Genomic DNA, 57,671 nt, shown 5'->3' on the forward strand with positions numbered 1-57,671 from the left:
TATGCCTTTGAATACGCCAAAAAGAATAACAAAACAAAAGTGACGAGTGCAACGAAATCGAATGCCATTATTCATTCCATGAAATTATGGGATGAAACTGTAAGTGAAGTAGCGGGAGATTATGAGGGAATCGAGCTTGAAAGCTATTTTATCGATGCGTTGGCGGCTTATTTCGTAATGAGGCCGGAATCTTTTGAAGTAGTGGTCGCTTCGAATTTATTCGGCGATATTTTAACGGATTTGGGAGCCGCATTAGTAGGGGGGCTTGGTGTTTCTCCTTCAGGCAATATCAATCCTGAGCGCAATTTCCCTTCCATGTTTGAAGCCATCCACGGCTCAGCGCCGGATATTGCTGGAAAAGGAATCGCTAATCCGATCGCGCAAATCTGGTCAGCTGCTTTGATGTTAGAGCATTTGGGACACCCCGACTTATCGGCAGCCATTGTTTCTTCTATTGAAACTGTTTTGCAGGAAGGCGGAATTTTAACTCCAGACCTTGGCGGAAAATCGACGACTTCACAAGTAGGAGATACGATCGTGGAAAAACTCAAGCAACAATATATTACAAAGTGAAAGAGGGGAAAACGATATGGATTTAGCAAATAAAGTAGCGATTATTACCGGTGCGGGCGGCGGGATGGGCGGAGAGGTCATCCGGAAATTCCTTGAAAAAGGGGCGAAAGTCTCTGCTGTTGATATTAATGTCGATGCCATTGCTGAGCTGGAGGAAAAGTATCCAGAGCATTTACTGGTGACAAAAGCGGATTTGACGGATGAAGGCAGCGTTAACGCAGTTGTACAAAAAACGGTGGATACATACCAAAAAGTGGATATATTGTTGAATGTCGCTGGAATGGCGCAGTCGGCCAAAAACATTGAAGATGTCTCATTAAAAGAATGGGAACAAATCATGGCAATCAATTCAACCGCCGTTTTCCTCACTTCAAAAGCAGTCGTTCCTTTTATGAAAGAAAAAAACGAAGGTTCAATCATCAATGTGGCTTCTGTTTCGGTTGACCGGCCGCGTCCTGGCTTAAATGCGTATGTCGCTTCAAAAGGTGCCACGATTTCGTTTACAAAAGCTTTGGCAATTGAATTGGCGCCTTATAATATTCGGGTGAACGCCATCAACCCAGGACCCGCTGATACGAAAATGCTGGCGGAATTTGTTCCGGCAGGGGGGGACGAAGGCGATGTGAAAGAAAATACATTCCTGAAAAGCGTGCCATTAGGCCGCTTAATCACTCCGAAAGACATTGCCAATTGTGCCATCTACTTAAGCTCGGATCTAGCGGAAATAATAACCGGAAGCGTTGTAAATGTCGACGGAGGACGCGGAATCTAATAAGAAAGGAAGTGCCAGGATGAAAACTGAAGATCGTTTGCTTTATATAAATGGTGAATGGATTGAAAGCGTTGGTAAAGAAGTATTTGATACAAAAAACCCGGCAAATGGGGAAGTAATTGCGAAAGTGCAAAGAGGGAAGGATGAAGATATCGACGCCGCAGTAAAAGCTGCCCGTAATGCATTTGAATCGGATGAATGGCAGTCTTTCCCGCCAATTGACAGAGGGCGCATTCTTTACAAAATCGCTGAGGAGCTGCGGAAAGATATAGAGGAAATTGCCATGCTGGAAACTTTGGATACGGGGAAACCACTGACACAAGGGCGAAAAGACGTCGAGGCAGCGGCCTTGTATTTTGAATACTACGCAGGAATGGCGGACAAAATTTTCGGGGAAACGATACCTGTGCAACCAGGGATTCTCGATTATACGCTGCGCGAACCGATTGGCGTGACGGCACATATCGTCCCTTGGAACTATCCGCTTCAAATCCTTTCCCGTTCAGTGTCAGCTGCAATTGCTACGGGAAATACGGTGGTAGCGAAACCGGCGGAAGATACGCCGCTTACTGCATTAAAGCTTGCGGAGCTGATTGATCAGTCTGGGTTGCCGAAAGGGGTATTCAATTTGGTCACCGGCTATGGCAGTGAAGCCGGAGCTGCTTTATCAAACCATCGGGATATCGACCATATTACGTTTACGGGCTCTGTCCAAACCGGTTCTGCAGTCATGATGGGCGCTGCTAAAAATGTGAAACCCGTGACGCTTGAATTAGGGGGCAAGTCACCGAACATTGTGTTTGAGGATTGCGACCAAACAGAAGCGGTGGACTGGGTTGTCCGGTCAATCGTCCAAAATGCTGGCCAAACCTGTTCAGCAGGATCCCGCTTATTAATCCAAGATTCCATAAAACAAGAGTTCCTTCAAAAAGTTGTTGAGAAAATGAAGGCCATCTCAATTGGAAAAGGGGTCGATGATCCTGATCTCGGGCCGATATTAAATGAGAAGCAATATACCCGTGTTTTGGAGTTTATGGAAGTGGCGGAAAACGAAGGAGCGAAATTCCTAACTGGCGGCAAGCGGGAACAACGCGACGGATTAGAAAACGGATTTTTCTTCCAGCCGACTGTCATAGATAACTTAAATCCGCAAAGCTATGTGGCACAAGAAGAGATATTCGCACCGGTCGTAGCTGCGTTTTCGTTTGAAACGGAAGAACAAGCAATCGAGTTGGCGAATGGCACTGATTACGGATTGGTTACAGGCATTTGGACAAAAGATTCAGCGAGAGCCCACCGAGTCGCTAATAAAATTCGTGCCGGCCAAGTATTCATCAATAATTATGGAGCGGGTGGAGGCGTCCAAATGCCATTCGGAGGCTATAAGAAAAGCGGATTCGGCCGTGAAAAAGGATTGGAAGCGCTGCGGAATTATACGATCCTTAAAAATGTGGCTTTGAAGTATTGAGGATGAATGCCAGCGGAAAATAGGCTATTCCAGAATGAAACATTTTACAAAGCATGTGGATTCTAAATTGGATCCAGGTGCTTTTTTGATGCATCAAAAGCCACCTTCAATGAAATCAACCGATTTCGAAGGTGGCTGCTGTATGTTTATTGGGAAGAGCAGGAAGTCATAATAAAGTTGTTCACATTGAAGAATTGAGAACCAAAAAAGCGTCGAAATGCTTTTTGAGTGTTGGCGCGTCAGCAGCCTGAGCAGAGCTACGCCTGAAGCGGCATATAAAGGACAATTTTTTTGTTCAACAGATAGATAAGCGTTCGACCTTTACGACACCATTCGTAAATATGATAATAGAAAATCGCTCAAAATGGTGGAAGCTATATTCTATTATTTTTCATTGCTCAAAACGTGAAAGTCCTCTTGGGCAATCTTTTCAACAGCAGCTAAAATTTCTATACGTGCGCGGTTTCGATGTGACTGCATCAAGACATCAGCAGCATGGCCGTCTTTAGCCTTCATACAAGCCAAAATTGCTTTATGTTCCACTATGGAATGAAAAGGGAAGGGGCGATGATTAATAGTGAATAAACGCGCACGATACAATTGATCTGAATGGCTGTCTATCACGGTTCGAAGGCGTTTGTTTTTTGCATAGTCAATGATCAAATCATGAAACTGAAAGTCCAGGACTGCCCATTCTTTTAATTTTTTCTGTTCCAGCGCGTCTTCTTGCTGTTCGATCAACAATTCCAGTTGAGCGACTTCTTCCATGTCCACTCTCATAGTAGCGAGACTTACTGCAAGACCATCCAGTCTTTCTACTATTTCATAGATTTGTTTAAGGTCCTCTTTTTCGATCGGCTCCACAATGAATCCCCGTCTCGGAATAATGCGGACCATGCCTTCCGTTTCGAGACGGACGAGAGCCTCCCGAACCGGAGTACGGCTCATTTGTAAGGCTTCAGCCATCTCCCGCTCTAAAATCGTCTGGCCAGGAAGAAGGATTAAATCACGTATAGCGATCCGGATGATATGATAAGCGCGCTGTGGCAGACGGTATTCATCAAAACCTTTAAGGTTTTCGATAAAAGACAAAACTTCTTTTCCCATACTTGTTTCGTTTAAAGATATATTATTTTCGTTTTCATTTGGTTTTTTCATCAACATCACCTTATCCATTCTTCATTTATCGAGGCATTTCTTATGTAATAAATTTACTAGCTATATAAGTTGAACTAATAATTGTCAGCTGTTGATACTCCGCAAAACAGCTGCGCTTGCCGCGGGCGAGCGCCAAGCCTCCTCAGTCGCTTCGCTCCTTGCGGGGTCTCGGCTGTCTCGCTATCCCGCAGGCGTCTCCGCTGTTTTGCTCCATATCTAGGTAAGCACAATCATCAATGAGCTATTTAAACAATGTTTTTTAGTTTTAGAAAGCTTCTCCAGCGAAGGCGCGTCCACAGGCGAGACGAAGCTCTGAGACGAGTGGTCTTCTCGGCTCAGGGCGGGAGTCCTGCCCAAAGCGACCGAAGCGGTGTATAAATGGATATACCAAAAAAGAGAAAAACTATTACTCTCAGTTTGCAAATTAAACCAAGCAATGTCAAATAACAATGAGTTGAGCAAGATGAAAGCATTCAATATTGCTGAAATCATTAGGAGATGCCACTAAACTGCTTAGAAAAGAAAAAAGGCTGAGGATTTTAATAAAATCCCCAGCCTTCATTTTATATTCCTGCTTTAACTTTAGATAGATTTTCTATGATAGCGTCTGTGATTTCATTAGTGTTATATGTTCCTCCGAGGTCGCGGGTCAGGATGCCTTGGCGGGTTGTTTCAGCAATCGCTTTGTTGATGAGTTTAGCTTCTTCATTTAACCCGAGATGGTCCAGCATCATTGCGGCACTTCCAATTGCGCCAATTGGATTCGAGATGCCTTGGCCTGCAATATCAGGTGCCGATCCATGAACCGATTCGAACATGCTTGGTGTACGTCTTTCAGGATTGATATTTGCGCTGGCCGCTAATCCCAAGCTTCCGGCAAGAGCACTGCCTAAATCCGAAAGAATGTCAGCGAAAAGATTCGAAGCAACGACGACTTCCAATTCCTCCGGCTTCAATACAAAATGAGCTGCGGCTGCATCAACAAGCCATTGGTCCGTCTCGACATCCGGGTAATCTTTGCTTACGCGGGCAAACACTTCATCCCACAGCACCATTCCGTACTGCTGCGCATTGCTTTTCGTGATGCTTGTCACTTTCTTGCGGTCACGTGTCCGTGCCAAGTCAAATGCATAACGGATAATTCGTTCGCAGCCATGGTCCGTGAATAACGCGGATTGTACAGCCACTTCTTTTCCAGGTCCGCGTCCAGAGAAATTACGGCCGCCGATGCCTGAATATTCACCTTCGGAGTTTTCGCGGATCAATACCCAATTTAGCGAATCCACATCCGGGTGATTGAGGCGTCTTGGAACACCGGGAAGAAATTCAATCGGGCGGATATTGGCCCATTGATCAAATCCCTGGCAAATCGCTAAACGCAGTCCCCATAAGCTGACGTGATCCGGAACTCCTGGAAATCCTACAGCGCCAAAGTAAATCGCATCATAATCCCGTAGTTTTTCCACTCCGTCTTCATCCATCATTTTCCCATTCTCTAAATAATATTCACAGCCCCAAGGAAAGAAATCGCTTTCAAATTCAAATTTGCCATTCGATTCTTTCGCTAATTCATTGATTACGCGAAGACCCGCTTCAACCACTTCCGTGCCAATGCCATCCCCTGGAATAACTGCCAAACGAAATTTTTTAGTTTCACTCATTAATATTTCCTCCTCCGCTAACCCGCTTCTTGAAGCAGCTTAGTTTAATATGAATCTTATAGTCCTCATATTAATCAATGTATACGTTAGTGTCAACAATTAATTAGACTATTTTGAATAAATTATAGTTTCTTCTATAAGTGCAAAAGATTAAAGGAGGTTATTAAGCCTTGGTAATAATGTGATTAATAATGTTCAAGTTTTTCTAATCTCATCTTTCTGTTTATATTAAATAAATATTCAGAAAAACTATTGACACTAACGTATACATTATCATACAATTCGAGAAGGTTAACTCTCTCGTATCATTTCATGGCCACATTGAAAGAAGGAGGAGATAAAAGCAACTAAAATATGATTGGGTCTGAGTTTTATCTAAGTTTTACTTTTTGAAACTAATAATGTATGCGTTTTCAAATTCGCTTTCTTAAAAAGAATTTCATCAACTCAGCTCGGGTTTTTAATGAAACCAGCAATCAATTTTATAAAGGGGCATGTAAAACAAAGGATTCTAAGGGGGATGGTTTGTATGTTGACAATATTAGCTTTATTAATGATCGTAGTATTCATCGTACTGTTATCCAAAAACAAATTAACCGTATTCGGGGCGCTGACTATTGTACCGTTTGTTTTTGGAGCAATCGCCACATTCTTTACGGGGGCTTCTATATTTGATCTTTTCGAATGGATCAAAGAAGGGATTCTATTTAAAGTAGACGAAGAAACAGGGGAAGTATCTATGGGGGTTATTTCTCCTGCTATTGTCATCTTGTTTGCGGTACTTTACTTCGGGATTATGTTGAACGTCGGTTTGTTTGACCCTCTCTGCAAATTCTTTATCCGGAAAGCAAAAGGGGATCCGTTGAAAGTGACCATTGCTACAGTTTTGACGGCAACCGTGGTCACGATGAATGGGGATACGACGACAACCATTATTATTTGTGTCGCTGCGTTCCTTCAGCTTTATAAGCAAATGAATATCAAGCTGATGTATTTAGCCGTCATTATTGTTACGCCGATTGGAATTTTTAATCAGCTGCCATGGGGCGGCCCGACAATTGCGGCGGCAACAGCCATGAATGTCAATATCAGTGAGTTGTTTGCAAAATTATTGCCAGGCATGCTGCTTGCTGAAGTATTTGCTATATTGATGGCCTATTATATCGGGAAAAAAGAAAGAAAACGTTTAAACTTTGATCCGAAGACCGCTAAAGAGATTTCGCCGGAACAAATGGAAATCATGCTGGATGCCATCCGCCTGAAAGATCCGGAGCTGAAAAGGCCGAAACTGTATGCCTTCAACCTGCTTTTAACACTGGTTATTCTCGCTCTGCTATTGATGGATCTTGCACACGGCGGCGTATTATTCGGGATAGGTGCCGCGATTGCGCTTACGGTAAACTATCGTTCTGCCAATCTGATCAACGAACGTCTTGATGCCTTGGCAGCCGATTCTTTGGCGCCCGCTTTGGCCACATTGGCTGCCGGAGTCTTTTCCGGCGTATTGACTGGCAGCGGGATGTCAGCTGCTTTAGCAACATCGATTACGGGCCTTATTCCAGAAGCGCTTGGTTCCAATATGGCGCCAATTTACGCATTAATGGCAGCGCCAGCCATTACATTTCTGCCGCAAGATGCCTTTTACTTCGGGATTGCAGGAGTTATGGCAGACGTCATGGGGCAATACGGAATTACTTCCAGCGAAGCGGCTGTAGCTTCTATGGTAGGGCAGGCTTTCCGGTTGATTTCACCCGTCATTCCCGCTCTTTATATGTTAGTCGCTTCCACCGAAGTGAATTTCATCGACTTTCAAAAAACCTATATCTTCTACGCATGGCCCATTATCTTCATCTACCTGGGCGTCTATATATTAACCGGATCATTGCCGCTGTAGAATAAAAATTTTGCTTCATATAGAAGCAAAGGGATATAATCAATCGCATAAGGAACTGTCATTCTATGGAAGTGAAGGAGGCGATAAAGTTGAAAGTTTTGATAGCAATCGATTCGTTTAAAGGCAGCATTTCTTCTATAGAAGGAAGCGAAGCGATTTCAGCAGGCATCAAAGAAGTTTATCCCCAAGCGCAGATTGTGACACTTCCCTTAGCGGATGGCGGGGAAGGTACAGTTGAAGCCTTGATAAGAGCAACGGATGGGAACTTGGTCGAAAAAGAAGTAATGGGACCTTTAAAAGAAAAAGTAACAGCTGTCTACGGTATTTTAGGCGACGGAAAAACGGCGGTTATCGAAACAGCTGCCGCCTGCGGGCTGCCGCTTGTCCCTAATAATCAACGGAATCCCTTGCTAACGACCACATACGGCGTGGGGGAACTCATTGCAGATGCCATCGATAAAGGCTGCCGAGAGTTTGTCATCGGCCTTGGCGGCAGCGCTACAAATGATGCAGGGATTGGCATGCTGCAAGCATTGGGCTTCCGCTTTTATAACCAGCACAACGAAGAAGTTGGAGTAGACGGACAAGCGCTCACGGATATCTGTAAGTTGGATCTGGAGCATGTGAACGTGATATTGAAAGAATGCACATTCAGAATCGCTTGTGATGTTAAAAATCCTCTCTACGGTCCAATGGGCGCAGCGTACATTTTCGGGCCGCAAAAAGGAGCGACACCGGAAATAGTGAAACAGCTGGATGAAGGGCTTAGACACTTTGCAGATATTGTCCAGAATGCACTTGGGGTAGATATCAACCAGATTGATGGAGCAGGAGCTGCTGGTGGATTAGGCGCTGCTTTCTCCGGTTTCTTGAATGGCCAACTGCAATCTGGAATCGATCTAGTGTTGGAGATTATCGATATGGAAAAAAGCATGGAAGGCGCGGATTTTGTCATTACAGGCGAAGGAAAGCTGGACGGCCAGACTTCCATGGGCAAAGCTCCTCTCGGAGTAGCGCAGCTTGCCCAAAAGCAGGGGATTCCTGTCATTGCACTTGCAGGCGGCATCACGGAAGAAACAGTGGCATTAAACAAACTTGGTATCACTTCCTATTTCTCTATTATGAATGCGCCCATGTCGCTGGAAGAAGCAATGAATTCAAACATTGCCTATAGTAATCTGCGCACTACGGCAACTCAACTATTTCGGTTGATTCAAGCAGTTCAATCGGTTGTGAAAGTTTAATAGTAACGAATATAAGATCAAGAATCAGAAATCCGCAGCCGTTATGGCTGCGGATTTTTTAATGCCATTTTCCACGAAAGACCGCGTGCAGGAGATGAGTAAGATTCCAGATGCGGTTTTTGTTTGATTATCAGTCGTCAGTATACAAATAGACATGAATTAAATAGATAATCTACAGAAGTGAGCTGGAAGTAAAGACCTAGGAAGCTAGCTTATTACAAAGTTCATGTGATTATAGAAGAAACTTCTTACGACCCTAACCGTCGTCTTGTCTAAACGTCCATTCGTTGGTAGTATTAGGAATAAAAGAAGAAAAATCATACTAAGATTGTCAATTGATTGATAGTGGATATAAATGCTTTCCTTTTGAAATGAGTGCTCAGAGAGATGCTTCCGCTGGGACCCACTACAGCGCTTGAGAAAGCAATAAAATTTATTAATAATAAATCGATCATCCGTAATTTTATTATAAAAGATGTTCAGAATAAAGAGGTGTATATATGAAAGAAGAACTAATACATATGAGAGACAAACTGAATAACATAAGCAAGCGCAACAGGTCAATCCGCCTTTTAAAACTATACGATAAATGGAGCTATGATTTAACCAAAACTTCAAGTGAAGTCGCTGAAGATATTGTTAATGGAATGAAGAAGAGTTCTGCAAAGTCCTTTTCTCTTCTGACTAAAGACGAGGAACTTGATACTTCTATTTCCAGAAAACTAACAACGCTTTACCGTAATATGAAGGGTATTGAAGATGAAACAGGAATTTATGATTTTTACTTGGGTGCTCCTTTTGTGTCAGGGACATTTAGCGACGGAACTTTTTTTCAGGCACCTTTGTTCCTCTACCCAGTAAGATTGGAAAAAGCGGCTATAAACCGAAAAGAGCTTATTTTGAAAAGAGATGAAGGAGAGCCGATTATAAACAGAACCTTGTTTTTGGCTTTCAATAAAATTGATCAGATTCGCATTCCAGAAGAATGGATGGAGCGGGCTTCAAGTGAAGCATTGAAAAACGAAGAGGATATCATCTCTTACTTGTCGGAAGTTAATATAAACGTAAATTTTCCCGATAGCGGATACACTCCACTTAAGGAATACAAGAAAGATGATATTCCTCCAAAAAGTTCCTTTACTTTGCTAAAAAATGCAATTATCGGCCATTTCCCACAAGGAAGTTCTTCACTGGTAAGAGATTACGACCAGCTGATTAAGCTAAGTGAAAACAGCAATCTCTCATTGATTGGCGAATTGTTGAATCCGGAAGATCAAGCGGTTGGTGAAAGTGACTGGGGTGTTGAAGAGCAGGCTCAAAAAGAACTTCGTGAATTTGACCGGCTGTATCTATTAGATACGGATGGATCACAGGAAGAGATTCTTAACCAAGCAAGGTATAAAAAGGGATTGGCTGTCCATGGCCCTCCTGGAACAGGGAAATCTCAAGTGATAGTGAATCTGATTACGGATGCGCTTCATCATAAGAAGAAAATTCTGGTCGTCTGCCAAAAAAGAGCGGCGCTTGATGTGGTGTACCAACGGCTGCAAGGCCTTGGTCTTTCAGATTTCACGGCCCTCATCCATGATGAGAATCATGACCGGAAATCTTTATACGCTAAAATCAACGATTCTTTATCGTGGTCAGCCGATTTTGCAGTAGACTCAAAAGAAAAGTTGATTTCCGCTTCACAAAAGCTTGAAGAACAAGAAGCCATGCTAAATAGCATTGCAATCGGACTTCATACAAAAAATCATTTTGGGATGTCTCTATATGAACTTTACAGCAAGGCGAAGAAAACAGAGGATGCTTTTTCATATATCGATATTCAGGATATTGCCGGACGCTTACAAATAGATGGATTGGAAGATATCCTTGCTCAAGTATATACTTACGCGGAATGGTATGAACGGTTCGGCCATGATTCCTATCCATTGAAAAATCGTCTGTCTTTCGCGAACTTCGGCATGAAAGACAAAGCGGATTTTATTGGCAGAATGGAACATTTGATAAAGCAGACAAAACAAGCAGATGCTTATCTTTCAAGTCTTGATCATAAAGACATTACTCCTGCCTATACCTGGCAAATACAAACCGAATTGCAAAAAATCCAACCCGACTTAACGGATGATCAGGCTAAATCTCTTCAAGGGCTTCGTATCTGGTTTTGGACTTCTTTTTCAGGAAAACAGATAATTGAAGGCTTGAATGAAGGCAATAAGTTTCCGGGAGTAAAATCTCCGGAATGGTTAAAAATCAAGAAAAGCTTATTGATCATGAACGAAGTAGCAAAAATTACAAATGAAATAAAAACGGAATTGAAAGTATTGGGCCGTTTTCTGGAGCCAGCAGTCATTGAGCAATATAAACAGATGGTTGCAGAAGGTGCTTTGCCAACGAAAGAACTGGAACTGTTTCTGGAATACTTGCATTCCGATTTCGACGAGCTCCAGCATATGGACCAGTTTAAAAAAGAATGCACACCGACTGTGAATCAAATAATCAATCTTTTAACAGAAAAAACGAAACAAATAGGATTTGAAAATTTACCTGCTAAATGGGAAGAAACTGTCCGCGAGTCGGTTTACCTGGTGTGGATTGATAGCGCGGAGAAGAAATTCCCTAACGTCCGAAAAGTTTCAAATTCAGAATACGATAGAATTCAATCTTCATTTGAAGAATTAGTGGAACAAAAGAAAGAGCTTTCCCGGAAGCACTTGATCAGTGATTTGAATTATGGGTTATACAAAATTCAGGAAAATTCCGGTAAGAATCTGAAGGAAATAAAGCATCAAACTGGCAAGAGCCGATCAGTTTGGCCGGTACGCAAACTGATGGAAAAATACGCGGAATCGGGATTAATGGAAGTGGCTCCTGTTTGGCTCGCTTCACCTGATATCGTATCTTCAATTTTTCCGCTCAGCGAAGAACTGTTTGACTTGGTCATTTTTGATGAAGCATCGCAATGTACGGTGGAAAACGGGCTGCCATCCATTTACCGGGCTAAACAAGTGATTGTTGCAGGAGATGAAATGCAGCTGCCGCCTTCAAACATGTTCCAATCAACCATTGAAAATGATGAAGATGAAGAAGATTTTCTTTCAAATGATTCTGCTAGTCTATTAAATCTGGCGAAAAGAAGATTTGATGAAAAAACGCTTCAATGGCATTATCGTTCGAAATATGAAGAACTGATCAATTTTTCAAACCACGCTTTTTACAATGGGGCCATCCAGATATCTCCTAACGTGCAGCCATTTAAAGAACCGCCTGCGATGCAGTGGATTAAAGTAGATAATGGCAGATGGATTGACCGGGCAAATGAAGTTGAAGCGGTGGAAGTTGTTCGAACCATCAAGCAGCTTTTAATGGATGATTTGAATAAATCAATTGGTATTATAACGTTCAATAGCACCCAGCAGACAAAAATCCAGGACATTCTGGAACAAGAAACGATGGATGACATGGAGTTCGGGGCTTTGTACGGGGAAGTGATGAGCAAGGACTTGGATGAAAGAATCTTTGTGAAAAACATTGAAAATGTCCAAGGTGACGAACGGGATATCATTCTTTTCTCTGTAGGATACGGACGCAATGAGGAAGGGCGGGTTTACAACCGCTTTGGCTCATTGAACCAGGAAGGCGGAGAAAACCGTTTGAATGTGGCAGTGACCCGGGCAAAAGAAAAAACGATTGTCATCAGCAGCATCGAACCAGAAGAACTGGATGTTGCAAGTTCTAAGAGCAATGGCCCTCGCCTCTTTAAAAGCTATTTAAAATATGCGAGAGCTGTATCCAATGGACAATTGGAAAGAGTGCAAGAAGTGATACAGGAAGTAAATGAGCTCGGCAATACCAGCGTTTCAAAGCAAGCATTGCAATTCGATTCACCATTCGAAGAGCAGGTATATGCAAAACTACGGTCGCTTGGCTACGATGTACAAACCCAAGTTGGAATGTCAGGTTACCGAATTGACTTGGCAGTTGTACATCCAAACGATCCTTCCCGATATATAATGGGGATCGAATGCGATGGTGCTATGTACCATAGTTCGAAAAACGCCAAAGAACGTGACATTTACCGCCAACGATTTTTGGAAAGCAGAGGCTGGACAATCGAGCGCATTTGGAGCCGGAACTGGTGGAAGAATCCCACCGTAGAAATTGAAAAGATGGACCAGGCAATTAAGAAGATTGTGAAGCAAGATGAAGTGAAAGAAAAGATTGAAGAGAAAGTGTATTGAATACTATCCGAAATTGCCCTTCCTTTAAGGTAGGGCTATTTTATTTTTGGTAACGTTTCTTCGGTATGATCTTATGTTATGGATATTTCATTAAGGACTTTTTGTAATAATCTTTTTTTCAATATACAAGGCTACACAATTCTGAATAAAGGTTATACAGTGAAGCCACAAGTCAAAGTTGGCCAGTATCGGATGATATGGTTGTTGAAGGTATAAGCAATCGTTTGGCTGCTGAATGTGCTGGAGAAAGATGGCACGGTCCTGAATAGTTTGAAGAAGACGTGAAGCGCCAGGAGTCTATGGAACGCGGGGCAGGGATTTTTACTTCGATCAGACGAGAGCGTTGTAGAGTCTTTAAGTTTAGTTGGATGATCTCTGGATTGAGCCGATTAGGTAGTGGCAGTTGACGGAAAAGTGAAGAAATCTAACAGGATTATTGAAAGTACTGCTGCTCTAAAAGTCTTTCTCGAAAGTGAGCGTACTATTCCTATGCTTCTCCTTTTTTTGACTGTCTACCTATCTGTTTAATAAGGTTTAAAATTATGACAGTACAAACGTTACTTTTCTTATCTAAAACAATTGTAAAAATTTCATTCAAAACTATAGGATAAATATACTAATTCTGATATAGTTGAAAAGTCTTTGTTAGAAGTATTAATTAAATCTTTATTTACTCATTTTTAATCAATAGAAGACAAAAATCATTCATGAAAAGAGGAACAGTGATGAAAAAATTAACGATGGTTTTATTATCTGCAACAATCGCATTCAGTTTTACATATAGTGTCGCTCCAGTTGAGTCTGTTGATGCTAAAACTAAAACTTATGCTAACTGCAAAGCCTTAAACAAAGATTATAAAGGTGGAATTGCCAGAACGTCTAAAGTGAAGAACAAAGGCGGAAAAACCAATTACAAGCCATATGTTTCAAAAGCACTTTACGATGCCAATAAATCAAGAGATCGTGATAAAGATTTAATTGCTTGTGAACGATAAAAAAACTTTTTAATAATAATGCAAATAGAGGGCATCCCAAGATTATTTTTAATGGTCTTGAGATGTCCTCTATCTAAATTCTAAAAATTAATAATATAAAAAATGAACCAGCCATCTTCAATGAAGTCGACTGATTTCGAAGATGGCTGGTGTATGTTTATTGAACAATCAAACAGTCATAATTAAATGAAGCTGATATAAATTTTCTTTCTTACAAACAAATACCTGGAGGATTTTATGAAAAAGATAACAATACTTATCGCTGCGATTATGCTTCTTGCTGGATGTGGCAGCAGTACATATGACAAAGCAATGGAGAATGCGAAAGTGGCATTGGCAAATCGAGAATTCGATGAGGCCATGGCATTGTCGAAATTAGCTTTAGAAGAAAAACCCAAAGATGAAAAAGCGCTAGCTATACACACATATCTGGAAGAACTTGAAGAAGTGAATAAGGCGATGGACGAAAAAGTGTGGGATGTAGTGTTAAAGAGGACGGAAGAGATGGAAAAAGAAGAAGGCTTGCCTTATTCAATTGCGCAAGAACTGAAAAACATCAGCCGACTAGCATTGGCAAACCAGAACAATGAAAAAGCCGTCTCTGAAAAAATAAAGGAAATCGATCTTTTATTAGCAAACCAGGAGTTTCAAGAAGCTCAAGCAAAAATAGAGGCGTTGCAAAAAGATGAAAAATTGAAAGCTGCACTAGAAGACCATTCGGAAGAAATCAGTAGTTTATCCTCTGAAATAAGTGTCGCGGTTCAAAAGACGGCAGATGATGAAAAGAAAAAAGACGGGAAAGAAACAGCTCTGACAACAGAAAAAGCACTAAAAGAGCAGGATACAAGCTTGAAAACGCATTATTTAAACAAATTGGCTCAAATCGAAATCGGATTAAGTGATTTAGAATATCTATATGCAGACGGCGTTACATCGCAAATGCTTGAAGGAGAAGCCGAAACCTTAAAAAGATGGGATGATGCTCTAAACGAAATATATGGTGTATTAAAAGAACAGTTGTCCACTGAAGACATGTCAAGGCTTCGGGAAGAGCAAAGAGACTGGATTCTTTTCCGAGACTATGAAGCGGATTTAGCTGCTTCTGAATTTAAAGGCGGTTCGTTTGAAGAAGTACAGCGCCTTTCCACTTTAGGGCAATTGACTAAAGATAGATGCTATCTTTTGGTGGATTATTATTTGAACTAATGGCCGGTGCCTATAGAATCATCTTCTGAAGAAAGCTGAGATATAACATTTAAATTCATAAGTTGCATATAGAAAAAGAGGACTTAAAGCGAATAAACTTCGAAGTAAAACATTGCAAATATGATTTATAGCAAGTCGTTCGAGGAGTTAAACCGGAAGCTGATAAAAGCCGCTTAAAGCAGGCTTTTTGAAGAATTGCAGATTGCCATTGCCCCGAACCTTCTCGGAAAAGGACTTCAGCTGTTTAAACATTTGGAAGAACTCGAAATCGGATTGGAAAAACTTGGGCCATTGAAACCAATCGCCAAGTAGAAATCTGGTATAAGGTAATCCAATAATCGTAAAAATGAAGAAACTGTGTGGTCTCGGTTTCTTCATTTTTTATTTTGGGGTTGTATTTTTGTTCAAGAAATTTCCATAGTAATCGATGTATTCGTTTAAAGGAAAAACCTTAATGGGACGAAAAATGTTTTCATGTTAATATATAATTATGAATATTCAGATTTTATAAACCGGACCTTATATTCCACAGCCACGGCCAAACAGTGTCCAGCGGCCACTCCTGTTTGAACGGCTTAATGCTGGAGTGAATCGTAAGCTGACGCATATCGCCGCCTCCGCTGGATTTGGCAAGAAGGCGTTGATTAGCGAATTGGCAGCCGGTTGCTGCCAAAAGGTCGCATGGCTGTCGCTGGACAAAAGGGATAGTGACCCTATACGCTTCTTGGCTTACTTTATTGCTACATTGCAGACGATTAAGGAAGGCCTTGGAACCGGCGTAGCGGAACTGCTCAAATTCCAGCAGCCACCGCCAATCGAACCGATTTCGACGGCTCTGATCAATGACATCTCGGCGAATCCATTCAAACTCATCCTTGTTCTTGACGATTTCCATGTGATTGATTCCAAAGAAATATCTGAAGTTGTTCCCGTGAACGCAGAAATTGAAGCGCCTGCCTTAAAAAGGAGAGTTGCAAAATGAAAGCACTTGTAGCAACGAAATATGGGTTGCCTGAAGTTCTTCGATTCAAAGAGGTCGAAAAACCTTTGCCTAAGGACAATGAAGTTCTGATAAAAGTCTGCGCGGCATCCGTGAACTCATGGGACTGGGATCTTTTAAGAGGGAAACCTTTAGTGAACCGGATAGGAGGGCTTTTTACACCGAAATACCAAATACTTGGTGCTGATATTGCAGGGCAGGTCGCAGCGGCGGGCAGAAATGTAAAGCAATTTTCGCCGGGTGATGAGGTATTTGGCGATATCTCAGGAGCCGGATGGGGCGGTTTTGCCGAGTATGTATGTGTCCGAGAAGATGTCTTAGCGATGAAGTCAGCACACATGACAAACGAACAGGCAGCTGCTATTCCTCAAGCAGCAGTCCTCGCTTTGCAAGGGCTCCGCTATAAAGGAAGGATAAGCAAAGGCCAAAAAGTTTTGTTAAATGGCGCTGGCGGGGGAGTCGGTACATTTGCGCTGCAAATCGCAAAATCGTTTGGTGCGGAAGTGACCGCTGTGGACAATTCAGGGAAATTGGCTATGCTGCGTTCGATTGGTGCAGACCATGTCATTGATTATACAAAAGAAAACTTCACTGAAAATGGAGAGCAGTATGACTTGATCTTGGACGTTGTCGCGAATCGCTCGATTTTCGACTGTAAACGCTCTTTAAAACCGAAAGGCCGCTATGTAGTAATTGGAGGCACAACGGCCCGAATTATTCAGTTTGCATCTTTGGGTCCATTGGTTTCACGAATGACTAAAAAGAAGATGGGAATCCTCATCCATCTTCCAAACCAACAGGATTTAAACGTGATAAAAGAGCTTTTCGAAAGGGGCAAAATCGTGCCTGTTATCGATAAAAGCTATCCATTGTTCAAGGCTGCTGATGCTCTCCGGTATTTTGGAGAAGGGCAAGCTAAAGGGAAAGTGGTCATCACGATGGATTGACAAGTTTGTATCTTTAATTGCCCCGTTTATTTAGAATTCACCTTCCTGTGATGAACACAATCCAAGCTATACGATAGTAATACGGGAGGAATTCAACGCAGTCGGTGATAGACTTTACAAGTGAAATAAAATTTATGTTTAAATAAATTGACTTAGCCAAAAGGTTTTTTATGAAAACGATAAAATCAAACCCAGAAAGGTGAAAAAGCATTGCCGATTGCGCAATGCTTTTTTACTCGGTTTCAATAACCTCCAGCCCGATTTCAGCAAGTACAGCCTGTCCTTCTTCTGTTGGGTGAATATCGCCAGCAATAATATAGTCTTCCTGTTTGTCGCGGAAAGCTGAATAGGCATCAGCCAGATAGACGTTCTCGTAGCTTTCAGCAACTTCCTGGAATGCGGTGTTCACTTCGGGCAGAAGGGCTTCACCGATTTGGTGCATGTTGCTGTGAGGCGGAAAAGGGTTGTAAATATTATAAAGAAGGATTTGAGCGTCTGTCAGTGACTGGATTTCTTCAATGAGTTTACCGATTTCACTAAAAACAATGCCATTGCTGAGCTCTTGGCGCATGATTTCTTCCATCCGTTCCGGGTCACCGGCACTTTCAGTTTCTGCAAGACGGAGAATTTCCAGTAAATCGTTTGCGCCGATTGTCATGGCAATGACATCCGCGTCTTCGACCTTTTGCCGATATTCTTCGTCTTCGCGAAGGGCTTCCTTGACCTGTGCGGTTTGCCAGCCTGATACAGCCAGGTTATGCACTTCGAATCCGGCATCATTGCCGATTAAATACGGATAAGCCGACCGGCCGCTGTCTTCGAGGTTGGCGCCGTAAGTAATGGAATCACCTAAAGCCACAAGTGTCGCTTGATTGGCGCCTTCCTGTGCACAGGCGCTCAGAAAGACGGCTGATAAGGCGATCAATGCATTCCTGATGGCCCGCTTGATTTTTATCATAGCGCATCTCCTTTTTTATTTTTTTCCAATATAACATGAACTTCAGCCAGAGGCGCTGTGTTCTTTGAATATGCAGCAGATCAAGAACGCGCCTGGAAAGCACAGTGATCGTTTTTTGCTGAATAATGATAGAAAAGCTTGGCAGAGGAAATGGTGGTTTATGTTATTCTTTAGTTAACGGACAATTTTGAATACCTAATTGAAGGAGTCGTCATCAATGAAACCTTGTCGCGATGAAGTATTGGCTATTACGAAACAATTGGTTGAAATAGAAAGCATTGTGAACACTGAAGGCGAAAAGGAACTTGCAAAAGCAATGCATGCCTTGATTTCAACTTTTCCTTACTTTAAAACGAATCCGGATCATGTCCAGTTGTCTCAAACGCATGGAGATGAGCGGGAGAGATACAATGTACTGGCTTTCGTGAAAGGGACAAAAAGTGAGAGCCGCCGAACAGTCGTATTGATGGGCCACCTCGATACAGTCGGCGTAGAGGATTTTAATAAGTTGAAAGAAGATGCCTTCAATCCCGTAAAGTTGAAGGAGAGGCTTAAAGACGAGCAGCTTCCCGCTTTCGCAAAAGAACATGTAGAGTCGGCGGACTGGCTTTTTGGACGGGGTGTCCTGGACATGAAGAGCGGTGTTGCCAGCAATATATATCTTCTGAAGTATTATTCGGAGCATCCCGATGAATTGGAAGGCAATATTGTTTTCTTGGCCGAATGCGATGAGGAAGACGGTTCACATGGGATCCTTTCGGCATTGCCCACTTTCAGGCAATGGAAAAAGGAATATGGATTTGACTATATTGCAGCGATTAATGCAGACTTTGTTTCACCCCGCCATGAAAACGACCCCAATCGATATATTTACCGGGGAACGGTAGGGAAATTGCTTCCTTCCTTTTTTATCACAGGAGCGGAAACGCATGTGGGCTCTTGTTTTGAAGGGCTGGATCCCAACTTTATCGCTGCTGAGCTGACCAGGCAGATCAATTATAATCCGGAGCTTTGCGATGAAGCATTCGGCGAAATCACTGTGCCTCCCGTTTCATTAAAACAGACTGATCTGAAGCCCAGCTACACCGTCCAAACGGCTTTATCCGCATTTGTGTACTTTAACTTCTTTGTTCATTCCTGGACTCCAAAAGATGTATTGGGCAAATTAAAAGAGCAGGCACTGATGGCTTTTGAGAATGCGCTGTCTTCATATGAAAAAAGATACAAGCAATTTTGTAACATGAGTGGAGATCCGTATCCGGGTATCCCGTGGAAACCGAAAGTAATGAGCTATGAAGAAATGGAAAAAGAGTTGATCCGAGAAAACGGCACAGCGTTTATTTCCCATATGGCCAACATTAAAGAGACTCTTCTAGAAAACAATGAATTGGACACCAGGATGTTTTCCGTTAAAGTGGTGGAAGAAGCATGGAAATGGATGAAAGATAAATCTCCTGCCATCATTTTATTTTATTCTTCTTTGTACTCACCAAGAATTGAAATAACCGGAAAAACACCGCAAGAAGAGGCGTTAATCAACGCTTTGAATCAAGCTGTTGAAGAAATTCAGCCATTTTACGCGCAGCCGATTGTCATTAGAAACTTCTTTCCCCACATTTCCGATATGAGTTTTGTAGCTGTCAGTGATGACGAAAAAGGAATTCATGCCTTGTCCAATAACAATCCGGCATGGGGAACAAAACATTATGTGAATTATGAAGACATCCGGGAATTGAATATCCCTGTCATCAATATTGGCCCGTATGGCGTAGATGCCCATAAAAAACTGGAAAGAGCTGAAATCACTTATTCACATGAAATCGTTCCGAACTTAACTGGCCGAGTGATCGAGTTGCTATTCGACAGGGATGAAACAGAGAAAGCTGAAAAATCCGTCGTTGTTGAGTTAGGGGAACCGGAATATTTATGAGAATGATTCCTTTTTAATATGGTCAGTAAACTCGGGCAATAGAAGAAATTATGGATAATAAACGGATCTGCAGGATTTTTTAGCCTTTCCAGGAATCTGTTTTTCATGCAGTTAATCTGCAATACAACATCTATTTTAAGTATTAATTTGAATATTTTGAAATTTAAAGGTATATTGGCATTACCCTATCAAAGGAGATGAGTATATGCCAGATGGGCTCACTAGCTTACAGACGGATACTCCGCAAAAAGGTTTTGAACTTGCTCTTACATTAGCAAGGAAAGGCGTTGCTTACACTCAAACTTCAGCAGAAGTCCGTGAAAGATTAAGGCCGGAGTACGCAGAAAATGCCGATAGTCTCACAATGGCTTCCCATGTAGTTGCCACGCATTTCCAAACTGTAGCAGCGGCAAATAATTATTGGAAATAAGGGAGTGTACTGCTGGCCTATATGTTCGAACTTAGTTGTGCATTCGTAAAGTGTTGGCTTTCGCTATGACCGAATTCCAATGTGCAACGCAATTTCCTTCATATGTTTTATAATCCGTGGAGGTCAGGCTGTCGAGAAAATCTCGACAGCCTTTTCCATTTCGCTCCAGAGCGGACGCTTTTCGCGGGGTGCGGCCTAAGCCCGCAGAAGTCGCCGCCTTCCACTTTGTTTTATCACCTTTTGTGATTTTCTAAAACCAGTGATTGTTTGAGAAAGCTCTCTATTCTTTGTTTCTGCTCTCCAGATATGGAGCCAACCGGCGGAGAAAACCTTACTTTCTCTGCATCGCTTCGCTAGCTCCGAGACATGATAGTGCAAGACACGGCCTCGCAAGCTTCGTCTAATGTCTTCGCAGCTGGTTGGCGTCGGTTAAGGAAGGATCACTAGTACAAATTTTATCTTTCTCAAGAAGCTGACCTCTACCGATTTATAATTCGTGGAGTTTTTTCTCTACATAAAAATACGAATACTTCTCCGAAAGTTTAAGAACCTAAATCATTATGCATTAAAGTCTCAACTCTCTAAAAAGAATAAACTTTCAAACGAATTACCATTTTGTCTTGTGAAGAGGGGTATGCACTTAACATTATGTCTAATGAAGTCCGAGGTTTTACTTCGTATACTTAGACTAGAATCTTAGCAGTCATTCTTGAATGACTTAAACAAGCAATAAATCTTATACTGCTGAGAATACATAATTTGAGGAGGAAGATTTAAATGATTATTGGAGTGCCGAAGGAAATTAAAAACAACGAGAACCGTGTAGCGCTTACACCAAGTGGAGTGGTTTCATTCCTGAAATCTGGCCATCAAGTTTTAATCGAAAAAGATGCTGGAATTGGAAGCGGATTCACGGACGAAGATTATTCGGCTGCAGGTGCACAAATCATTGAACTCGCGAAAGATGTATGGGCTCAGTCCAATATGATCATGAAAGTAAAGGAACCGCTTCCACAGGAATACCCATATTTCCATGAAGGCTTGATTTTATTTACATATCTTCACCTTGCTGCAGAACCGGAATTGGCAAAAGCCTTAATAGATAAAGGCGTGATTGCCCTTGCTTATGAAACAGTTACAGTTAACCGTACACTTCCACTTTTGACTCCAATGAGTGAAGTAGCGGGACGCATGGCTTCACAAATCGGTGCTCAGTTCTTGCAGAAGACAAATGGCGGCGAAGGCATTCTTTTAGGCGGGGTTCCTGGAGTGGAACGCGGAAAAGTGACAATCATTGGCGGCGGAATTGTTGGAATGAATGCGGCTAAAATCGCAGTTGGCCTTGGAGCTAAAGTGACAATCATGGATTTAAGCGCTGATCGCTTGCGCCAGTTGGAAGACATTTTCGGCAATGACATCCAAACTTTGATGTCCAATCCGTTGAATATTGCTAAAGCCGTGGCAGAAGCTGACCTATTAATCGGAGCAGTTCTTATTCCGGGTGCCAAAGCGCCGAAGCTTGTAACAGAAGAAATGGTCAAAGCGATGAAACCGGGATCTGTCATTGTCGATGTGGCTGTTGACCAAGGTGGAATCGTGGAAACTGTTGACCACATTACAACGCATGACGCTCCGACATATGTCAAGCACGGTGTCGTTCATTACGCAGTAGCAAACATGCCTGGCGCTGTACCAAGAACGTCTACAATCGCTTTGACAAATGTTACGGTCCCTTACGCGCTGCAAATCGCAAACAAAGGCTTATACAAAGCAATGCTTGAAAATGACGCGTTGAAACAAGGATTGAACGTTGCCAACAAGGAAATCACTTATGAAGCAGTAGCGAAAGACCTTGGCTATGAATACGTTTCCGCGGAAAAAGTTTTTGAGAAAGAGTTCTCATTAGTTTAAAATCTATCCGCTGGATTTACGGTTGGCCATCAGCAGAAATGCATTGAATATAAATGAATGATTGTTGAATTTTATTTCTAAAAAAATAAAATGCTCTTCTTTTTAGCGGAGCATTTTTTTTATTCCATTAAATGAACTGGAGGAGCATGCAGAATGAGCCAGAAAGAAATTGTTTATCTCTTATCTGATTCAATTGGCGAAACAGCTGAATTTGTAGTCAAAGCAGTAGCCGCGCAATTCATTGAAAAAGATTTTGAAATCCGCCAAACTTCGCATGTCAGTTCAGAAGCAGATATTGAACAAATCATTTTAAAAGCAAAAAAAGACGATTCGATTGTTGTTTATACCTTTGTGATTGATGAACTGAAGGACTATCTGAATAAGCGGGCACACGAGGAAAACATTGAAGCTGTTGATTTGCTGTCGCCTCTTATGAATGTTTTCATCAAAAAATACAAACGGGAACCGGCCCATAAACCGGGGCTTACACGGAAACTGGATGAGAAGTATTTCCAGAAAGTCGAAGCGATTGAATTCGCTGTTAAATACGATGATGCCCGTGATACTGAAGGGATCGCCAAAGCGGATATTGTGCTGATTGGCGTGTCCCGGACATCGAAAACGCCTTTATCGATGTATTTGGCTTATAAAGGCTATAAAGTAGCCAATATCCCCTTAGTTCCAGAAGTGCCTGCCCCTGCCGAGCTTTTTGAACTTCCGAAAGGCAAATGCATCGGACTAGTCATCAAGCCGGATAGTTTAAATGCCATTCGCAAGGAAAGGCTGAAAAAGCTGGGGCTGCAGCCGCACGCCGCCTATGCCAAATTAGACCGCATTTTAGAAGAATTGGATTACGCTGAGAAAATCATGAAACGGGTCGGCTGTCCGATCATTAATGTATCGAATAAAGCGATTGAAGAAACAGCCAATGACGTGATGGATATTCTTAATATGCAAAAAAACGTTTATTCGTTATAAAACACATTTTTTTAGTAAAGACGAAAATGTGAAATCGTAAAATCCATCAATCTATTAGCGTAATCAATTTATAGGAGGCAGTGAGAATGGATAAAAAAGTGTATATGTTCGACGAAGGAAATAGCGGCATGAAGGAAATTCTGGGAGGAAAAGGGGCTAACTTAGCGGAAATGACAAATATCGGTTTGCCGGTTCCTTACGGCTTCACGATTTCCTCCAAAGCCTGCAACGATTATTACGATTCAGGCAAGCGCATCCAAGAAGAAGTGAAAGCGGAAATTTTGGCATCGCTGGCCCGTTTGGAAGCGCAGACCGGCAAGAAATTGGGCAGCACCGACAATCCTTTGCTAGTATCGGTCCGTTCCGGATCTGTCTTTTCAATGCCGGGCATGATGGACACCGTCTTGAATCTCGGAATGAATGATCAAACCGTAGAAGCGGTAGCCCGCTTAACCAGCAATCCGCGTTTTTCTTATGATTCCTACCGCCGGTTCATTCAAATGTTCTCGAATGTGGTGCTGGAAATCGATGTCTTTTACTTTGAACAGCAGCTGGAAAAAATCAGAGAAGCAAAAGGGTACCACAGCGATCCCGAACTGTCTGCTGAAGATTGGAAAGAAGTCATTTCCACCTATAAACAGATCGTAAAAAAACATACGAAAGAAGATTTTCCACAAGATCCGATGCAGCAGCTGTTCCTGTCGATCAACGCTGTATTTGATTCCTGGAATAACCAGCGGGCGATTGTATACCGCCAGTTGAATAAGATTCCGAGCCATTACGGGACGGCTGTCAATATCCAGAGCATGGTGTTTGGCAATATGGGGGAAGACTCCGGGACAGGAGTGGCATTTACGCGAAATCCATCAACAGGCGAATCGTTGCTGTACGGGGAGTACCTCATCAATGCACAAGGCGAGGACGTGGTGGCGGGCATTCGCACGCCGAATCCAATCCAGACGCTGCAGCAGGATATGCCACAAGTATTCGAACAGTTCATCGAAGTGTGCCGCCGCCTAGAAGAGCATTACCAGGATATGCAGGATATTGAATTTACAGTGGAACATGGAGAACTGTTTATCCTGCAAACCCGGAATGGCAAACGGACTGCCCAGGCAGCACTTCGAATTGCGGTCGAAATGGTGGAAGAAGGCGTGATTTCCAAAAAAGAAGCGATCCTTCGCGTAGAACCGGAACAGCTGAACCAGCTGCTTCACCGCCGCATTGACGATAAATTCGAGAAAATCATCTTGGCAAAAGGCTTGCCGGCATCTCCGGGAGCAGCGACAGGACGCGTCGTTTTTGACCCGGATGAAGCTGAACAATTGAACAATGAAGGCGAAAAAGTGATTTTAGTGCGCACCGAAACCACACCTGATGACATCCATGGCATTCATGCAGCACAAGGCGTCGTCACCAGCCGGGGCGGCATGACAAGCCATGCGGCGGTTGTCGCGAGAGGCATGGGGAAATCCTGCATTTGCGGCTGTGAAGCGCTGAAAATCGATATGCAGCTGCAGCAGTTCCAAGTGGGGGAAACCGTCGTAAAACGATTGGATACGATCACGATAGACGGCGGAACAGGAGAAATTATCGTAGGGGAAATCCCGATGATCGACCCAGAACTTTCAAAAGAATTCGAACTGTTGCTGTCATGGGCAGACGAAGAACGGACGCTTGACGTGCGGGCTAATGCAGACAATCCAAAAGATGCCAAAAAAGCATTGGAATTTGGAGCGGAAGGCATCGGTTTATGCCGGACTGAACATATGTTTATGGAAGCTGACCGCGTTCCGATCGTTCAGCAAATGATTTTAGCGGAAACGGAAGAGCAGCGAAAACTGGCTTTAGCTAAATTATTGCCGATGCAAGAAAGCGATTATGAAGGGATTTTTGAAGCGATGCAAGGGCTTCCCGTAACGATTCGCCTTCTGGACCCTCCGCTTCATGAATTCTTGCCGGACAAAGAACATTTGGCTGTGGAAGTGGCCAAACTGCAAATAACCAACCCGGGATCTAAAGAACTCGCTGAAAAAGAAAAGCTTTTAAAACGCGTCCGCCAATTGGATGAATCCAATCCGATGCTTGGCCACCGGGGAGTCCGGTTGGGCATTAGTTTCCCTGAGATTTATCAGATGCAGGCAGAAGCCATCTTCAATACAGCCGCATTATTGGAAAGCAAAGGCATCACCGTCATACCGGAAATCATGATTCCGCTGGTGGGCCATGTGAACGAATTGAAAATTATGCGCCAGCTGGTCATTGACACGGCAGCTGCCGTCCAAGCGAAGACAGGCGTACAAATCGATTATACTGTCGGGACCATGATCGAAGTGCCGCGTGCGGCGCTTACCGCAGACGAAATCGCGACGGAAGCTGACTTTTTCTCATTCGGCACCAACGATTTAACGCAAACTACATTCGGTTATAGCCGAGACGATGCAGAAGGTAAGTTTTTGAAAGATTACGTGGAAAACAAGATTTTGACGGACAATCCATTTGCCGTACTTGACCAAGCCGGTGTTGGAGAACTGATCAAAACAGGCATTAAACTTGGCAAACAAACCAAGCCGGCCTTGAAAACAGGGATTTGCGGAGAACATGGCGGAGAAACGAGTTCAATTGAGTTTTGCTGCCTCCAAGGACTGGACTATGTCAGCTGCTCACCGTATCGCGTTCCATTGGCGCGCCTGGCAGCCGCTCAAGCCGCAATAAAAAATCAACTAAAAAAAGAAGAATATATTATCATCTAGAAAATAGAAAGAGCCGGATTCAAGGAAGATTCCTCTGAATTCGGCTCTTTTTTTATTAGGTTATTTAAAAAGATTGAAGGAAAAATGGACAAAGCGTCTAATTCAAGTACCAACGGAATTCTACACTCGCAAGAAAATGCTGACAGCACGCTATTAATAAGGATTTTAGTTACAGAAACAGCGGGTTCCAGACCCGCTGTTTTTTTATTTGTTATTAATGTGACTACAAACAAGATTAACTACTACTGGAAAAGGAATAAGGAGAAAACAGGGCTTCGTAAATAATAGGTTATTCAAATCTGGCCACAAGTATATTTGCTTTAAACGTATTGCCGGGGCACTCTCTCGGGAAACAGTCTAAGGAGTGGACCAGCCGTGAAACTAAAGATGCAGTTGTATATTTCAATGGTTTCAGATGCCTTTATTGTGATAGCATCAGTCGCTTTAGTTGGTTACATGCTTTATCTTTCCGCATTCACTTGGTATGTGGCTGGCCCAATCATGTTTACAGCTGGAGACCGCGCAGCTGAGTTAGTCAAAAACATAAGGAAGATCAAAGATAAATGAAACTGTTCTTTTGCAGTAACATATACTTAATAAGCTTGGCAAATGCATTTGATTCTTGTTATTCATTATTTACTGGATAATAGTTCATTTAAAAATTAAATAAATGGTTAATTATTCATTTATTCATGTTATGGTTAAAGAGATAAGTAAATCAAAAAGGGAAATGATATTCAGAAAGGAAGAGTTAATGGTATCGACTATAGCAATCGCAAAATACGCAGGGGTTTCTCAAACCACGGTTTCAAGAGTATTGAATAAACCGGATCAAGTTAAAAAGGAAACATACGATAAAGTAATGGCAGCTATTGCTGAATATGGTTATTCAGCAGAGCCGAAAGAAAAAATGCATAAGCCAAAAGCTGTCAACACCATTAGAGTTTTAGCAGCTGCAAATGATTCAGTTCTATTCAATGGAGCAATGCCCTCGATAGTGGATGGCGCTGCAAAACAAGGATTATTCGTGAATATTCATTTGGATGGATCAGTCAATAAGGAAGCTTTATTTGATGAATTGGTTTCTGAAGGAACAGCAGGGGTGATCATTTCAGCTATGGTGATCGAGGACCGGCTTGTTGAGAAAATGAATCAATCATCCATTCCTTTTGTGCTGTTGAATGCTGACCACCCGAACAGTAGTTATTCAGTATGCATGAATAATGCGGAAGCGGCTTATTCAGCCGTTAGTCATTTAATCGAAACGGGTCATCAGGAAATCGCTTGGGTGGGAGGTCCGCTCACTAGCCAAACGAACAAAGACGGCTTGCTCGGAGCCATCCATGCTTTGCAAGCGAATAAGCACAAAATCCGGAAAAAGCGTCTGGTGATTACAGATACAGACAAAGCATCATTATATGAAGCTTTTGAAAAACTGCAAAATCTTAAGAAAAAACCGACCGCTATTGTGGCGTCAACAGATAAAATTGCCATCCGGTTGATGGAGTTCTATCAGACTGCCGGCCGGAAAGTCCCGGAAGATATCAGCATTATCGGACTTGGCAATTCTGAAATTGGCGTCCATCCGGCTATTGGGCTGACTTCGGTTGGAGTTACTGACACAAATGAAGAGCTTGGCCGAGAAGCCGTCTCAATATTGCTCAATGCCATCAACAGAAAAAATTCAGAGCCTCAGCATGTAAAGAAAGAAGTATCGTTATTTGAACGCAATACAACGCTGCCTCTATTTGTTGAACAGCCCCATGCTTCTAATAAAGCGTAAATTAATACTATTGCTCCTGCATTGCCCCTGCATCGCTGCGCTAGCTTCGGTGCAGAAAAAACCGCCGCTGCGCTAGCTTTGTCGCAAAGGAGTTGTCCCAAATTACTTTTGGGACAACTCCTTTTTTATGTCCTTAAATTTATTAACTGATGAAAATTCCCTCTATTCAACCATACTTATATAATACAAGCATCTATTAACCCATAATCCATTTGGCGGGAAAGTTTCTCCCATAAAATATCCGGTGCTGCGATACCAGCATACTTGCAGCATTGAATGAATTTATCCTTCACTTCATCGATAGCAGTTTCAGGGCCAAGGATATGCGTATATTGATGCTCTTGTGCTTCTGAAAATACGCGGATGTCGCCCGGCGGCAAACCCGGGGCATCTTGTTGTGTCGGTTCCACTTCGATTAAAGCCGCCAGCTGCAAAACTTCCGGATCGTCCAGTGCTTTTTCAGTCAGGTTGTTTAAATCCACCCGGCCATGGACAAAAGTGAAGGCCACCATGAATGGAATGCTGAACTTGGCGTCCTGCAATGTCCGTGGGCGGCAGCGGTCGGCTAAAGGACGGCAAAGCATAGCAGCAGTTTCATTGACACCGATAATGATCTTTTTGATTTCACTCAAGTCCATTTTGTCCCGGAGAATCAAAGCGGATTTGATGAAGGGATGGGAATAGCGGCAGCTGGGGAAAAGCTTGATGGACGTGTCGGAAAAAGTCCAGCTGTCCATATCGAGCAAAATTTCCCGCTGATGGGCGTCCAGATTCTGGCCGAAATAAATTGGGAAAAATCCTGTCGGCCCGTCTAAACTGCTGGCTGGAGCCGTCACTCCTTGGCTGGCCAATAAGGCGGCTTGAACGCCTCCCATCGAAGCAAAGGCCGGATAAATCGACCTGGCCTGGGAACCAGTGCCGACACCGGCTTCTTTTCCTCCTGCTGCCTGCATATAAGCGAGTCCGATAGCATGTACAAGCTCCTCATCGCTTAATCCGAGAACGAGTCCAGCGGTGATGGCTGCACCAAAATAACCGAAAAGCTGGCTCAAGAACCAGTTTGCATCGGCACCGATGCCTTTCGGTTCAACGGCTCTGCCCATCCGGCATAAGATTTCATTTCCAAGGGCCACAGCTGTCACCAGATCGACGGCTGGCGATTTTCCAATATCAGCCGCTGCTAATCCCGCAGCCAAAGTCACGGGAGTCGGATGGATTCTGGACAAATCGTTGATGTCATCAAAATCCAGTGCATGTGCCAAAGCGGTATTGGAAAAAGCCGCGTGGCCAGGCGGAAGGCGGAGAGAGCTGCCAATCACTTTGGCGGAGCCTGATGTGCCTATGGATAAAGCGGCAATCGCTTTCTTGGCGATGGGCGCTCTTTTATAGGCAGCAAGTGAAATCGCGACAGTATCTTTAATATGCAACCTTGCTTTCTCCAGGATTTCTTCAGGCAACCCGTTGTTTTGGCGAACGCGGATCGCTTGGACCAATTCCATGCTTAGTGGCAAATCCATCACTTCCTTTTCCAAATAGTAGTTCCATACTAACCTTAAGGAAACTTCTGGACAATGGTTTTATTGAAAGAATCATCTAACGGATAATTTAAACTCAATGAAATTAAAGAACGGCCACGTAGAGGAACCGTTCTTCATTTTGCAATTTTTTGATGAAGCCGCAAGAGTCCGGATACATGAGATATTGACAAAAGAAACAGCTCTCCATTATAGTTCGAATACGATGTCTGAAAATTATGTTTTTAAGGAATTCAGCCAGACTAAAATTTTAGCTTGGAAAAGCGGAGGGGTTTTTATGAAAGAAGAACAAGCTTATAAGAACATCAAGAATATGATTGTCCAAGGAAGATTCACCATGCAGGAATCGATCAGCATTAATGAACTGGCAGCGCAGATGAACATGAGCCGGACTCCGGTCCATAAAGCGTTGGCACAATTGGAACGGGAAGGGTATATCACGATTACACCGCAAGTGGGTGTGTTTGTCCGGCGGCCTGATCAAAAGGAAATCTTTGACCGGCTGCAATTATGTGTGGCCATTGATGTGTTTCTTGCCGAGCAGGCAGCTCGTTCAGTTAGTGAATTTCAGCTGGAAGAGCTGAAAGAAGTGCTTGAAAGAATGGAAAATCCCAGCTTGGCAGCCGATAAATATGAAGCCTTGAATGTGCAATTCCACACGGTCATCTGCAAAGCGGCAAACAACGATTTTGCTTTTCGGTCGAATAAAATCAATTGGGATTATTTGAACTACGTCAATATCTCGGAAGAATTGTTCCAAGGCGGCAACCGTGAACAATCCCAAGCAGAACACCGGATGATTTACTACGCATTGAAAGACCGGGATACAAAGCTGACGGAACTTTTAGTGAGAAAGCATTTGATGCGAGTTGCGCAATTTATTACCGAAAAATACAAGCAAGTGAATGTCTAAAAGCCGAAAACGGGTCAGTTTTCAGTAAGTTTTATACAGAAAACGAAAAAGAATTAAGTAACTATTTATTGAGTTTTCAAAATTGATTGAAAGTTTATGATATTCAGCATAGAATCAGAAACAAGAACCACAGAAAGCCGAAAGAGAAAACCAGGAAGGAGGACCAGAACAATTAGCAGGTCATCTTCACTTGAAATGTAAGCGTTTTATTTCTCGGAAGTTCAAAATGGTTTGGCAGCAGATAACAATAAATTTGCGACGAAATTTAGCTATACTAAAATATTAGAATTTCAGTTAACGCGTTTTAATTTAAAAACAGCTGATTTAGTGATTAATCCAGGATAAATTCTTAAAACTAAAATTTTAGTGAAAAAGGAGCAGATATAAATGCCGATTACGACACGCAAAGTGAAAACAGGAACATACGAAACATTGATCCATGAAGGTGGAGTGGGCAACAGCGAAACGATCCTCTTCCTTCACGGCAGCGGCCCGGGTGCAAGTGCCAGCTCGAACTGGCAGGATGTGCTGGCGCATTATGCCAACGACTATCATGTAGTGGCACCGGATCTTGTTGGGTTTGGCGAGACGGATCATCCGACAGAATATCCGTCGAATGGTGTTCAATGGATGAACTTGCGAATCGAACAAGTGTTGAACTTGATGGACAGCTTAAATGTCGGAACAGCGCATTTGGTCGGAAACTCACTTGGCGGCGTCATTTCCTTATTCCTTGCGATGGATACGCCAGCCCGCTTTGACCGCATCGTATTGATGGGAGCAGGCGGCGGATTGACTGAACCGACTCCGGAACTCAGCAAACTGGCGAATTTCCATAAAGACCCGACAGCGAAATCGCTGCGCAACTTGTTGAGCTGGTTCCTTTATGACACGACCGGCATGGAAGATAAATTAGATGCCATTGTGGAACAGCGCATGGAAATGTTTAACCGTCCGGAAGTTCTTAGATCTTATGAAGCAAACTTCAAGAACACGCAATTATCAGATATGCTCGTCCCGCCATCTGCCTTGAAACGCATGAAGCATGAATTCCTTTTGATCCACGGCCACCAGGACCGTTTTGTTCCATTAGCGAGCAGCCTGTATGTGATGGATTATCTGGAAAACGCCGAACTGCATGTTTTCAAACGCTGCGGGCACTGGGCACAAATCGAGCAGAAAGAGCAATTTGTTAAATTGACTCATGACTTCTTTGACCGCAATAAAGTACTGAACAAGATTTAATCAATATTATCGAACAGCCAGTCAAATGACAGAAATAGATAAAAAATGATAAGGGGTGTGGCTATATTGACTCAAATGGCGACAGATATTAAAAAGCAACTGGTTGAAAACGGCACAGCGTTGATTCCGAAATTGAGAGACTTGAGTTTTGACATTGACCGCAACAGTGCAATACCGGATGAATTGGTACATGATCTTCAAAAAAATGGCTTATTAAAAGTACTTCGTCCGGAAATCTTCGGAGGGCATCAGACGAATATGCGGACATTCACCGAAGTGGTAACTGAAATTTCACGGGGCAACGGTTCGGCCGGCTGGTTTGTGTCATTGAGCAATATCCGCGATTACATGATCTCTTATGCATTCGGGCAGCAGGCGCTGGATGAAATCTTCGGGCCTGGAGAAGATGTCATTTTGGCCGGGAACTTTAAACCCATTAAATGTGAAATTGAAAAAGCGGATGGCGGCTACTTCATTAAAGAAGCGCAGTGGCCATTCGTATCAGGAAGCCCGCATGCAGACTGGTTTTACTTTGGATTCCCGGTAGCTGATGAAAACGGCGGAATGGAAATGGCGATCATGGTGCTTCCAAGACATGAAGTGACGGTTCTCAATGACTGGAACGTAATGGGATTAAAAGGATCAGGCAGCAATAGTGTTCGAGTGGAAAATGTCTTCCTCCCGGAACACCGCGTATCGCTTGACCGTTTGGCGAGACAAGGCGAATACATGATCGAACCGTTAAAAGATATCCCGCTTTACCAAACGCCTTTCGTTCCATCATTGACCTTGTCAATCGTCGCACCGGCTTTAGGCTTGGCGCAGGCGGCGCTGGACCTTCACATGGAACGTGTCGGAAAAGCGGGAATCGGCAATACTTTCTATAACAAAATGAGCGAAGCGCCGATCACCCACCTGCAAGTGGCGCAAGCACAGTTGAAAATCGACTCTGCTGAACTTCACTTATACCGGGCAGTCGATATGCTCGATGATTACTCAGTGAGAGGGCTGGAGCTAACGATGGAAGAAGGCATTCGCATGAAAGCGGATTTCGGCTACGTTAATCAGCTCTGCAAAGAAGCGGTCGACATACTGACAGAAGCCGCTGGATCAGTGTTCTCTTACAATAACAACTTGTTCCAGCTGGTCTACCGCGATTTCCTGTCGATGCACCTGCACGGTTTCATCACACCATCCAGCTTGATCGAAACTTACGGACGAGTGATGTGCGGACAAGAGCCTAATACTTATTTCGTTTAATGAAACAGAATCGGAATTAAATTTATCTACTATAATTATTAACCAATCATAAGGGGGAAATTCAAATGGCAATTCCAGAAATCGCGAAATTAGGACATTTTGGTTTAGTATCTACAGACCTTGAAAAATCACTGTGGTTCTTTAAAGAAGTTTTAGGACTTGAAGAAACAGAAGAAAAAGACGGGGTGCATTACCTCCGGGCATGGGGCGATTTTGAGCACCATACCTTGACCATTCGTCAAGGCGACGAAGCAAAGCTGGACCATATTGCATGGCGTACGAAAAAACCGGAAGACGTAGAAGGTTTTGCGAAAATTCTGGAAGAGTCGGGCACACCAATCACGTGGAACGAAGAAGGTATAGAAGCTGGACAAGGCAAAGCGTTCCGTTTCAAAATGCCAAGCGGACATACATTGGAAATCTATTATGAAATGGAAAAGACATTGGCGGATCCGAAGAGCCGTTCGGTGCTGAAAAATCAGACACATAAATCATGGGCACGCGGTGTTTCCCCTCGCCGGATCGATCACGTCAACTTGTTGTCATCCTTGCCGGCAAACGAACTGGCGGATTTCCTGATGGACAAATTAGGATTCCAGATGCGCGAATGCGTAGAAGCACCGGACGGAAGTTTGGTTGCAGCCTGGTTGAGTGTTACGGCATTGGTGCATGATGTGGCAGTCAGCCATGATCCAAATGCTGCTTCCACAAATGAAGTTCACCACATTTCCTATTGGTTGGACAATGCACAGGACCTGCTGCGGGCAGCGGATATTTTGAAAGAGAACGGCATCTTTTTCGTCGGACCAGGAAAGCATGGAATTTCGCAAGCAATGTATATTTATGCCATTGACCCGGGCAGCGGTGTCCGAGTTGAAATCTTCACGAACGGTTACTTAATTTTTGAACCGGACTGGGAACCGATCGTCTGGACATTGGATGAAATGGACATCGGCTTTACTTACTGGGGCGACCAGACGGATACTAAAACAGAAAATAATCCAACCATCAAAGCATAAAATATAAAACCGAAAATAGAGGAGGAAATTTCATGGATGATCGTTTATTTAGAGACGCAATGGGAAAATTCACAACAGGAGTCACGGTACTGACAACGGAATTTGAAAACGAGCCAGCAGGAATGACTGCCAATGCATTTATGTCGGTTTCATTAACACCGAAATTGGTAGTTGTTTCAATTGGACACAAAGCGCGCTTTTTGGAAAAAGTAAAAGTGTCGCAAAAGTTCGCAGTAAATATACTGGCAGCAGATCAGGAAAATTATTCAAGAATGTTTGCCGGTCAAATGAAAGACGACAGTAAAATCGAGTTTGCTGAACTTGCCGGACTTCCGGTCGTTCCTAAAGCTTTAGCACAAGTCAGCTGCAAAGTGGTCGCTGAACATATCGAAGGAGACCATACATTATTGATTGGTGAAGTGCTGGATATCCGGTTGGAAGAAGGCAATCCGTTGATTTTCTTCAGCGGCCAATACCATGCTTTAGCAGAAAAAACACCCGTTTTGTAAAAAGGAGGAAAAGGATGGATATTCAAAAAGCAGCAAATCGTTTGGCGCAAGCTGAAAAAGATAAAACACCGATTCCTCCTTTTACATCCTCAGCAGAAGAAATTTCCGTTGAGGATGCTTACCAGATCCAGTTGCTGCAGATCCAGGAAAAGCTGCAGCAAGGAGCTGAAATCAAAGGGTTGAAAATCGGCTTGACGAGCAAAGTGATGCAGGACATGTTCAATGTCAGAACACCTGATTATGGCCATGTTCTTGATTCGATGGTTTACGGTGAAGAAAAAGCCGTCAATATGGATCAATTTATCCAGCCGAAAGTGGAATTCGAAATCGCTTTTATTCTCAAAGAAGATCTTGAAGGTCCTGGCGTAACAGTAGAAGATGTTTTGGCGGCCACCGATTACGTCGTGCCGGCAATTGAAATCATCGACAGCCGCATTGAAAACTGGCAGTTCAAATTTGAAGACACCGTAGCAGATAATGGATCATCAGCGGGTGCGATTCTCGGAACCAAGAGAACTTCTCCAACAGCTGTGGATTTGGCTACAGTTGAAATGACGGTTTACCGCAACGGGGAAGTATTTGATTCCGCTAAAGGTGAAGCGGTCATGGGCCATCCGGCAAAAGCGGTGGCTTGGCTTGCCAATGCTGTAGCGGAATACGGCATTACGCTGCGCGCTGGCTATTTCATCTTAGCCGGTGCATTATCCAAAGCTGTGCCGTTTGAAGCGGATGATGTGTTTAAAGCCGATTTCAGTGAACTGGGTGAAGTCGCCATTTCGTTTGTAAGGGAAGGTGAAAAAGTGTGAGAAAATTAAAGGTGGGCATCATCGGTTCCGGTAATATCGGCACTGATTTAATGTACAAAATCGAACGCAGCGATGCGCTTGAAATGAGTGTTATGGTCGGCATCGACCCTGAATCGGAAGGACTGAAACGCGCAGCAGACCGTGGATATACAGTCGTTGCAGACGGCATTGACGGTTTGATGAAACGCCTGGATTTGGTTGATATCGTCTTTGACGCCACTTCCGCTAAAGCACATAAGCACCATAGCGAGCTATTGGTGGCGGCAGGCAAAAAAGTCATCGACTTGACACCGGCTGCAATCGGGCCGTTTACCGTTCCGACGGTGAATTTAAATGAGCATTTTTCTGAGCCCAATTTGAATATGGTGACTTGCGGCGGCCAGGCGACGATTCCAATCGTCAACGCCATCAACCGCGTAGTGGATGTGGAATATGCCGAAATTGTGGCGACCGTTTCAAGCAAAAGTGCTGGACCGGGCACCCGCGCCAATATTGACGAGTTCACGCGCACCACTTCTAAAGCAATTGAACAAGTGGGCGGCGCCAAAAAAGGCAAAGCGATCATCATTTTGAATCCAGCTGAACCGCCGATTATTATGCGGGATACAGTTCACGCCTTAATCGCTGAAGATGGAAAAGAAGAAGACATTATCGCTTCGATTCATGACATGGTGAAAGACGTGCAAAGCTACGTGCCGGGCTACCGCTTGCGCGGAACTCCGCAATTCGATGGCCGGAAAGTATCGGTCTTTTTGGAAGTGGAAGGGGCAGGCGATTTCTTCCCGCCTTACTCAGGAAATCTGGATATTATGACAGCAGCCGCGGCCAAAGTAGCAAACGAATTTGCGAAACAGCTTGCAGCCGCTGAAGTGTAGGAGGGAAATCGGATGTCACAGCGCTCATTTGAAATATTGGATGTCACTTTGCGCGACGGAAGCCATGCGATGAGGCATGCTATTACGGAACAGCAAGTGATTGATACAGCAAAAGGCCTTGATCAGGCAGGCGTGAATTATTTTGAAGTGTCGCACGGAGATGGCCTGGGCGGTTCTTCGCTGCAATACGGCTTATCGAAAGTGGATGAACTGAAATTGATCGAAGCGGCAGCAAGTGTCTGCAAGACCTCAAAAGTTTCGGTGTTGCTTATTCCTGGAATCGGCATCAAAGAAGATTTGCAGGATGCGGTAAAAGCCGGAGCAAAAATGGTGCGTGTCGCGACGCATGTCACAGAAGCGGACGTAGCTGCGCAGCATATTGCGCTCGGGCGCGAACTGGACTTGAAGACGGTCGGGTTTCTCATGATGGCACATATGGCCTCGGTGGAGAAAATCGTCGAACAAGCCAAGCTGTTTGAAAGCTACGGCGCCGAAGTTATTTATGTCACGGATTCGGCGGGTTATATGCTGCCGCATGAAGTGACAGAGCGCATCAGTGCTTTGAAGCAATCCGTCGACTGTGAAATCGGTTTCCATGGCCATAATAATCTGTCGATGGCAATGGCGAATACCGTAGCAGCAGTCCAAGCAGGTGCTACATATATCGATGGAAGCCTGCGCGCGTTAGGTGCAGGCAGCGGCAACACCCAGACGGAAGTAATGGTCGCTGTGCTTGAACGCCTCGGCTATCAGACGGGCATCGACTTATATTCGATCATGGATGTAGCAAATGATGTAGTGGCTCCTTTCATGCAGCGTCCGCAGGAAATTACCGGATCTAGTTTGATCATGGGTTATTCAGGTGTCTATTCGAGCTTCTTGCTGCATACGCAAACAGCTGCCAAGAAATTCGGCGTCGATGAACGCGATATCCTCGTGGAACTCGGCCGTATGAAAGCGGTCGGCGGGCAGGAAGATCTGATTTATGATGTGGCTCAAAGTTTTGCTGCAAAGCCAGCTCTTTAAGCAACATTCGTGAATAATGGAATCCTATAGGTAAGCAAAACGCTGGGAAGAGAAATCTTTCCAGCGTTTTTTTAGGTTAAGAATAAAGCTTTTTGTTCTTCTTACATTTCGCTTTAGGCGGACGCTTTTCGCGGGGGGCGGCCTAAGCCTCCTCGCTCGCTGGCGCTCCCTCCGGGGTCTCAGGACTCGCCCTATTCCCGCAGGAAGCGAATCATGCAAAAGTAGTTTTGCATGATTCGTTTGCGACGAAGCTAGCGCAGCGATGCAGGAGCACAATGTTTGCCCTCGCCGCCTTCCGCTGCATTCAGCTCTCTTTTGTCACTTTCAGAGACTCTCTAAAAGTGTGACGGTTTCGGAAAGCTCTCAAATGTTTGTGCGTGCTCTTTAGATATGGAGCCAAACAGACTGCTCCTGCGCAAGCTCTTCGCAAAGACTCAGTCTCGCAGGCTTCAGCTAATGTCTTGCCTGCGGGGGCAGCGCGGCGACGAGACAGCCGAGACCCTGTAACGCTCTTTCATGTCTCGAAGCTAGCGCAGCGATGCAGAGACAGAGACAGGAGCAAAGCGGCGAAGCTGCTTGGCGGAATATCGATTAAGAAAGTTCACACTAAAACAGATTCTAAACTTACTCAATATACTTAAGACGCTAGGAAGGAAAAAATATTCGCTATTTTTTAGATCGTAACAAGTTCGAAAATCAAAAACCAACAAAAACCAACGGAAAAATTCTTCGGAATCGAATAATTTCTACTCTAGTATGTAGTTTTTTATTTGTGTAATATTTCAGTATATTCTACAAATTCTTTAAAAGTAATTGTAAACGCATACAAAAGGCGGGGATAAAATGGGCAATCCGGAAATTGCGAAATTAGGCTATGTGGCATTGGTTACTCCAGATTTAGAAAAATCTTTGCATTTCTTTAAAGAAGTGATCGGGCTCGAAGAAACAACGGTCATCGATGGCGTCCATTATTTGCGGGCATGGGGTGATTTTCAGCACCATACTTTATCTATTGAAAAAGGCGACAGCGGCCATGTGAAATATATCGGCTGGCGTACGAAAAATCGGGAAGACGTGGAAGGGTTTAGAGAATTACTGGATCAAGACGGGATACCGGTGGACTACCTGGCTGCTGGAACGACTCCAGGCATTGGCGAAGCCATTCGTTTTAAATTGCCGAGCGGCCACACTTTTGAATTATATTATGATGTTGAACGCCCGGCAGTCGAAGAAAGCCGGAAGTCGATTTTGAAAAACCAGACTTACAAATCGTGGGCTAAAGGTGTGTCACCAAGAAGACTTGACCATGTCAATATCCACACTTCCACAGATGCAGGCATCACCTATGACTTCCTAAAACAATTGGGCTTTAATATGCGGGAGTATTTGCGGGATGACAATGGCGACGTTATCGCCGGCTGGATGAGTGTTACCCAGCTGGTGCATGATATTGCAGTCGCACAAAAACCATTTTTGCCGACGCCGGCGCGCATCCACCACATATCGTATTGGTCGGATGATTCCCAGGATATCTTGAGGGCAGCCGATATTCTCCGCGAACATAATATCGATTTTATCGGGCCAGGCAAGCATGGTATTTCGCAGGCGCTTTACTTATATGTCATGGATCCCGGCAGCGGCTTCCGAGTCGAATTATTCACGGGCGGCTATTTGATTTTTGAACCTGATTGGGAACCGGTGGAATGGACAATGAAAGATCGGGCATTCGGCAATACGTATTGGGGCGATACTGTCCAGGACAAGGAATTGAACAATATCACAATCGAAGCAAAATAAGGAAGAGAGGCGAAACGCTATGAAAACAATCGAGATCAATCACGCCAATTTGCAGCACTGTCAGCAAACGCTTCCGCCGCATGTAATCGCTTTGGGATTTTTTGACGGACTTCATAAAGGACATCGGAAAGTGATTGAAACAGCCCGAAGAAAAGCGGATGAACTGGGCTTGCCTTTATCGGTCATGAGTTTTTTCCCGCATCCGAAGAGCGTGTTGTCAAAAGGGCAAAAAAGAGTCGAGTATCTTATGCCATTGGAAAAAAAGCAGCAGAGGCTAAAAGAGCTGGGCGTCGATTATTTCTTGATTGTTGAATTCAGTTTGGATTTCGCTTCTCTTTCTCCTCAATTATTCGCTGAACAGTATTTGGCAGGGCTTGGAGCAAAGCATGTGGTTTGCGGCTATGACTACACTTATGGTTTCAAAGGAGCCGGCAATGTCAACACGCTTTATGCACATGGCGATGGCAATTATGGCGTTACCGAAGTTGCAAAAGTCGATCTTTGCGGCGACAAAATCAGTTCAACCCGAATCCGTGAAAGCCTGGCAGTAGGGGATATCGAATTTATCCAGAACCTGCTTGGCGAACCTTACACGGTGGAATGGTGTCCGGAGAATGGATTATTGCCGCAATATACTTTGCCGGCTCGCGGCGAATATGTCGCCACGGTGAAATGCCATGACCGGGAAATCGTAGGCATTCTGCAAGTGACAGCTGACCAGCAAATCAATTTCAACCGAGTTGGTTTTATCTCCGATCGGATGATGACAATCAAATGGCATAAAGAAGTGGAAGAAACTGCTTTCAGTTTAATGACTTAATGACAAAGGATGGTTGGATGTCAAAGAACAAACAATTCAAAGCGCTGCTTCAGCAGCCAAATGCATTTATTTTGCCAGGAGCATATGACGGCATGACGGCGCGTTTAATAGAAGAATCAGGATTTCCCGCCATTTATGCGACAGGAGCTGGAATCTCGAATGCTCAGCTTGGCTGGGCGGATGTAGGGTTAACGGCTGTCACAGAAATTGCGGACGTGGTCAGCCGGATGTCGGACGTCACGAATGTGCCGATTGTCGTTGATGGCGATACCGGATTCGGTAATGCCATCAATTTAATGCGCACCGTGAAACAGCTCGAACGGGCCGGCGCTTCCGCTATCCAGTTTGAAGATCAAGTGGCGCCGAAGAAATGCGGCCATTTTGGCGGGAAGCAAGTCATTTCAAAAGAAGAGATGATCTACAAAATTAAGGCGGCAGTGGATACACGGAAAGACGATAATCTCTCCATCATTGCACGGACGGACGCTTTGGCTGTGTACGGTATGGGCGAAGCGCTGGATCGGGCAAATGCTTATAAAGAAGCTGGCGCTGATGTGATTTTTGTGGAAGCGCCGACAACCATCGCGCAATTGATGGAAATTACCGCAAACGTACCCGATATTCCGCATATCATCAATATGGTGGAAGGTGGCAGTACGCCGCTTGTATCGCTGGAGGAAGCGGAGGAAATGGGCTTCCAAATCATGCTTTGCGCCAATACGGTGCTGCGCTCCGCCATTAAAGGGATACAGGAAAGCTTGCGTGTCTTAAAGCAGGAGCGATCGCAGCAAAATATCCACGATTTGATCTGTACATGGGAAGAAAGGCAAGAACTGTTTAAGCTTAAGCAAATCAAGCAATGGGAAAAAGAGTACCTTGAATTTGATAGAGCAGAGGAGGCGCCGAAACGATGACAAGAGAAGTGGATTATGATATCGCCATTATTGGCTGTGGAGCTGCAGGTACAGCAGCGGCTTTGTCAGCGGCGGAAAAAGCGAAAGAACAAAACAAGAATATCAGAATCGCCATTATTGAACGGGCCGATTTTGACAACCGCGGCGGCAATTCGCGTTGGACAGCCGCTTATATGCGAATGGAAAACATCGATCAGCCAGCAGCAAACTTCAAAGAAGATATGCTCGCTTTTTCGGATAATTTTTCTGACCGTGCGTACATTGAGACTTTATATGATGAAGCTGGGCCTACATTGCGCTGGGTTGAATCGAAAGGCGTCGAATTCGGTTATTTGCCGACAATGTTCTTAACTGCTTCAAAACCTCGGCTATTGCCGGTTGGCGGCGGACGCGCTTTAATCGATACGCTGTCGCTGCGCGCACGGGCGCTGAATGTTGAAATTATTTATGAAGCGACAGCCTGGGACTTGAAACTCGATGAAGAAGGTGCTGTTGAAAGCCTGAAAATCCGAGTCAAAGGCGGAGAAAGTCTGGCACTAAAAGTGAATTCCGTTATTTTGGCAGCTGGCGGCTTCCAAGGCAGCCAGGAAATGATGGCCCAGTATATCGGCCGGGATGCTCATAAGATTCCGCCGGTTGCGGAAGGTGGCTATTACAATAAAGGCGAAGGGATCCGTATGGCGCAGCAATTAGGAGCTAAAGGAACCGGCCAGTGGGATTCGTTCCACGCCGAACCGGTCGACCCACGCAGTAAACGCGAAGAAGCAGGCGTCATGACTTACCCATACGCCATTCTGGTGAACCAGCGCGGAGAACGCTTCACCGATGAAGGGGAAGCGACAATCGACGAGCAGTACGAAGCCGTGGCGCGAAAAATCTTCTATGATCAGCCTGGCCATATCGCCTATATGATTACGGATCAGAAAATGTATGATATCCCGAATTACGAGGAAGCGCTGCAAACCGAACAGCCGCCGATTGTTTCTGATACGATCGAGGGCTTGGCAGAGCAGTTGAACATCAAACCGGAAAACTTGAAAAAAACGGTCGAAGAATTTAACAAAGCTGTGCAGCCTGGACAATTCTTATGGAATGTAAAAGACGGCAAGCAGGCAGTCGGCATTGAACCGCCAAAATCCAACTGGGCGATTCCGATTGATCAAGGTCCTTTTATCGCTTATCCAATCGTCTGCTGCAATGTTTTCACCAATGGCGGAATCGCTACGGATATCCATGGCCGCGTCGTTTCCAATGACAACGAACCGATTCCGGGATTATACGCAGCTGGAGAAATGACCGGTCTGTATTACGGCAAATATCCAGGCGGCACATCCGTGCTGCGCAGCCTCGTGTTCGGAAAACGTGCAGGAGAGCATGCGGTTCAGTATATCGCTTCAACGGTGAAAACTTATTCGTAACATAAGGAGGTGAAGCATATGTTAACAGGAAAAGTGGCATTCGTTACAGGCGGCGGCCGGGGAATCGGCCGTGAAACAAGCCTGCTGCTGGCTTCTTACGGAGCCAATGTGGCAGTTTGTGCCAGAAGCGAAGAAGAATGCAAGGAAGTCGTCCAGGCAATCGAAGAGCAATACGGCTTAGAAGCCATTGCAGTTACTTGCGATGTCGGAGATGAACAAGCAGTAGACCGGGCAATTGAACAAGTGAAACAGCGCTTCGGGAAAATTGACATTTTGATCAACAATGCCGGAGTTATGAGCATGAAGCCGATCACGGAACTGTCCGTCGAAGAATGGAAATGGGTCCATGACATCAATGTCCATGCACCGTTTTATTTAAGCAAAGCGGTCGTTCCGGAAATGATCGAAAGAAGAGAAGGCGTCATCATTAATATTTCTTCTATTTGGGGCACAAAAGGCGGACCGAACCGCAGCGCCTATATTTCATCCAAACATGCCATTATCGGATTTTCAAAAGCATTAGGCGAAGAGTTGAAGCCTTATGGGGTCCGGGTAAACGCCGTTTGTCCTGGTCCGGTCGATACGCAAATGATGGCGGTGCTTGGCGCCGGAGTAAACAAATCCAGCTGGCTGCAGCCGATTGATATCGCGCACGTCATCGTTGATCTTTGTTTACCGAAAATGAAAGCCGTCACTGCTTCTTCGATTGAAGCGTTCGGATACGGCCAGCCGGTCGCAGTTTCACAACAATAAAACTAAAAGGGGTAGATTAAAATTAGCGAATTCATCACAGCAATCGAGTCGAAAAACATTAGCCTGGCATTAGCCACAAAATTACTGGAAGCAGCAGCAGAAAAAGGCAAGGAAATGGGCATACCGTTCAGCATCGCCATCGTGGACCGTGTCGGTAACTTGAAAGCTTTTTCGGCAATGGACAATGCACCTGTATTGAGCCTGGATATTGCACAGAACAAAGCGTTCTCTGCAGCAACGTATAACCGTGCCACTCATGAATGGTACGACCGTTTGAAAGACGATCCACCCCTTTTGCATGGCTTGGTCCATACAGAGCGTCTAGTGATTTTCGGTGGCGGTTATCCAATCAAAATCAACGATGAATTGATTGGCGGCATCGGTGTCAGCGGCGGCCATTACTCTCATGATATGCAAGTATGCGAAGCGGCTTTAGAAGTGTTAAGCGAATTGTCTTCAAAGGTAGTGTAAAGCCTATGCAAGATACTTATAACTTGATCATTGTCGGTGCCGGTATGGCTGGCTTATGTGCAGCGGCGGAAGCAGCTGCACAAGGAGCTTCTGTTTTGGTGCTTGAGAAAGAGAAAGATTTTGGGGGGAGTTCATTGCTCAGTGGACGCTATATGGCGTTCGCCGGAACCGATCTCCAGAAACAAGAAGGCATCGACGATAAATCAGAATTTCTGGTTGAAGATATGCTCGCTGTCGGCGAAGGAAAGAACGAAATTGAATTGGTGGAAGCCTATGGCGAACACCAATTTGAAACTTATGAATGGCTCGTTTCCACTGGGGTCCAGTTCCATAAAGTCCAGGCAGTAAGCGGCCACAGTGTTCCGCGGGGCCACACCATTACGCCGCAGCAGGCTATTACCGCTTTGTATGAGGCGGCAGCAGCATCCGGAACTGTGGAATTTAGAACAGGAGCGGTCGTCAAGCGTCTGCGTAAAGATGAAAATGAGCGTGTTTCACAAGTGGTTTTTGAACATGCCGGCAAGACAAAAACAGCATCAGCTGAGAACGCTGTATTGCTCACTTCAGGCGGCTTTTCGAAAAGCGAGGAATTGCTTGAGAATTTTGCGCCGCAATTAACCGGTGCCATTCGCATCGGCGGCAAAGGGAATGTCGGAGACGGCATCAAACTGGCCAGCGAACAAGGTGCATGGCTGCGTGATTTCCCTTATTTAAAAGGGACATATGGCTTTCATCCAACCGCAGACGGTCCCAGAAAATCGCAGGCATTGGCGTTTTATAAAGGCGCCATCATCATCAATAAATTTGCAGAGCGTTTCGTTAATGAATCGATTTCTTATAAGCTGATTGGTACGGAGGCTTTGCTGCAGCCGGAACGAATCACTTATCAGATTTGGGATCAGCCTATTATGGACCAAGGCGTTCCAGGCGATGCTCTTTACGATTTCGAAAAGCTATTGGCTCTCGGATTGATTGAAAAAGCGGAAACGCTGGAGGAGCTTGCAGAAATCATTCAAGTTCCTGCTGAAAAGCTGAAAACCACTGTTAAGGAATATAATAGAGATATCCAAAACGGCGGAGACCAGAAATACGGCCGCACTACCTTAACGCATCATTTCGGAACACCAACACCGATCCACAACGCACCGTTTTACGCAATGCGGACAACAGTGGCGATGCTTGCGACGTATGCGGGCGTCAGTGTCGACAAATCCGCCCGCGTCTTGAATGCGTTCAATGAACCGATTGAAGGCTTATACGCTGCCGGCGAAATTGCGGGCGGATTTCACGGTGCGGGTTATATGACAGGAAGTTCACTCGGCAAAGCCGCTATTTTTGGCAGGATAGCCGTTCAAGCCGCATTAAAAAAACAGGCTGTTCTTTAGGGGGACTGAGGGTTTTGAAAATTTGGCATCAGAGTTTGACGTCTATTGAACAAGTGCCGGCTTATCGGGATGCGGTCATCAGCCACATCCAGAAAGTGGCACGGCCGGATGTGGAAGTTGTGCTTCACGGCATGGCAAGTGAAACGTATCCGAGCGATTATCCAGGCCATTTTATCACTTATGCTTATTTGCAGAACTTGCATAAAGAGCAATTTATCCGCAATGCGTTAATTGCGGAAAGCGCCGGCTACGATTGTATGTTTATCGGCACTATTCCGGATGTCGGTTTGCTTGAGGCACGGACATTGGTTGATATTCCGGTGATTGGATATGGGCAGGCTTCTTTCCATATTGCCTCCATGCTCGGGGACCGCATCGGCATCGTAAATTTCCTGGAGCCGCTGGCGGATCAATTGCGCAGCAATGCGGAACGCTACGGCCTTGGCAATAAATTAGGGCCGATCGTCCAGACTTCCATCGGTTTCTACGATGTACTGGCAGGCTTTGAAAATCCACAGCCGGTCATCGACAGCTTTATCGCAAGTGCGGAGAAAGCAATCGCTCTTGGCGCTGATGTGATCGTACCTGGCGAAGGGCCATTGAATGTCTTTTTAGCTGCACATGGGATTTCCCGGATCGGCGATGTGCCGGTTGTGGATTCTTTTGCAGCGGGAATCAAGATGTGTGAAAGCTTAACAGACCTTAAAGTGAATTCAGGCGTAACGCTTACCCGCAAAGGGTATTTCAATGCAAAGCCGCCAGAAGACGCAGTGAAAAAACTGCGTGCGTTCTACAACCAGGAAAGCGATATTCATGCCGGCCTGGATTACGGCCTATCTGTTAAAGCGGGCGTCAATATCTGACTTTGCAGAAATGCCTCCGGCTCCTGGCCGGAGGTTTTTTTGTTATGTGCCTCTGTCAAAAAAATAAATGAGAATTATATCTAAATATTTCGTATAATTCGTATAAGCATTTATTTATTATGCTTTGCGAAAAGGGATGGGAAAAAGTTCTGGAGTTTTGTTCTTAGAGACCACTATGGCTACAAGGGGGATTTTCATGAGAAAACTGGAAACATTTGATCAAAGTGAAGATAAAAAAATCTCGACGACTTCTGCCACTTTCGGGTTATTAAGAAAAGAATTGATTGAAAACCTGGGAGTTCAGCGCGCAAAATCATTTTTGCTTCGATATGGTTGGAATCTGGGGAAAGCCCATGCAATAGATGTTCTGAAAGTCGGCGGCACGACCGAACAAATGCTGGAAAAAGCAGGGGCATTGCATTATGAAACCGGGCAAATATCCCGTCTGGTATCCAAGCGTGAAGTGATTTTGGATGAGCACGGGGAAGTAGCACGAATTTCAGCTTGCGGAGAATGGATGGATTCTTTTGAAGTGGCGGAACATGTGAAAAACCACGGGATTTCAGATTGCCCTGTCTGCCATACGTTGACAGGTTTTGGGAGCGGTTTCACTTCAACGATTACGGGCCGCCGCGTTTTTCTACGGGAAATAGAATGCCGAGGCAAAGGGGATGCCACGTGCACGTTTGAAATGAAGCTGGAAGAGGATTGGGACATTGAGGAAATGAAAGAAGAAATCCAGTTGTACCAGGAAAGCCGGTTTATCGATGAACTCAATTATACGTATGAACAATTGCTCGACCGGAAAAATTTCATTGAAAAAGCATCTGCTTTCCATGACACGTTGACGACAAGATTATCCGACGGCGACTCGATTGAAGAAATGATCAGCACCATTTATGACGCTTTGAATATTCCGGTCTCGATTGAAGACTTGAATTTCCATCCGAGAGTATACCGGGGAATTGATGAGATCCAGTATAAAACCTTCAGCGAAGATTTCTTGAACTCCATCAATAAAACAAAAAGCGGGAAAATCCTTTATTCGTCGTATGACCAGACCTTTGTAATAAAAGGAAAGGTCCATAAACGGCTTGTATCGCCCATTATCGTCCAGAAAAAGCCGATCGGCTATATCACTTTTTTCTATTTGGACAAAGATGCCGAAGCGGAAAACGAAACCATGTTTATCCAGCGCGCAGCGACTTCAGCAGCTCTTTACTTTTTGAATGAGAAAACCAGCCTGGAAGCGGTGGAAAACATCAAAGCCTACTTCTTTGAGCAATTGCTGCAAAAACAGTATTCCTCAGTTCCAAGCATTGTCTACCGGGGATACTATATGGGCATCGATTTAAAAGAGCCATTTTTCATTGCCAGTTTAAAATGTACTTCTGAACATCTGGATGTCACAAAAGTGGAGCTCCTCGACCAAATCATTCAGTCGATCACGCGCTATTTGGAAATGCAAAGCTATAAGATTCTGATTACCGAATACGAAGGTTCGATTGTCATGCTGCTGCCGAAAGTGGAGCGGCTCAACTATATGCTGGAAAATATCCTCAAGCACTTAAGCCATGAACACCGCCATATTGCTTTCCAAGTCGGCATGAGCAGCCAGCATGAAACCATCGAGACGATCGATGAAGGTGTGGAAGAATCGAGAGTTGCGCTGCGCTTGAATACAGCCGACAAAATCGCCACTTTTGAAGAAGTCAGCATCATCGGTTCGTTGATCAATTCAAAAAATATGCTGACCATCCGACGCATCGCCAAAAAAGAATTAAATCCGATTTTCGAACTGAAAGACCATAAGCGAGACGAATTGTTGAAGACGCTTTATGTGTTCTTGCTGAACGGCGGAAACCTGCAGCAATCGATCAGCGATTTATCTCTGTCGATGAGTGGGCTGATGTACCGCATCACGCGCATTGAAAAATTGCTGGACAAAGATTTACGCAATCCAGCTGTGGCCTATGAGCTTCTATTGATGCTGGACGCATTAAAGATTCTCGGCGATATTGATGTATAGAACTTCCCAGCTGCCAACTGTATGCAAGAGGCCATCCAGAAAAGTCTTTTCACTGACTTTTTTGGATGGCTTCCTTTTATATTCTGTATTTAAAAAGACAGTATTATTAAGGTCGTTCGGTCGCTTAGGGCGTGGCTCCCGCAAGAAGCTTAGCACAAACCGCTAATCTTCTTGCTAAAAAACCTTCTGCTCCTGCACCGCTGTGCTAGCTTCGTCGCAAAGGAAATGCCCCAAACTACTTTTGAGGCATTTCGTTGCCTAGCCCTTTGACGCGCCTCTCTTGGTGAGGTTTTCTTTAAGACGTATGAAATGATGTGACTATATATTATAGAAGAAAATGATAATACTTTGTGACGCGGCGTACCGCCGCATTGCTTTTTGCATAAGGTATGTTAGTCGAATACATAATTTAATCAGTAGATATTTCATAGAAAGCCAAAGCAAATTTGCTCTCTATTATTAATGAGCTTACCCAGTGTAGGCGCGTCCAGGGGCGAGACGGAGCAATGAGACGAGTGCTTTTCTTGGCTCATCGCGGGAGTCCTGCCCTAAGCGGCCGAAGCGGTATACACAATGACTCCATTTAAATTCAATCTCTTACTACTCATGCGCATTTATTAAAAAGAATTAACGGAAAAATGATGGAAAAGAAGATTCTCAAGAAAAAAACTAATAGTTTTTATTGGAAAAAGTACGGAAATCGAATGGTTTTTCATCTTTAATTAATTCTGAAATTTCTTTAAATTGAGTATAGAAAGAAAATGATGCAGAGGAGTGGAACGAATATGAATCCTGTAATCCAACATGAAAGCAAAGTCGACGTGGTAGCAGCGGCAAAATCGCTGATTCCGTCTTTGAGAGAACGCGCAAAAGAAACGGATGAAATCGGCCGTATTCCTGAAGCGACGATGAATGAATTGAAAGCATTGGGATTGTTTAAAATGCTTCGCCCTAAACGCTATGGCGGGCAGGAACAGAATATGCGTACTTACAGTGAAGCAATTGTTGAGATTTCAAAAGGCTGTGGGTCTACTGGCTGGATCGTGGCACTGTGTGCCATACGTGAATTGATGGTGGCCGAGTCATTCAGTGAGAAAACGCATAAAGAAATATTCGGGCAAGATGAAGACGATGTGCTTTTTGCAGGAGTTTACGAACCGCGCAAATGCATCGCCAAAAAAGTGGACGGCGGCTATTTGATAGAAGAAGGGTTCTGGATGTTCTGCTCAGGATCTCAACACGCCACATGGGGATATTTCGGCATGCCAATCCTAAATGACGAAGGCAAGATGGTTGACCAGGTGTTGATGACGCTTCCATTCAGCGAAATGGAAATCATGGATGACTGGAATGTAATGGGCTTGAAAGGAACAGGCAGCAATAGTGTGAAAATGCATAATGTCTTTGTTCCAGATCACCGCTGTACATCGTTCGTCAAAGCGCTTGACGGGAATTTTGAATCTGCCCATTTGCGTGATATTCCGCTTTATCATACAGCGCTTTTCCCGGCATTGATTTTGTCGCTTGGTTTGCCAGGAGTGGGAATGCTGCGTTCAGCAATGGAATTTTTCAAACAAGGTTTGCCGAATCGACGAGCAGCACATATGGGTGTCGAATTTATTAAAGATGCGGCAAGCACACACTCCATTATAGCGGAAGCGGAATTGAAAATTGAAACGGCAGAGATGTTCTACTTTAAAGTCGCAGATGATTTGGATGCCAGCGCACAAGCAAAAGAATACATGGGCCGCCATGCTCGCGTGAAAACGTTAGCGGATATCGGCTATGCCAATCAATTGTTGAAAGAAGCGATGGATTTACTGATGTCAGCAAGTGGATCCGGTTTTGCGTATAACGGACATCCAATGCAGCGAATCCTGCTCGATTTTCTGGTTTTGCACTCTCACCGTTCTTTATCGCCGATCATTACAAAAGAAAACTTCGGACGGGTATTGGCAGGGCTCGAATCGAATGCAATCCGTTATTAATACTTTGAAATGTACACGCTTACAAAAAACAATTGGTTAAAGGAGGTTTTACGGTGAAACCTGAAATTGCAAAACTGGGTTATATTTCATTGGTATCGGCCGATTTGGAAAAGTCGCTGATATTCTTCAAAGACGTAATCGGTTTGGAAGAAACTGAAGAAAAAGACGGGGTCCATTATTTGCGGGCATGGGGAGACTTTCAGCATCATACCTTGTCCATTGAACAAGGGGACCGCGGCTATGTAAAGCATATCGGCTGGCGCACCAAGAAAAAAGAGGACGTCCAAGGCTTTAAAGAGCTTCTGGAAACGAACGGTGTGGCAGCAAGCGATGTAGAAGCCTGGAAAACGCCGGGCATCGGAGCATCCATTGCATTTCAAGTGCCAAGCGGCCATACCTTCCACTTTTACTATGATGTGGAGCGGCCGCCGGTGGATGAGCATCGCCGTTCCGTACTGAAAAATCAGACGTATAAATCCTGGGCAAAAGGGGTGTCGCCTCGCCGGCTGGATCACGTCAATCTCCATACTTCGGCAGATTCATCCGACACTTATTCCTTTATGGAAAATATACTCGGGTTTAAAATGCGTGAGTTTTTAGCGAACGATGCGGGAGATGTACTGGCTGGCTGGATGAGCGTTACGCAATTAGTGCACGACGTGGCGCTCGTTTCACGGCCGGAAACTCCGACGAAAGCGCGTCTGCACCATATCTCTTACTGGCTGGACGACTCACAGGATATTCTGCGCGCAGCTGATATTCTGCGGGAACATAATTTTGAATTCGTGGGTCCTGGAAAACATTCCATTTCCCAAGCCCTGTACTTATATGTAACGGATCCAGGTAGCGGCTGCCGCGTAGAATTGTTCACGGGCAGTTATTTGATATTCGAACCTGACTGGGAGCCAATCCATTGGCATGAAAGTGAACGTGCTTTCGGCAATACGTATTGGGGCGACAGCATCACAAACAAAGAGCTTGTAAAAGAGACGATTGAGGCATTGTAAAGAAAATGTTACAAGCTAAACCTTGATTCAACCCTTTTAAGAGAGAAATCATCAAAAAGCTATCTAAGTAATTCTCTCTCTTTTAAAAAGCTTCTCCAGCGAAGGCGCGTCCACGGGCAAGGCGAAGCAAGAAGACAGATAATCTGCCTGGCTTCTTGCGGAAGTCCTGCCCAAAGCAGCCGAAGCGTTATATAAAAGGATAATTCTTAATTTCAATTTATATCGACAATAGAAAGGGGCAAAAAAATGACTTTATTGACAAATACCGTGACACAGGAAATTGTTCAAACAGAGAATTTTGCTACTTATTTAAACCGTTCAGGCGAACAGAACACGGAGACGATTTTGTTCTTGCACGGTTCAGGTCCAGGAGTGACTGCTTTCGCCAACTGGCGGAGAGCGCTTGAAGAAGTGGGAGAAAACTTTCATTGCTTGGCGCCGGACCTCTATGGTTTTGGGAAAAGCAGCCATCCGGATGTACCGCTGAAAAATCGCCAGCAATGGACGGATCAATGGGTCAAGCAGACAATTGAACTGCTGGATCACTTGAAACTTGAAAAAGTGCATGTGGTCGGCAATTCCCTGGGCTGCTCGATTGCTCTTGAATTATTGCTTGAATACCCGGAACGTTTTGAACAAGTGGTATTGATGGGGCCTGGAGGCACGCCTAATACCAAATTGAGTCTTGAGCTGGCACGGGCAAAAGGTTTTTACGACAATCCTTCCAAAAAGAAATTGAAGCAGATCATGAGCTGGTTTGTTTATGACGAAAAAGAGATGCAGCCGGTCATCGACAGCATTCTGGATGTCCGCTACGAAACAGCGATGCAGCCGGAAGTGCACCGCTCGAACGATTCGATTTTCTCGACAGCTGCTGTTCCGGTGCCGGTTGTGGCGCTGAACCGCATCGAGAACGAAGTGCTTCTGGTCCATGGCTTGAACGATAAAGTTTGTTCAGTCGAGTCAAGTTATTATTTAGCCCAGCATTTGAAAAATGCGCAGCTGCATGTTTTCGGACAATGCGGGCATTGGGCACAGCTTGAAAAGAAAGACAGTTTCCACGAACTCATCCAATCATTCTTTAACAAGAAAATATAAGAAATGGGAAGTGGCCATATGGAATCCAGAACTGATACCCAATATGAAACGGATGTGGTGATTATAGGGGCCGGCAACGCGGCAATGTGTGCAGCTCTGGCTGCGCAGGAACAAGGCGCGCGCGTCATGGTCCTTGAAAAGTCGCCTGAAAAAGAAAAAGGCGGCAATACCACATACACCCATGGTTCGATTCGTTTTGCGTATAACGGAACAGAAGACATACAGGCGATCATCCCGGATCTTGAAGAAGAGGATCTCAGTATGACGGATTTCGGAAGTTATAGTGAAGAGGAGTATTATGAAGACCTTTGCCGCATGACCAATTACAAGACTGATCCTGAATTAGCTTCGATTCTAACGGGTGAAAGTTTTGAAACGATGAAGTGGCTGACACAGCACCACATTAATTTCATTCCCATCTACGGCCGGCAAGCTTTTAAAATCAATGGCATTTTCAAGTTTTGGGGCGGCATGATCCTGGAATCAGTCGGCGGCGGCCATGGATTGGTTGAAGCGCTTCATAACGAAGCAACACGCCAAGGCGTCCAAATTTTATACGATACGATGGCAGTTGAATTGCTGCAAGACGACGACGGGATTCAAGGCGTCAAAGTGAAAGAGCAAGGGCGCAGCAAAATCATCCGTGCAAAAGCAGTTGTCATGGCTTCTGGTGGTTTCCATGCCAATGTTGAAATGCGCACCAAATACCTCGGTCCTAAATGGGATGTTGTCCATACGCGGGGCAGCCGCTACAATACGGGTGAAGGCATCCAGATGGCTTTGGATATCGGCGCGCTGTCAGCTGGCAACTGGTCGATGGCGCATGCCGTGACGGGAGACCGTTACTTGCCTGATTTTCAAGAGGGTTTCCAGCGGCTGAGCTATCCTTTCGGCATCTTAGTTAATACGGACGGCCAGCGCTTCTTGGATGAAGGCGCCGATTTCCGGAATTATACGTATGCCAAATACGGCCGCTTGATCTTGGAACAAAAAGACAATTGCGCTTGGCAGATCTTCGACGGCAAAGTTTCTCATTTGCTGCGCGAAGAGTATAAAGGCAAACAAGTGACGAAAGTGAAAGCGAACTCGCTTGAAGAACTAGCCGCTAAAATGGAAGGCGTCAATAAAGAAAAATTCCTCAAGGAAATTGCTGAGTACAATGCAGCAATCGATGAAGCAGTGCCGTTTAATCCGAACGAAAAAGACGGCCGGGGAACGGAAGGGCTTGAGGTGCCTAAGACCAATTGGGCGAACCGCATCGACACTGCTCCGTTTGAAGCCTATGCCGTAACTTGCGGCATCACGTTCACATTCGGCGGATTGAAAATCAACGAACAGGCAGAAGTCCAAAACACGATGTACCAGAAGATCAACGGTTTGTATGCTGCCGGTGAAGCGGCTGGGGGATTGTTCTACGATAATTACCCAGGCGGCGCAGGATTGATGGCGGGGGCTGTATTTGGAAAAATTGCGGGTGAACAGGCTGCCCAATATGTGAAAACTGAAGTGGCTGAAAAAGTTTAATTTTCTTCGTGAAATTTTATTTGTAAAACGCGTTCTGGAATTCTCTTTGCTGAGATTCCGGAACGCGTTTTTTTATTGGCAAAGGGTATTGCAATAAAAGGAAGTGACAACTTCTCTTTATTAGAACTGACGATCAAACTTTGTTAGGGTTAGATTATGTATTTGATTATGGAAGACTAGTGTAAAGAAGAACGTTGCAGTCATAAGCTTTAAAGGAGTGGAGTTTACCATGAACAAAGAGCAACCGGAGTTACAAGTTAAATCGAAGAAACTTATCGAGGTAGATGGATTGAAATTTAAAGACTTGAACGGCGATGGGAAACTGGATCCTTATGAGGATTGGCGGCTGAGCCCTAGAGAACGCGCAGAAAACTTGGTAACATTGATGAATTTGGATGAAAAAGTTGGGATGATGCTTATCAATTCCCGCCAGATGGGGCTTACCCAAAAAGATAAAAGCAAGACAAGCCATAATGGGGTGTTGGATGAAGCAATTGTAGAAGAAAGTGAGAATATTTTTGCGGCTACAAAAATATATGGGACTTCTCATACAATTGAAAAAATGCATTTGCGGCATTTTATACTAAGAGACAATTGGGGCCCAGCCGAGACGGCGGAATGGGTCAATACGATGAATGAAGTCTGCGAAAGCACGCGCTTGGGCATTCCTTGCTTAATCGCATCCAATTCACGCAATGAACATGCAGAACCTGTTTTTGGCATGAATGACGCGTCAGGGATTTTTTCTACATGGCCCGGAACACTGGGCCTTGCTGCAGCCGCTAAAGGAGACATGAAAAAAGGCGGCGATGCGTCGCTGATCAGCCAGTTTGCTGAAATTGCTCATGATGAATGGGACGCTGCCGGTTTAAGGAAAGGCTATATGTATATGGCGGATACGGTTACAGATCCACGATGGCAGCGGATTTACGGTACGTTCGGCGAAGATCCGGTATTTATATCCGACGCGATTGGGCGTATCCTCAGAGGTTTTCAAGGGGATAAGCTTGGAAAGCACAGCATAGCGATGACCACGAAGCATTTTCCTGGCGGGGGGCCAAGAGAGAATGGGTTTGATCCGCATTATGAAGAAGGAAAATGGAATTTATATCCGACGCCTGGAAGTTTGGAAAAGTATCATTTGCCGCCATTCCAAGCTGCGGTTGAGCATGGAACTTCGTCCATCATGCCTTATTATTCAATTCCAAGCATTGATAAAAGCGCTGGCCAGAAACTTGGAGGGGAAGACATTCCTTTTGAAGAAGTAGGCTTTGCATTCAACCATTACTTTTTAAACGATATTCTCAGAGGCAAATTAGGTTTCAAAGGCTATATCAACAGTGACAGCGGCATTATCAATAAAATGCCTTGGGGCGTCGAAGAGCTAAGTGAAGCTGAACGTTTTGCGAAAGCAGTCAATGCCGGGACTGATTTAATCGCCGATACCAATGATATTGAAAATCTTAAGTCAGCTGTCGTAAAAGGCTGGATCAGTGAAGAGCGGATCAATGAAGCGAATACGCGCCTGTTGACGGAAATGTTCACATTGGGGCTGTTTGATGACCGGACATATGTATCGCCGGAATATGCTACTGCAGTAGTGGAAACACCGGCCCACTGGGAAGCGGCTTATGAAACCCATAAAAAGTCGGTTACAGTTTTGAAAAATCAGCAGGAAACTTTGCCGTTGACAGCGGCAAAGCTGGACGGCAAAAAGATCTATGTGGAGGTTTTTCATAAAGATCCAGAACGGGCGGCGATTTATACCGCAAAAGCTCGAAAAGAAGGCGAGGAGTTAGGGAAACTGTCGCTGACGGAACATTTCAGCGAAGCGGATGCCGCAATTTTGTTTTTGCATCCGATTTCCGGCGCCTATTTCTCTGCAACTCCCGGGCTTTTGGAACTCGATCTATGCGAAAAAAAGACAGTGAAAGCTCTGGACGGCACAGACTATGAAGAAACGACTTTGACCGGTATGGACCGTTTGAAAGATATTGTTGCTGATTTGCATGGCCGCGGCGGCAAAGTAATTATGAGTGTGAATATCACCTTGCCTTGGATACTAGAAAATGTTGAGCCTTTGGCGGATGCCTTGATTGCTGGCTATGACACGTTCTATAAGGCGCAATTTGAAGTTATTGCAGGAAACAGCCAACCAGCAGGTGTTTTGCCATTGACATTGCCAGCCAGTGAAACAGTTATTGCTGTAGATGAAAAAGGCAATTGTGTTTCAAGAAATGACGTGCCAGGCTACGACAAAGACCTCTATATGCCGGAAGGGCTTACCTACGCTTACGAAGACAACGATGGCAATATTTACAAGCTAGGTCACGGCTTATCTTATAACTGAATTTAGTATGTATAGCTAGACAGATTAACGAAGCTTCTTTCAATAAAAGCAGGAAGTGTGAAGAAAAGAGAGCTTAACTCTAAAACAAGGCAAATAAATTGTAATATAACTTATGAACGCGTAGAGTTTTACTTAATAGCTTAATAAAAGGTCAGCTTTTAAGTTCAAAATAAACCGCTTGGGAATTTAAACTCTATAAATAAAGGCGGTTTAGAGAAAACGACATTGGGATACCGGTTTCTCTGGTTTATGCAAATGATGATTCAGTTTAAATACATTGTTTTAAAGTTACTATAATATAGTTTTTGTTTTAATAAACTTCTGAAAAATGAAAGGTGGTTTCCAATATGGCTTTAAAAGTCAAAGTGTATTCAGACTATGTGTGCCCATTTTGTTTCTTGGCAGAACAACCGTTAGCGGAAGCCATTAAAAATAAAGACATCGAAGTAGAATGGATGCCGTTCGAGTTGCGGCCTGCACCCAATCCTACTCTGCGCCCTGAAGACGACTATCTGCAAACAACTTGGGCACATTCTGTATTTCCTATGGCAGAAAATATGGGAATCGATATCGTCTTGCCCGATGTGTCACCGCAGCCGCATACCCATTTGGCGTTTGAAGGCTATCAGTATGCTAAGGAAAATGGGAAAGCTGCCGCATATAATGAGCGTTTGTTAAAAGCCTTTTTCCAAGAGGGACTGGATATCGGGGATAGTGTGATATTGACGAAGCTTGCAGGAGAAGTTGGATTGGATGAACAACAGTACCGTGAAGCTTTGGAATTTCGGAAATACAAAGAAGCACATCAACTAGCTTTAAAGCAAGCTGAAGAAGCGGGAATTACTGCTGTACCTACATTTGTAATTGGCGAGACGGCAGTTTCCGGCATCCAGTCGAAGGAAAATATTGAGAAAATCATCGAAGACGAACTGGGAAAGCAAAAACCAAAAGTCCTTTTTGAAGGAATGGCTTGCGGACCCGGCGGATTCTGTTGAAATATAATGAAAGAAGGTGTAAACCTATGATAAATGACAATAAAACGATTTTAAAAATTAGTGACTGGGTGAAAGGCGTAACCCGCAATGATGAGTTGATCATCGGTTTCATCGATTCCATGAATATCATCCAGGAAGCCGTATACGTCGTAGTAGCTGAAAGCGATAATGAAGAACTGATTGGAAAAACGATTCCTTTGCCGATCAAACAAGTTGAAAGCATTCCATCAGCAAAATCCAAAGACGCCGGGCAGCTGGAATTTCTTATTGATCTGGCGCTGTCAACAGGTGATAAAGAATGGTTCAACGAGCTTTCTGCGGAGTTGAACTCGAAGAAGCAATCTGTGAACTAAGCAGTTGGAAAACACATATTTTAAACAATATATCCTGAAGCAGCATCTTCATTCGCAAGGTTTAATAACCTAAGACGGCGAATCGAAGATGCTTTTTTAATGCTTTTGGAATCAGCTGCATAGATTATTTCAAAATTAATGCAAGCTTAAGTTGAGGGAATGAAACGAATTATTCGGAAAAGTGAATCTTTTTAAAGTGTTAATCCGTATGAAGTGTGTAGGAAATTTGAAGGAGGGAGTAGTATACATAATTTATTTATTCAAAACGCCTTGTGTTTGTTATTATTTGCTTTCCTAATTATTTCACTTCAATTTGAAAATTACTTTCTTGTAGCCATGTGGCTGTTTTTTTCCTTTGTCTTATTTTACAGAAATGAAAAGTCCTTAAAATCTTTCTTTTTCATACAATTGGCTTTTGGAGCAGGCTTCTATTTGTATTTGTTCGCAAATTCTCAATGGATTGATCAAATCCAGCCCAAAGAGTGGCAGCTGTTTTTAAATCGAGCATCTTTACTTTGCGTTTTTGTGCCGCTGCTTGGATTGGCTTTTTTCTCTGATGCTCGACTTATCAAATATTGGAGAAAACCAATGTGGAATGAATTCATCTACTTTCCTTTTATCTGGACGGGGTTTCATCGCGTAAAAGTGAGCACTTTCCTTATGATTGCATTAACTATTAATTTCGCCCTATTTATGCCTTTGGCATTTCTGAACGGCTGGTCTTATATCCGGGAAGTTATGTGGCTGGCTGTTATCTTTTCACTAACGAACGCGTTTTTAGAAGAAATGATCTGGAGAGGTGTGTTGTTGAGC

46 protein-coding genes (2 of these 46 cut by a window edge) are annotated in these 57,671 nt (G+C 44.2%); 42 read left to right on the forward strand and 4 right to left on the reverse strand.

The window, feature by feature from the left end; all coding sequences use genetic code 11:
• The 3 genes in view from ACSFXN_RS06040 to ACSFXN_RS06050 are tightly spaced (at most 19 nt apart) and all read left to right on the forward strand, a layout consistent with a single transcriptional unit that may run on beyond the window.
• Positions 1 to 573, forward strand: partial view of a tartrate dehydrogenase gene (locus tag ACSFXN_RS06040; RefSeq protein WP_437149301.1) — the 3' portion only. It extends 504 nt beyond the left edge of the window; only the last 573 of its 1,077 coding nucleotides appear in the window; the start codon falls outside the window, past its left edge; the stop codon is at positions 571 to 573.
• A gap of 16 nt (positions 574 to 589) precedes the next feature.
• The gene (locus ACSFXN_RS06045; RefSeq protein WP_437149302.1) at positions 590 to 1,345 is read left to right on the forward strand and encodes a glucose 1-dehydrogenase; all 756 of its coding nucleotides are present in this window, start codon (positions 590 to 592) and stop codon (positions 1,343 to 1,345) included.
• Positions 1,346 to 1,364: 19 nt separating this feature from the next.
• Positions 1,365 to 2,813 carry an aldehyde dehydrogenase family protein gene (locus tag ACSFXN_RS06050; protein ID WP_437149303.1) on the forward strand — a complete coding sequence of 483 codons (1,449 nt, stop codon included), beginning with the start codon at positions 1,365 to 1,367 and terminating at the stop codon, positions 2,811 to 2,813.
• Between the two features lie 384 nt (positions 2,814 to 3,197).
• Here ACSFXN_RS06050 and ACSFXN_RS06055 read toward each other — a convergent pair whose 3' ends face one another.
• Together ACSFXN_RS06055 and ACSFXN_RS06060 are read right to left on the reverse strand one after the other, a co-directional pair.
• Positions 3,198 to 3,971 carry a GntR family transcriptional regulator gene (locus tag ACSFXN_RS06055; protein ID WP_437149304.1) on the reverse strand — a complete coding sequence of 258 codons (774 nt, stop codon included), beginning with the start codon at positions 3,969 to 3,971 and terminating at the stop codon, positions 3,198 to 3,200.
• 563 nt (positions 3,972 to 4,534) lie between these two features.
• Complete coding sequence (locus ACSFXN_RS06060; protein WP_300989227.1) at positions 4,535 to 5,632, reverse strand: tartrate dehydrogenase; 1,098 nt, start codon at positions 5,630 to 5,632, stop codon at positions 4,535 to 4,537.
• Positions 5,633 to 6,161: 529 nt separating this feature from the next.
• On the opposite strand from ACSFXN_RS06060, the gene ACSFXN_RS06065 reads away from it, so the two are divergent.
• From ACSFXN_RS06065 to ACSFXN_RS06095, 7 genes are all read left to right on the forward strand, one after another.
• Positions 6,162 to 7,526, forward strand: coding sequence for a citrate:proton symporter (locus tag ACSFXN_RS06065; RefSeq protein WP_437149305.1), 1,365 nt, complete (start codon positions 6,162 to 6,164; stop codon positions 7,524 to 7,526).
• A gap of 89 nt (positions 7,527 to 7,615) precedes the next feature.
• The gene (locus ACSFXN_RS06070; RefSeq protein WP_437149306.1) at positions 7,616 to 8,770 is read left to right on the forward strand and encodes a glycerate kinase; all 1,155 of its coding nucleotides are present in this window, start codon (positions 7,616 to 7,618) and stop codon (positions 8,768 to 8,770) included.
• A 500-nt stretch (positions 8,771 to 9,270) separates the two neighbouring features.
• Entirely contained in the window at positions 9,271 to 13,014 is a 3,744-nt protein-coding gene (locus ACSFXN_RS06075; protein WP_437149307.1) for an AAA domain-containing protein, read from the forward strand.
• A gap of 725 nt (positions 13,015 to 13,739) precedes the next feature.
• Positions 13,740 to 14,009 carry an excalibur calcium-binding domain-containing protein gene (locus ACSFXN_RS06080; protein ID WP_437149308.1) on the forward strand — a complete coding sequence of 90 codons (270 nt, stop codon included), beginning with the start codon at positions 13,740 to 13,742 and terminating at the stop codon, positions 14,007 to 14,009.
• 237 nt (positions 14,010 to 14,246) lie between these two features.
• On the forward strand, positions 14,247 to 15,215 hold the full coding sequence (locus tag ACSFXN_RS06085; RefSeq protein WP_437149309.1) for a lysozyme inhibitor LprI family protein: 969 nt from the start codon (positions 14,247 to 14,249) through the stop codon (positions 15,213 to 15,215).
• Between the two features lie 586 nt (positions 15,216 to 15,801).
• Positions 15,802 to 16,197: a hypothetical protein gene (locus ACSFXN_RS06090; RefSeq protein WP_437149310.1), complete on the forward strand. Its 396-nt coding sequence runs from the start codon at positions 15,802 to 15,804 to the stop codon at positions 16,195 to 16,197.
• Positions 16,194 to 17,162, forward strand: coding sequence for an NAD(P)-dependent alcohol dehydrogenase (locus ACSFXN_RS06095; RefSeq protein WP_437149311.1), 969 nt, complete (start codon positions 16,194 to 16,196; stop codon positions 17,160 to 17,162). The genes ACSFXN_RS06090 and ACSFXN_RS06095 overlap by 4 nt, the downstream gene beginning before the upstream one ends.
• 232 nt (positions 17,163 to 17,394) lie before the next feature.
• Here ACSFXN_RS06095 and ACSFXN_RS06100 read toward each other — a convergent pair whose 3' ends face one another.
• Entirely contained in the window at positions 17,395 to 18,120 is a 726-nt protein-coding gene (locus ACSFXN_RS06100) for a GDSL-type esterase/lipase family protein (RefSeq protein ID WP_437149312.1), read from the reverse strand.
• A 217-nt stretch (positions 18,121 to 18,337) separates the two neighbouring features.
• Here ACSFXN_RS06100 and ACSFXN_RS06105 point away from each other — a divergent pair, with 217 nt between their 5' ends.
• The 7 genes from ACSFXN_RS06105 to ACSFXN_RS06135 all read left to right on the forward strand — a co-directional run bounded on the left by ACSFXN_RS06105 (position 18,338) and on the right by ACSFXN_RS06135 (position 27,905).
• Entirely contained in the window at positions 18,338 to 20,050 is a 1,713-nt protein-coding gene (locus tag ACSFXN_RS06105) for a M20/M25/M40 family metallo-hydrolase (RefSeq protein ID WP_437149313.1), read from the forward strand.
• Positions 20,051 to 20,255: 205 nt separating this feature from the next.
• Positions 20,256 to 20,480 (forward strand): hexameric tyrosine-coordinated heme protein, encoded by a 225-nt coding sequence (locus ACSFXN_RS06110; protein ID WP_437149314.1) that lies wholly within the window; start codon positions 20,256 to 20,258, stop codon positions 20,478 to 20,480.
• Positions 20,481 to 21,257: 777 nt separating this feature from the next.
• Positions 21,258 to 22,391 carry an alanine dehydrogenase gene (gene ald / locus ACSFXN_RS06115; RefSeq protein WP_300989206.1) on the forward strand — a complete coding sequence of 378 codons (1,134 nt, stop codon included), beginning with the start codon at positions 21,258 to 21,260 and terminating at the stop codon, positions 22,389 to 22,391.
• Positions 22,392 to 22,544: 153 nt separating this feature from the next.
• Positions 22,545 to 23,369 (forward strand): pyruvate, water dikinase regulatory protein, encoded by an 825-nt coding sequence (locus tag ACSFXN_RS06120; protein WP_437149315.1) that lies wholly within the window; start codon positions 22,545 to 22,547, stop codon positions 23,367 to 23,369.
• 86 nt (positions 23,370 to 23,455) lie between these two features.
• A complete protein-coding gene (ppdK, locus tag ACSFXN_RS06125) occupies positions 23,456 to 26,122 on the forward strand; it encodes a pyruvate, phosphate dikinase (RefSeq protein WP_437149316.1) in 2,667 nt (888 codons plus the stop codon).
• A gap of 375 nt (positions 26,123 to 26,497) precedes the next feature.
• Complete coding sequence (locus tag ACSFXN_RS06130) at positions 26,498 to 26,689, forward strand: hypothetical protein (RefSeq protein WP_437149317.1); 192 nt, start codon at positions 26,498 to 26,500, stop codon at positions 26,687 to 26,689.
• A gap of 187 nt (positions 26,690 to 26,876) precedes the next feature.
• Entirely contained in the window at positions 26,877 to 27,905 is a 1,029-nt protein-coding gene (locus ACSFXN_RS06135; RefSeq protein WP_437149318.1) for a LacI family DNA-binding transcriptional regulator, read from the forward strand.
• A gap of 176 nt (positions 27,906 to 28,081) precedes the next feature.
• Here the strand turns inward: ACSFXN_RS06135 and ACSFXN_RS06140 are convergent, their stop codons facing one another.
• Entirely contained in the window at positions 28,082 to 29,422 is a 1,341-nt protein-coding gene (locus ACSFXN_RS06140) for an MmgE/PrpD family protein (protein WP_437149319.1), read from the reverse strand.
• A 295-nt stretch (positions 29,423 to 29,717) separates the two neighbouring features.
• Between ACSFXN_RS06140 and ACSFXN_RS06145 the strand changes: the two genes are divergently transcribed.
• From ACSFXN_RS06145 to ACSFXN_RS06265, 25 genes are all read left to right on the forward strand, one after another.
• Entirely contained in the window at positions 29,718 to 30,353 is a 636-nt protein-coding gene (locus ACSFXN_RS06145) for a GntR family transcriptional regulator (RefSeq protein ID WP_301857375.1), read from the forward strand.
• 387 nt (positions 30,354 to 30,740) lie between these two features.
• Complete coding sequence (locus ACSFXN_RS06150; protein ID WP_437149320.1) at positions 30,741 to 31,598, forward strand: alpha/beta fold hydrolase; 858 nt, start codon at positions 30,741 to 30,743, stop codon at positions 31,596 to 31,598.
• A 75-nt stretch (positions 31,599 to 31,673) separates the two neighbouring features.
• Complete coding sequence (locus ACSFXN_RS06155; protein WP_300993399.1) at positions 31,674 to 32,858, forward strand: acyl-CoA dehydrogenase family protein; 1,185 nt, start codon at positions 31,674 to 31,676, stop codon at positions 32,856 to 32,858.
• 65 nt (positions 32,859 to 32,923) lie between these two features.
• On the forward strand, positions 32,924 to 33,877 hold the full coding sequence (locus ACSFXN_RS06160; RefSeq protein ID WP_300989199.1) for a VOC family protein: 954 nt from the start codon (positions 32,924 to 32,926) through the stop codon (positions 33,875 to 33,877).
• A gap of 32 nt (positions 33,878 to 33,909) precedes the next feature.
• A complete protein-coding gene (locus ACSFXN_RS06165; protein WP_300989198.1) occupies positions 33,910 to 34,386 on the forward strand; it encodes a flavin reductase family protein in 477 nt (158 codons plus the stop codon).
• Between the two features lie 14 nt (positions 34,387 to 34,400).
• On the forward strand, positions 34,401 to 35,192 hold the full coding sequence (locus tag ACSFXN_RS06170; RefSeq protein ID WP_301857373.1) for a 2-keto-4-pentenoate hydratase: 792 nt from the start codon (positions 34,401 to 34,403) through the stop codon (positions 35,190 to 35,192).
• On the forward strand, positions 35,189 to 36,067 hold the full coding sequence (locus ACSFXN_RS06175; protein WP_300989196.1) for an acetaldehyde dehydrogenase (acetylating): 879 nt from the start codon (positions 35,189 to 35,191) through the stop codon (positions 36,065 to 36,067). Before ACSFXN_RS06170 ends, ACSFXN_RS06175 begins: the two co-directional genes overlap by 4 nt.
• A 12-nt stretch (positions 36,068 to 36,079) precedes the next feature.
• Complete coding sequence (dmpG, locus tag ACSFXN_RS06180; RefSeq protein WP_437149321.1) at positions 36,080 to 37,093, forward strand: 4-hydroxy-2-oxovalerate aldolase; 1,014 nt, start codon at positions 36,080 to 36,082, stop codon at positions 37,091 to 37,093.
• A gap of 843 nt (positions 37,094 to 37,936) precedes the next feature.
• Positions 37,937 to 38,890 carry a VOC family protein gene (locus ACSFXN_RS06185; RefSeq protein ID WP_437149322.1) on the forward strand — a complete coding sequence of 318 codons (954 nt, stop codon included), beginning with the start codon at positions 37,937 to 37,939 and terminating at the stop codon, positions 38,888 to 38,890.
• Positions 38,891 to 38,909: 19 nt separating this feature from the next.
• Positions 38,910 to 39,710, forward strand: coding sequence for an adenylyltransferase/cytidyltransferase family protein (locus tag ACSFXN_RS06190; RefSeq protein ID WP_437149323.1), 801 nt, complete (start codon positions 38,910 to 38,912; stop codon positions 39,708 to 39,710).
• A gap of 17 nt (positions 39,711 to 39,727) precedes the next feature.
• On the forward strand, positions 39,728 to 40,624 hold the full coding sequence (locus tag ACSFXN_RS06195) for an isocitrate lyase/PEP mutase family protein (RefSeq protein ID WP_300989192.1): 897 nt from the start codon (positions 39,728 to 39,730) through the stop codon (positions 40,622 to 40,624).
• Positions 40,621 to 42,042, forward strand: a complete 1,422-nt coding sequence (locus ACSFXN_RS06200) for an FAD-binding protein (protein WP_301857366.1) — start codon at positions 40,621 to 40,623, stop codon at positions 42,040 to 42,042. Before ACSFXN_RS06195 ends, ACSFXN_RS06200 begins: the two co-directional genes overlap by 4 nt.
• Before the next feature lie 18 nt (positions 42,043 to 42,060).
• Entirely contained in the window at positions 42,061 to 42,795 is a 735-nt protein-coding gene (locus ACSFXN_RS06205) for an SDR family NAD(P)-dependent oxidoreductase (protein ID WP_300989190.1), read from the forward strand.
• A gap of 21 nt (positions 42,796 to 42,816) precedes the next feature.
• Positions 42,817 to 43,266 carry a GlcG/HbpS family heme-binding protein gene (locus ACSFXN_RS06210; protein ID WP_437149898.1) on the forward strand — a complete coding sequence of 150 codons (450 nt, stop codon included), beginning with the start codon at positions 42,817 to 42,819 and terminating at the stop codon, positions 43,264 to 43,266.
• Positions 43,267 to 43,271: 5 nt separating this feature from the next.
• The gene (locus ACSFXN_RS06215; protein WP_300989189.1) at positions 43,272 to 44,651 is read left to right on the forward strand and encodes an FAD-dependent oxidoreductase; all 1,380 of its coding nucleotides are present in this window, start codon (positions 43,272 to 43,274) and stop codon (positions 44,649 to 44,651) included.
• A 14-nt stretch (positions 44,652 to 44,665) separates the two neighbouring features.
• Positions 44,666 to 45,514 carry an aspartate/glutamate racemase family protein gene (locus ACSFXN_RS06220; protein ID WP_300989188.1) on the forward strand — a complete coding sequence of 283 codons (849 nt, stop codon included), beginning with the start codon at positions 44,666 to 44,668 and terminating at the stop codon, positions 45,512 to 45,514.
• A 196-nt stretch (positions 45,515 to 45,710) separates the two neighbouring features.
• Entirely contained in the window at positions 45,711 to 47,543 is a 1,833-nt protein-coding gene (locus ACSFXN_RS06225) for a V4R domain-containing protein (RefSeq protein WP_437149324.1), read from the forward strand.
• A 785-nt stretch (positions 47,544 to 48,328) separates the two neighbouring features.
• Positions 48,329 to 49,531 carry an acyl-CoA dehydrogenase family protein gene (locus ACSFXN_RS06230; RefSeq protein WP_300989186.1) on the forward strand — a complete coding sequence of 401 codons (1,203 nt, stop codon included), beginning with the start codon at positions 48,329 to 48,331 and terminating at the stop codon, positions 49,529 to 49,531.
• A gap of 53 nt (positions 49,532 to 49,584) precedes the next feature.
• The gene (locus tag ACSFXN_RS06235) at positions 49,585 to 50,538 is read left to right on the forward strand and encodes a VOC family protein (RefSeq protein WP_300989185.1); all 954 of its coding nucleotides are present in this window, start codon (positions 49,585 to 49,587) and stop codon (positions 50,536 to 50,538) included.
• Between the two features lie 246 nt (positions 50,539 to 50,784).
• Positions 50,785 to 51,636, forward strand: a complete 852-nt coding sequence (locus tag ACSFXN_RS06240; protein ID WP_437149325.1) for an alpha/beta fold hydrolase — start codon at positions 50,785 to 50,787, stop codon at positions 51,634 to 51,636.
• Between the two features lie 18 nt (positions 51,637 to 51,654).
• Positions 51,655 to 53,160 carry an FAD-dependent tricarballylate dehydrogenase TcuA gene (gene tcuA / locus ACSFXN_RS06245; RefSeq protein WP_437149326.1) on the forward strand — a complete coding sequence of 502 codons (1,506 nt, stop codon included), beginning with the start codon at positions 51,655 to 51,657 and terminating at the stop codon, positions 53,158 to 53,160.
• Between the two features lie 229 nt (positions 53,161 to 53,389).
• Positions 53,390 to 55,510 carry a glycoside hydrolase family 3 protein gene (locus ACSFXN_RS06250; RefSeq protein WP_437149327.1) on the forward strand — a complete coding sequence of 707 codons (2,121 nt, stop codon included), beginning with the start codon at positions 53,390 to 53,392 and terminating at the stop codon, positions 55,508 to 55,510.
• Positions 55,511 to 55,857: 347 nt separating this feature from the next.
• Positions 55,858 to 56,505: a DsbA family oxidoreductase gene (locus tag ACSFXN_RS06255; protein WP_437149328.1), complete on the forward strand. Its 648-nt coding sequence runs from the start codon at positions 55,858 to 55,860 to the stop codon at positions 56,503 to 56,505.
• Positions 56,506 to 56,531: 26 nt separating this feature from the next.
• On the forward strand, positions 56,532 to 56,858 hold the full coding sequence (locus tag ACSFXN_RS06260; RefSeq protein ID WP_300989180.1) for an IDEAL domain-containing protein: 327 nt from the start codon (positions 56,532 to 56,534) through the stop codon (positions 56,856 to 56,858).
• A 432-nt stretch (positions 56,859 to 57,290) separates the two neighbouring features.
• A protein-coding gene (locus ACSFXN_RS06265) for a CPBP family intramembrane glutamic endopeptidase (RefSeq protein WP_437149329.1) crosses the window boundary here: on the forward strand, positions 57,291 to 57,671 show its 5' portion. Its footprint extends 228 nt past the window's final position; only the first 381 of its 609 coding nucleotides appear in the window; it begins with the start codon at positions 57,291 to 57,293; the stop codon falls past the right edge of the window.

Origin of the sequence: Planococcus sp. 1R117A (assembly GCF_051417975.1) — a bacterium.
In the GTDB taxonomy this organism is placed as follows: Bacteria; Bacillota; Bacilli; order Bacillales_A; family Planococcaceae; genus Planococcus; species Planococcus shenhongbingii.

Excerpts from the sequence above, each read along its gene's own strand:
- ACSFXN_RS06045 (WP_437149302.1), top strand. The coding sequence starts at position 590 with ATGGATTTAGCAAATAAAGTAGCGATTATTACCGGTGCGGGCGGCGGG.
- ACSFXN_RS06050 (WP_437149303.1), top strand. The coding sequence starts at position 1,365 with ATGAAAACTGAAGATCGTTTGCTTTATATAAATGGTGAATGGATTGAA.
- ACSFXN_RS06055 (WP_437149304.1), bottom strand. The coding sequence starts at position 3,971 with ATGAAAAAACCAAATGAAAACGAAAATAATATATCTTTAAACGAAACA.
- ACSFXN_RS06060 (WP_300989227.1), bottom strand. The coding sequence starts at position 5,632 with ATGAGTGAAACTAAAAAATTTCGTTTGGCAGTTATTCCAGGGGATGGC.
- ACSFXN_RS06065 (WP_437149305.1), top strand. The coding sequence starts at position 6,162 with ATGTTGACAATATTAGCTTTATTAATGATCGTAGTATTCATCGTACTG.
- ACSFXN_RS06075 (WP_437149307.1), top strand. The coding sequence starts at position 9,271 with ATGAAAGAAGAACTAATACATATGAGAGACAAACTGAATAACATAAGC.
- ACSFXN_RS06080 (WP_437149308.1), top strand. The coding sequence starts at position 13,740 with ATGAAAAAATTAACGATGGTTTTATTATCTGCAACAATCGCATTCAGT.
- ACSFXN_RS06085 (WP_437149309.1), top strand. The coding sequence starts at position 14,247 with ATGAAAAAGATAACAATACTTATCGCTGCGATTATGCTTCTTGCTGGA.
- ACSFXN_RS06095 (WP_437149311.1), top strand. The coding sequence starts at position 16,194 with ATGAAAGCACTTGTAGCAACGAAATATGGGTTGCCTGAAGTTCTTCGA.
- ACSFXN_RS06100 (WP_437149312.1), bottom strand. The coding sequence starts at position 18,120 with ATGATAAAAATCAAGCGGGCCATCAGGAATGCATTGATCGCCTTATCA.
- ACSFXN_RS06105 (WP_437149313.1), top strand. The coding sequence starts at position 18,338 with ATGAAACCTTGTCGCGATGAAGTATTGGCTATTACGAAACAATTGGTT.
- ACSFXN_RS06110 (WP_437149314.1), top strand. The coding sequence starts at position 20,256 with ATGCCAGATGGGCTCACTAGCTTACAGACGGATACTCCGCAAAAAGGT.
- ald (WP_300989206.1), top strand. The coding sequence starts at position 21,258 with ATGATTATTGGAGTGCCGAAGGAAATTAAAAACAACGAGAACCGTGTA.
- ACSFXN_RS06120 (WP_437149315.1), top strand. The coding sequence starts at position 22,545 with ATGAGCCAGAAAGAAATTGTTTATCTCTTATCTGATTCAATTGGCGAA.
- ppdK (WP_437149316.1), top strand. The coding sequence starts at position 23,456 with ATGGATAAAAAAGTGTATATGTTCGACGAAGGAAATAGCGGCATGAAG.
- ACSFXN_RS06135 (WP_437149318.1), top strand. The coding sequence starts at position 26,877 with ATGGTATCGACTATAGCAATCGCAAAATACGCAGGGGTTTCTCAAACC.
- ACSFXN_RS06140 (WP_437149319.1), bottom strand. The coding sequence starts at position 29,422 with ATGGATTTGCCACTAAGCATGGAATTGGTCCAAGCGATCCGCGTTCGC.
- ACSFXN_RS06145 (WP_301857375.1), top strand. The coding sequence starts at position 29,718 with ATGAAAGAAGAACAAGCTTATAAGAACATCAAGAATATGATTGTCCAA.
- ACSFXN_RS06150 (WP_437149320.1), top strand. The coding sequence starts at position 30,741 with ATGCCGATTACGACACGCAAAGTGAAAACAGGAACATACGAAACATTG.
- ACSFXN_RS06155 (WP_300993399.1), top strand. The coding sequence starts at position 31,674 with ATGGCGACAGATATTAAAAAGCAACTGGTTGAAAACGGCACAGCGTTG.
- ACSFXN_RS06160 (WP_300989199.1), top strand. The coding sequence starts at position 32,924 with ATGGCAATTCCAGAAATCGCGAAATTAGGACATTTTGGTTTAGTATCT.
- ACSFXN_RS06165 (WP_300989198.1), top strand. The coding sequence starts at position 33,910 with ATGGATGATCGTTTATTTAGAGACGCAATGGGAAAATTCACAACAGGA.
- ACSFXN_RS06170 (WP_301857373.1), top strand. The coding sequence starts at position 34,401 with ATGGATATTCAAAAAGCAGCAAATCGTTTGGCGCAAGCTGAAAAAGAT.
- dmpG (WP_437149321.1), top strand. The coding sequence starts at position 36,080 with ATGTCACAGCGCTCATTTGAAATATTGGATGTCACTTTGCGCGACGGA.
- ACSFXN_RS06185 (WP_437149322.1), top strand. The coding sequence starts at position 37,937 with ATGGGCAATCCGGAAATTGCGAAATTAGGCTATGTGGCATTGGTTACT.
- ACSFXN_RS06190 (WP_437149323.1), top strand. The coding sequence starts at position 38,910 with ATGAAAACAATCGAGATCAATCACGCCAATTTGCAGCACTGTCAGCAA.
- ACSFXN_RS06195 (WP_300989192.1), top strand. The coding sequence starts at position 39,728 with ATGTCAAAGAACAAACAATTCAAAGCGCTGCTTCAGCAGCCAAATGCA.
- ACSFXN_RS06200 (WP_301857366.1), top strand. The coding sequence starts at position 40,621 with ATGACAAGAGAAGTGGATTATGATATCGCCATTATTGGCTGTGGAGCT.
- ACSFXN_RS06205 (WP_300989190.1), top strand. The coding sequence starts at position 42,061 with ATGTTAACAGGAAAAGTGGCATTCGTTACAGGCGGCGGCCGGGGAATC.
- ACSFXN_RS06215 (WP_300989189.1), top strand. The coding sequence starts at position 43,272 with ATGCAAGATACTTATAACTTGATCATTGTCGGTGCCGGTATGGCTGGC.
- ACSFXN_RS06225 (WP_437149324.1), top strand. The coding sequence starts at position 45,711 with ATGAGAAAACTGGAAACATTTGATCAAAGTGAAGATAAAAAAATCTCG.
- ACSFXN_RS06230 (WP_300989186.1), top strand. The coding sequence starts at position 48,329 with ATGAATCCTGTAATCCAACATGAAAGCAAAGTCGACGTGGTAGCAGCG.
- ACSFXN_RS06240 (WP_437149325.1), top strand. The coding sequence starts at position 50,785 with ATGACTTTATTGACAAATACCGTGACACAGGAAATTGTTCAAACAGAG.
- tcuA (WP_437149326.1), top strand. The coding sequence starts at position 51,655 with ATGGAATCCAGAACTGATACCCAATATGAAACGGATGTGGTGATTATA.
- ACSFXN_RS06250 (WP_437149327.1), top strand. The coding sequence starts at position 53,390 with ATGAACAAAGAGCAACCGGAGTTACAAGTTAAATCGAAGAAACTTATC.
- ACSFXN_RS06255 (WP_437149328.1), top strand. The coding sequence starts at position 55,858 with ATGGCTTTAAAAGTCAAAGTGTATTCAGACTATGTGTGCCCATTTTGT.
- ACSFXN_RS06260 (WP_300989180.1), top strand. The coding sequence starts at position 56,532 with ATGATAAATGACAATAAAACGATTTTAAAAATTAGTGACTGGGTGAAA.